This window comes from Limnohabitans sp. T6-20, from assembly GCF_003063505.1.
GTDB lineage: Bacteria > Pseudomonadota > Gammaproteobacteria > Burkholderiales > Burkholderiaceae_C > Limnohabitans_A.
Map to the genome: position 1 here is coordinate 166,282 of NZ_NERW01000001.1, position 56,454 is coordinate 222,735.

Annotated in this window: 56 protein-coding genes (2 of these 56 cut by a window edge); 24 read left to right on the forward strand and 32 right to left on the reverse strand. The window is 59.2% G+C overall.

Features of this window, described 5'->3' with window-relative positions; genetic code table 11:
• From B9Z33_RS00875 to B9Z33_RS00900, 6 genes are all read right to left on the reverse strand, one after another.
• On the reverse strand, positions 1-462 hold the 5' portion of the coding sequence (locus B9Z33_RS00875; RefSeq protein ID WP_108285164.1) for an ABC transporter substrate-binding protein. The gene continues 1,122 nt to the left of window position 1, outside the view; 462 of the gene's 1,584 nt are visible here — the first part of the coding sequence; its start codon is at positions 460-462; its stop codon lies off the left edge, out of view.
• 46 nt (positions 463-508) lie between these two features.
• On the reverse strand, positions 509-1,747 hold the full coding sequence (locus B9Z33_RS00880; protein ID WP_108285165.1) for a M20 aminoacylase family protein: 1,239 nt from the start codon (positions 1,745-1,747) through the stop codon (positions 509-511).
• Positions 1,748-1,749: 2 nt separating this feature from the next.
• Entirely contained in the window at positions 1,750-2,730 is a 981-nt protein-coding gene (locus B9Z33_RS00885) for an ABC transporter permease (RefSeq protein ID WP_108285166.1), read from the reverse strand.
• Complete coding sequence (locus B9Z33_RS00890; protein ID WP_108285167.1) at positions 2,730-4,337, reverse strand: ABC transporter substrate-binding protein; 1,608 nt, start codon at positions 4,335-4,337, stop codon at positions 2,730-2,732. Before B9Z33_RS00890 ends, B9Z33_RS00885 begins: the two co-directional genes overlap by 1 nt.
• A gap of 117 nt (positions 4,338-4,454) precedes the next feature.
• Complete coding sequence (locus B9Z33_RS00895) at positions 4,455-5,207, reverse strand: DUF3047 domain-containing protein (protein ID WP_108285168.1); 753 nt, start codon at positions 5,205-5,207, stop codon at positions 4,455-4,457.
• Positions 5,208-5,386: 179 nt separating this feature from the next.
• Positions 5,387-6,496 (reverse strand): porin, encoded by a 1,110-nt coding sequence (locus B9Z33_RS00900; RefSeq protein WP_108285169.1) that lies wholly within the window; start codon positions 6,494-6,496, stop codon positions 5,387-5,389.
• A gap of 354 nt (positions 6,497-6,850) precedes the next feature.
• Between B9Z33_RS00900 and coq7 the strand changes: the two genes are divergently transcribed.
• Complete coding sequence (gene coq7, locus B9Z33_RS00910) at positions 6,851-7,477, forward strand: 2-polyprenyl-3-methyl-6-methoxy-1,4-benzoquinone monooxygenase (RefSeq protein ID WP_108285171.1); 627 nt, start codon at positions 6,851-6,853, stop codon at positions 7,475-7,477.
• An 89-nt stretch (positions 7,478-7,566) separates the two neighbouring features.
• Here the strand turns inward: coq7 and B9Z33_RS00915 are convergent, their stop codons facing one another.
• Positions 7,567-8,022 carry an OsmC family protein gene (locus tag B9Z33_RS00915; protein ID WP_108285172.1) on the reverse strand — a complete coding sequence of 152 codons (456 nt, stop codon included), beginning with the start codon at positions 8,020-8,022 and terminating at the stop codon, positions 7,567-7,569.
• Between the two features lie 342 nt (positions 8,023-8,364).
• Here B9Z33_RS00915 and B9Z33_RS00920 point away from each other — a divergent pair, with 342 nt between their 5' ends.
• Together B9Z33_RS00920 and ilvA are read left to right on the forward strand one after the other, a co-directional pair.
• Positions 8,365-11,040, forward strand: a complete 2,676-nt coding sequence (locus tag B9Z33_RS00920) for a TonB-dependent siderophore receptor (protein ID WP_108285173.1) — start codon at positions 8,365-8,367, stop codon at positions 11,038-11,040.
• 90 nt (positions 11,041-11,130) lie between these two features.
• Positions 11,131-12,678 carry a threonine ammonia-lyase, biosynthetic gene (gene ilvA / locus B9Z33_RS00925; RefSeq protein ID WP_108286060.1) on the forward strand — a complete coding sequence of 516 codons (1,548 nt, stop codon included), beginning with the start codon at positions 11,131-11,133 and terminating at the stop codon, positions 12,676-12,678.
• Positions 12,679-12,770: 92 nt separating this feature from the next.
• On the opposite strand, the gene B9Z33_RS00930 is transcribed toward ilvA, so the two are convergent.
• Both B9Z33_RS00930 and B9Z33_RS00935 read right to left on the reverse strand, forming a co-directional pair.
• Positions 12,771-15,461 (reverse strand): hypothetical protein, encoded by a 2,691-nt coding sequence (locus B9Z33_RS00930; protein ID WP_108285174.1) that lies wholly within the window; start codon positions 15,459-15,461, stop codon positions 12,771-12,773.
• Between the two features lie 72 nt (positions 15,462-15,533).
• Entirely contained in the window at positions 15,534-15,989 is a 456-nt protein-coding gene (locus B9Z33_RS00935) for a type II secretion system protein N (protein WP_108285175.1), read from the reverse strand.
• Between the two features lie 21 nt (positions 15,990-16,010).
• Between B9Z33_RS00935 and gspG the strand changes: the two genes are divergently transcribed.
• The 11 genes from gspG to gspF are packed head-to-tail and all read left to right on the forward strand — an operon-like array spanning position 16,011 to position 26,460.
• Positions 16,011-16,448 (forward strand): type II secretion system major pseudopilin GspG, encoded by a 438-nt coding sequence (gene gspG, locus B9Z33_RS00940; RefSeq protein WP_108286061.1) that lies wholly within the window; start codon positions 16,011-16,013, stop codon positions 16,446-16,448.
• Positions 16,423-16,899: a prepilin-type N-terminal cleavage/methylation domain-containing protein gene (locus B9Z33_RS00945; protein ID WP_108285176.1), complete on the forward strand. Its 477-nt coding sequence runs from the start codon at positions 16,423-16,425 to the stop codon at positions 16,897-16,899. Before gspG ends, B9Z33_RS00945 begins: the two co-directional genes overlap by 26 nt.
• The gene (gene gspI / locus B9Z33_RS00950) at positions 16,896-17,249 is read left to right on the forward strand and encodes a type II secretion system minor pseudopilin GspI (RefSeq protein ID WP_108285177.1); all 354 of its coding nucleotides are present in this window, start codon (positions 16,896-16,898) and stop codon (positions 17,247-17,249) included. The genes B9Z33_RS00945 and gspI overlap by 4 nt, the downstream gene beginning before the upstream one ends.
• A complete protein-coding gene (locus tag B9Z33_RS00955) occupies positions 17,249-17,989 on the forward strand; it encodes a type II secretion system protein J (RefSeq protein WP_108285178.1) in 741 nt (246 codons plus the stop codon). The genes gspI and B9Z33_RS00955 overlap by 1 nt, the downstream gene beginning before the upstream one ends.
• Positions 17,986-18,984: a type II secretion system minor pseudopilin GspK gene (gene gspK, locus B9Z33_RS00960; RefSeq protein WP_108285179.1), complete on the forward strand. Its 999-nt coding sequence runs from the start codon at positions 17,986-17,988 to the stop codon at positions 18,982-18,984. Before B9Z33_RS00955 ends, gspK begins: the two co-directional genes overlap by 4 nt.
• A 7-nt stretch (positions 18,985-18,991) precedes the next feature.
• On the forward strand, positions 18,992-20,254 hold the full coding sequence (gspL, locus tag B9Z33_RS00965; protein WP_158270152.1) for a type II secretion system protein GspL: 1,263 nt from the start codon (positions 18,992-18,994) through the stop codon (positions 20,252-20,254).
• Positions 20,251-20,808, forward strand: a complete 558-nt coding sequence (gspM, locus tag B9Z33_RS00970; RefSeq protein WP_158270153.1) for a type II secretion system protein GspM — start codon at positions 20,251-20,253, stop codon at positions 20,806-20,808. The genes gspL and gspM overlap by 4 nt, the downstream gene beginning before the upstream one ends.
• On the forward strand, positions 20,805-21,599 hold the full coding sequence (gene gspN, locus B9Z33_RS00975; protein WP_108285181.1) for a type II secretion system protein N: 795 nt from the start codon (positions 20,805-20,807) through the stop codon (positions 21,597-21,599). The genes gspM and gspN overlap by 4 nt, the downstream gene beginning before the upstream one ends.
• Positions 21,600-21,636: 37 nt before the next feature.
• Positions 21,637-23,799, forward strand: a complete 2,163-nt coding sequence (gene gspD, locus B9Z33_RS00980) for a type II secretion system secretin GspD (protein ID WP_158270154.1) — start codon at positions 21,637-21,639, stop codon at positions 23,797-23,799.
• A gap of 10 nt (positions 23,800-23,809) precedes the next feature.
• On the forward strand, positions 23,810-25,216 hold the full coding sequence (locus B9Z33_RS00985; protein WP_108285182.1) for a GspE/PulE family protein: 1,407 nt from the start codon (positions 23,810-23,812) through the stop codon (positions 25,214-25,216).
• 5 nt (positions 25,217-25,221) lie between these two features.
• Complete coding sequence (gspF, locus tag B9Z33_RS00990; RefSeq protein ID WP_108285183.1) at positions 25,222-26,460, forward strand: type II secretion system inner membrane protein GspF; 1,239 nt, start codon at positions 25,222-25,224, stop codon at positions 26,458-26,460.
• 21 nt (positions 26,461-26,481) lie between these two features.
• Here the strand turns inward: gspF and B9Z33_RS15775 are convergent, their stop codons facing one another.
• On the reverse strand, positions 26,482-26,604 hold the full coding sequence (locus B9Z33_RS15775) for a hypothetical protein (protein WP_255418172.1): 123 nt from the start codon (positions 26,602-26,604) through the stop codon (positions 26,482-26,484).
• Positions 26,605-26,642: 38 nt separating this feature from the next.
• On the opposite strand from B9Z33_RS15775, the gene B9Z33_RS00995 reads away from it, so the two are divergent.
• Entirely contained in the window at positions 26,643-27,542 is a 900-nt protein-coding gene (locus B9Z33_RS00995) for a 5'-nucleotidase (RefSeq protein WP_108285184.1), read from the forward strand.
• 61 nt (positions 27,543-27,603) lie between these two features.
• On the opposite strand, the gene B9Z33_RS01000 is transcribed toward B9Z33_RS00995, so the two are convergent.
• The 7 genes from B9Z33_RS01000 to pyrC form a co-directional block, all read right to left on the reverse strand.
• Positions 27,604-28,218, reverse strand: coding sequence for a DUF3299 domain-containing protein (locus B9Z33_RS01000; protein WP_233252686.1), 615 nt, complete (start codon positions 28,216-28,218; stop codon positions 27,604-27,606).
• A 69-nt stretch (positions 28,219-28,287) separates the two neighbouring features.
• Positions 28,288-29,577: an ABC transporter permease gene (locus B9Z33_RS01005; RefSeq protein ID WP_108285185.1), complete on the reverse strand. Its 1,290-nt coding sequence runs from the start codon at positions 29,575-29,577 to the stop codon at positions 28,288-28,290.
• Complete coding sequence (locus B9Z33_RS01010; RefSeq protein WP_108285186.1) at positions 29,574-30,263, reverse strand: ABC transporter ATP-binding protein; 690 nt, start codon at positions 30,261-30,263, stop codon at positions 29,574-29,576. The genes B9Z33_RS01005 and B9Z33_RS01010 overlap by 4 nt, the downstream gene beginning before the upstream one ends.
• A 36-nt stretch (positions 30,264-30,299) precedes the next feature.
• Positions 30,300-31,250 (reverse strand): DMT family transporter, encoded by a 951-nt coding sequence (locus B9Z33_RS01015; RefSeq protein WP_108285187.1) that lies wholly within the window; start codon positions 31,248-31,250, stop codon positions 30,300-30,302.
• A gap of 356 nt (positions 31,251-31,606) precedes the next feature.
• On the reverse strand, positions 31,607-32,482 hold the full coding sequence (gene htpX / locus B9Z33_RS01020) for a protease HtpX (protein WP_108285188.1): 876 nt from the start codon (positions 32,480-32,482) through the stop codon (positions 31,607-31,609).
• 70 nt (positions 32,483-32,552) lie between these two features.
• Entirely contained in the window at positions 32,553-33,329 is a 777-nt protein-coding gene (locus tag B9Z33_RS01025; protein WP_199220289.1) for a DUF3025 domain-containing protein, read from the reverse strand.
• A gap of 47 nt (positions 33,330-33,376) precedes the next feature.
• Positions 33,377-34,414: a dihydroorotase gene (pyrC, locus tag B9Z33_RS01030; protein ID WP_108285189.1), complete on the reverse strand. Its 1,038-nt coding sequence runs from the start codon at positions 34,412-34,414 to the stop codon at positions 33,377-33,379.
• A 199-nt stretch (positions 34,415-34,613) separates the two neighbouring features.
• Here pyrC and B9Z33_RS01035 point away from each other — a divergent pair, with 199 nt between their 5' ends.
• The 5 genes from B9Z33_RS01035 (at position 34,614) to B9Z33_RS01055 (ending at position 39,352) form a co-directional block, all read left to right on the forward strand.
• A complete protein-coding gene (locus tag B9Z33_RS01035; protein WP_199220257.1) occupies positions 34,614-35,657 on the forward strand; it encodes an amino acid ABC transporter substrate-binding protein in 1,044 nt (347 codons plus the stop codon).
• An 84-nt stretch (positions 35,658-35,741) separates the two neighbouring features.
• Positions 35,742-36,938: an amino acid ABC transporter permease gene (locus B9Z33_RS01040; protein ID WP_369916089.1), complete on the forward strand. Its 1,197-nt coding sequence runs from the start codon at positions 35,742-35,744 to the stop codon at positions 36,936-36,938.
• Positions 36,938-38,044 carry an amino acid ABC transporter permease gene (locus tag B9Z33_RS01045; RefSeq protein ID WP_108285190.1) on the forward strand — a complete coding sequence of 369 codons (1,107 nt, stop codon included), beginning with the start codon at positions 36,938-36,940 and terminating at the stop codon, positions 38,042-38,044. Before B9Z33_RS01040 ends, B9Z33_RS01045 begins: the two co-directional genes overlap by 1 nt.
• A gap of 1 nt (position 38,045) precedes the next feature.
• Positions 38,046-38,786: an amino acid ABC transporter ATP-binding protein gene (locus tag B9Z33_RS01050; protein WP_108285191.1), complete on the forward strand. Its 741-nt coding sequence runs from the start codon at positions 38,046-38,048 to the stop codon at positions 38,784-38,786.
• A 5-nt stretch (positions 38,787-38,791) separates the two neighbouring features.
• Positions 38,792-39,352, forward strand: a complete 561-nt coding sequence (locus B9Z33_RS01055) for a dual specificity protein phosphatase family protein (protein ID WP_158270155.1) — start codon at positions 38,792-38,794, stop codon at positions 39,350-39,352.
• 189 nt (positions 39,353-39,541) lie between these two features.
• Here the strand turns inward: B9Z33_RS01055 and B9Z33_RS01060 are convergent, their stop codons facing one another.
• From B9Z33_RS01060 to B9Z33_RS01085, 6 genes are all read right to left on the reverse strand, one after another.
• The gene (locus tag B9Z33_RS01060) at positions 39,542-40,279 is read right to left on the reverse strand and encodes an amino acid ABC transporter ATP-binding protein (RefSeq protein WP_108285193.1); all 738 of its coding nucleotides are present in this window, start codon (positions 40,277-40,279) and stop codon (positions 39,542-39,544) included.
• Between the two features lie 15 nt (positions 40,280-40,294).
• Positions 40,295-40,963 (reverse strand): amino acid ABC transporter permease, encoded by a 669-nt coding sequence (locus tag B9Z33_RS01065; RefSeq protein ID WP_108285194.1) that lies wholly within the window; start codon positions 40,961-40,963, stop codon positions 40,295-40,297.
• A gap of 1 nt (position 40,964) precedes the next feature.
• The gene (locus tag B9Z33_RS01070) at positions 40,965-41,684 is read right to left on the reverse strand and encodes an amino acid ABC transporter permease (protein ID WP_108285195.1); all 720 of its coding nucleotides are present in this window, start codon (positions 41,682-41,684) and stop codon (positions 40,965-40,967) included.
• A 91-nt stretch (positions 41,685-41,775) separates the two neighbouring features.
• A complete protein-coding gene (locus tag B9Z33_RS01075; protein WP_108285196.1) occupies positions 41,776-42,666 on the reverse strand; it encodes a transporter substrate-binding domain-containing protein in 891 nt (296 codons plus the stop codon).
• 221 nt (positions 42,667-42,887) lie between these two features.
• The gene (locus B9Z33_RS01080) at positions 42,888-43,826 is read right to left on the reverse strand and encodes a LysR family transcriptional regulator (RefSeq protein ID WP_108285197.1); all 939 of its coding nucleotides are present in this window, start codon (positions 43,824-43,826) and stop codon (positions 42,888-42,890) included.
• A gap of 67 nt (positions 43,827-43,893) precedes the next feature.
• Positions 43,894-45,726: an ABC transporter ATP-binding protein/permease gene (locus B9Z33_RS01085; protein ID WP_108285198.1), complete on the reverse strand. Its 1,833-nt coding sequence runs from the start codon at positions 45,724-45,726 to the stop codon at positions 43,894-43,896.
• A 38-nt stretch (positions 45,727-45,764) separates the two neighbouring features.
• On the opposite strand from B9Z33_RS01085, the gene B9Z33_RS01090 reads away from it, so the two are divergent.
• The gene (locus B9Z33_RS01090) at positions 45,765-46,175 is read left to right on the forward strand and encodes an acyl-CoA thioesterase (protein ID WP_108285199.1); all 411 of its coding nucleotides are present in this window, start codon (positions 45,765-45,767) and stop codon (positions 46,173-46,175) included.
• A gap of 40 nt (positions 46,176-46,215) precedes the next feature.
• Here the strand turns inward: B9Z33_RS01090 and B9Z33_RS01095 are convergent, their stop codons facing one another.
• From B9Z33_RS01095 to B9Z33_RS01135, 9 genes are all read right to left on the reverse strand, one after another.
• Entirely contained in the window at positions 46,216-46,698 is a 483-nt protein-coding gene (locus B9Z33_RS01095) for a thioesterase family protein (protein WP_108285200.1), read from the reverse strand.
• Positions 46,699-46,763: 65 nt separating this feature from the next.
• A complete protein-coding gene (locus tag B9Z33_RS01100) occupies positions 46,764-47,528 on the reverse strand; it encodes an enoyl-CoA hydratase (RefSeq protein ID WP_108285201.1) in 765 nt (254 codons plus the stop codon).
• A 64-nt stretch (positions 47,529-47,592) separates the two neighbouring features.
• A complete protein-coding gene (locus B9Z33_RS01105; RefSeq protein ID WP_108285202.1) occupies positions 47,593-48,033 on the reverse strand; it encodes a DUF2147 domain-containing protein in 441 nt (146 codons plus the stop codon).
• A gap of 23 nt (positions 48,034-48,056) precedes the next feature.
• Entirely contained in the window at positions 48,057-49,868 is a 1,812-nt protein-coding gene (locus B9Z33_RS01110; protein ID WP_108285203.1) for an acyl-CoA dehydrogenase C-terminal domain-containing protein, read from the reverse strand.
• A 44-nt stretch (positions 49,869-49,912) separates the two neighbouring features.
• Positions 49,913-50,662 carry a TetR/AcrR family transcriptional regulator gene (locus B9Z33_RS01115; protein ID WP_233252687.1) on the reverse strand — a complete coding sequence of 250 codons (750 nt, stop codon included), beginning with the start codon at positions 50,660-50,662 and terminating at the stop codon, positions 49,913-49,915.
• A gap of 176 nt (positions 50,663-50,838) precedes the next feature.
• Positions 50,839-51,702, reverse strand: coding sequence for a fumarylacetoacetate hydrolase family protein (locus tag B9Z33_RS01120; RefSeq protein ID WP_108285204.1), 864 nt, complete (start codon positions 51,700-51,702; stop codon positions 50,839-50,841).
• A 26-nt stretch (positions 51,703-51,728) separates the two neighbouring features.
• Positions 51,729-52,487, reverse strand: a complete 759-nt coding sequence (locus B9Z33_RS01125) for an SDR family NAD(P)-dependent oxidoreductase (protein ID WP_108285205.1) — start codon at positions 52,485-52,487, stop codon at positions 51,729-51,731.
• A 17-nt stretch (positions 52,488-52,504) separates the two neighbouring features.
• Positions 52,505-53,254 carry an SDR family oxidoreductase gene (locus B9Z33_RS01130; protein ID WP_108285206.1) on the reverse strand — a complete coding sequence of 250 codons (750 nt, stop codon included), beginning with the start codon at positions 53,252-53,254 and terminating at the stop codon, positions 52,505-52,507.
• On the reverse strand, positions 53,251-54,366 hold the full coding sequence (locus B9Z33_RS01135; protein WP_108285207.1) for a mandelate racemase/muconate lactonizing enzyme family protein: 1,116 nt from the start codon (positions 54,364-54,366) through the stop codon (positions 53,251-53,253). The genes B9Z33_RS01130 and B9Z33_RS01135 overlap by 4 nt, the downstream gene beginning before the upstream one ends.
• A 160-nt stretch (positions 54,367-54,526) precedes the next feature.
• Between B9Z33_RS01135 and B9Z33_RS01140 the strand changes: the two genes are divergently transcribed.
• The 3 genes from B9Z33_RS01140 to B9Z33_RS01150 all read left to right on the forward strand — a co-directional run.
• Positions 54,527-55,249 (forward strand): FadR/GntR family transcriptional regulator, encoded by a 723-nt coding sequence (locus B9Z33_RS01140; protein ID WP_108285208.1) that lies wholly within the window; start codon positions 54,527-54,529, stop codon positions 55,247-55,249.
• A 68-nt stretch (positions 55,250-55,317) separates the two neighbouring features.
• Positions 55,318-56,307: a sialic acid TRAP transporter substrate-binding protein SiaP gene (locus tag B9Z33_RS01145; RefSeq protein WP_108285209.1), complete on the forward strand. Its 990-nt coding sequence runs from the start codon at positions 55,318-55,320 to the stop codon at positions 56,305-56,307.
• Between the two features lie 79 nt (positions 56,308-56,386).
• On the forward strand, positions 56,387-56,454 hold the 5' end (the start) of the coding sequence (locus B9Z33_RS01150; protein ID WP_108285210.1) for a TRAP transporter small permease. The gene runs 508 nt beyond the window's last position; only the first 68 of its 576 coding nucleotides appear in the window; the start codon lies at positions 56,387-56,389; the stop codon falls past the right edge of the window.

Sequence of the window (56,454 nt, forward strand, 5' to 3'; positions counted from 1 at the left end):
CGTGATCAACTCGGGCACGATGGGGAACGGCTGCGTGGTGATGATGTCGATCGTGTGGTCGTTGATCTTTTTGATCTCTTTGAACATGCCCACATAGCTCTTCATGTCGGAGCCATCGCCCTTGGCGCGCTCATAGCTGAAGATCACGTCGTCGGCAGTAAAGGGCGAACCATCGTGAAACTTGACGCCCTTGCGCAGGTCAAAACGCCACACGGTGGGCGCGGTCTGTTTCCAACTGGTGGCCAACAAAGGCGTGAGCTTGAAATTCGCATCGCGCGAGACCAAGGACTCATACACGTTTTCGACCACGGTGATCTGCAAGGACTCGTTGAGCGAATGCGGGTCCATGGACAAGGCATCGCCCTGGTTGCCAATGCGTACCGTGACGGCAGAAGCCGAGACAGCCGACAAGGCCAGCGCAGCGGCCAGTGTGGCCACGAGAGGGTTGAGTTTGAAAGCCATGGGTTTCTCCTTGTTGAATGAATTCACTGAACCAAACTGAAGCACATCAATCCTTGTGCACCGGCAAAGCCTGCTCGACCAAACTGGCATGCAATGCGGCGCCCAAGGGCAAAATTTCGTCGTTGAAGTCGTAGCGGCTGTTGTGCAGCGGGTGCGGCCCCGGCCCGTGCGGCAGGCCTTGGCCAATGCGGATGTAGGCACCAGGCACCGCTTGCAGCATGAAAGAGAAATCTTCGCCGCCCATGCTGGGCAGCATGTTGCGCCACACCTTGTCTTCGCCCACCAGGCTGGCGGCCACATCGCAGGCAAAGTTGGCTTCGGGCACGGTGTTCACGGTGGCCGGATAAGTGCGTTCGTAGTGCAGCTCGGCCGATGCGCCAAAGCCTTGCGCAATGCCAGTACACAAAGAACGCAGGCGCTCTTCGATCTGGTCTTGCACGCTTTCGCTGTAGGTGCGTACCGTGCCCACCAAGGTCACTTCACCCGGAATCACGCTCATCGCACCGGGGTGGCCACCCTGCATTGAGCAGATACTGACCACCGCTTGGTCAAACGCCGACAAGCTGCGCGAAACCACGCTTTGGGCTGCCGTGATGATGTGGCCCGCCACCAGCACCGGGTCGATGGCTTGGTGCGGACGTGCGCCGTGGCCACCTTTGCCGCGAATCAAAATCTCGATCCGGTCCACCGCCGCCTGCATGGGGCCGGGCGTGATGCCAATCACGCCCAAAGGCGTTTCGGGCGAGTTGTGCTGGGCATAAACCTGCTCGCAGGGAAAACGCTCAAACAAGCCGTCTTGCATCATGGCCCGCGCGCCGGCGTAGCCTTCTTCGCCTGGCTGAAAAATCAGCACGGCCGTGCCGTCAAAGCGTCGGGTCTCGGCCAAGTAGCGGGCTGCGCCCATCAGCATGGCGGTGTGGCCGTCGTGGCCACAGCCGTGCATCAAGCCCGGCGTGCCCGATTTCCAAGTGCATTCGTTGAACTCGGTCAAGGGCAGTGCGTCCATGTCGGCGCGCAGACCAATCATGCGGCCGGGGTTGCTGGCCGAGCGGCCTTGGCCGTGCACCAAAGCCACCACGCCGGTTTTGCCGATGCCGGTGTGGATGCTGTCCACACCGCAAACCTGCAGCATTTCGGCCACGCGGCGTGCGGTGTAAACCTCTTCAAAGCCCAGTTCGGGGTGGGCGTGCAGGTCACGCCGGAAAGCCGTGAGTTCGGGGTGAAATTGCGCAATGCGCGCAAACGCGGCACCGCGCCCCAACACCGATTGCAAAGAAGCGCCCATGCTCAATGCCCCCCGGGCTTGCCCACGCGCAGGCGCGGGTCGACCACAAAGTAAAGCAAATCAACAATCAAGTTGATGGCCACAAAAATCAGAGCGATCAGGCACAAATAAGCGGCCATGACCGGGATGTCTGCAAACGTGACCGCCTGAATGAACAACAGCCCCATACCGGGCCACTGGAACACCGTTTCGGTGATGATGGCAAATGCGATCAGGCCGCCCAACTGCAAGCCGGTGATGGTGAGCACCGGAACCAAGGTGTTTTTGAGGGCATGGCCAAAGTGGATGGCACGGTTGGACAGGCCGCGGGCACGGGCGAACTTGATGTAGTCGGTGCGCAGCACCTCCAGCATTTCGGCACGCACCAAGCGCATGATCAAAGTCAGCTGAAAAATCGCCAGCGTGACCGCAGGCAACACGATGTGGTGCCAGCCCTTGGCCGTCAACAAACCGCTGGACCACCAGCCCATTTGCACCACCTCGCCTCGGCCAAAACTTGGGAACCAACCCAGCATCACAGCGAACACCAAAATCAGCAAAATGCCGATCAGGAAAGTAGGCAAAGACACGCCGAGCAGTGACACGGTCATGATCAACTGGCTGATCCAGGTGCCACGGCGCAGCGCCGCATAAACCCCCATGGGCACCCCGATGGCCAAGGCCAGTGTGGCGGCCACCAGCGCCAGCTCCAGCGTGGCGGGCAGACGCTCGGCAATCAGACGGGACACCTTGGCACCTTGACGCAGACTCAAGCCAAACTCGCCTTGCACCGCGTTCGACAAGAAGTGCCAAAACTGCACGAAGAAAGGCTGGTCCAGGCCCAGGCCTTCGCGCAATTCCTTGATCTGATCGGGCGTGGCGTCTTGTCCCAGCAAGAACACCACCGGGTCGCCCACATACTGGAACAGCAAAAAGGCAATGAAAGCCACTGTGATCATGACGACCACCGCCTGAATCAGGCGCTGCAAAATAAAAGCGAGCATCAATTGACCTTGATCAGTGACCAGTCGAGGCGGTTATCGGCGCGGTGAACCACGTCGACGTTTTTCTTCATGGCCCAGGGAATGACCTGGTTGTGCAGAGGAATGTGCGCCACGGTGTCGTTTTGCAATTGCAGGCCTTCGGTCAGCAAGCGGTTGCGCACAGGCAAGTCGGTTTCGGTTTTTACCCGGTCCACAATGTAATCCATGCGGGGGTTACTGTAGCGGCCCACGTTGTAGTTACCGTCCCCCCCTGTGCCTACGCTGCGCACCAGCGACTGCAGGCTGTACAAAGCATCAAACGTCGGCACGCCCCAGCCCAGCATGTAAATGCTGGCTTCGTAGCGCTGGATCATCGGGAAGTAGGTCACCAAGGGCAAGGTGCGCAGCTTGGCTTTGACCCCCACTTTGGCCCACATGGCGGTGATGGCCTGGCAAATTTCTTCGTCATTGATGTAACGGTTGTTGGGGCAGGCAAAGTCCACCTCAAAGCCTTGTGGATACCCGGCTTCGGCCAGCAGCTTTTTGGACGCATCTTGCGAGTAGGGGAAACGGGTGTCCACATCCTTGGTCCAGCCATTGACCTGCGGGGCCACCACCGAGCCCGTGTTTTGCGACAGGCCGCGCATGGTCACGCGGTGGATGGTGTCGATGTCGATGGCTTGGTAGAGCGCTTTGCGCACTTTCACATCCTTGAGCGGGTTTTTGCCCTTGACGTTGGAGCCAGGCAGCTCGTCACGGTGCTGGTCGAGCCCCAAGAAGATGGTTCGGTTTTCAACACCATCAATCACCTTCAGGTTGGGGTTGGTGCGCATGCGGCCCAAGTCTTGTGGGCTGGGGTCAAGCACAAAGTCGATCTCGCCGGACAGCAAAGCGGCAGCGCGGGTGGCTTCGTTCTTGATAGGGGTGTAGATGATCTCGGTCACGTTGGAAGGCGCTTCTGCCCAACCCCACCAGTTGGGGTTTTTCACCAGCACGAGTTTTTGGTCAGGCTGCCATTCCTTGACCATGTAAGCCCCGCTGCCCATGGCGTTGCGGTGTGCAAAGTTTTCGTCCTTGGTTTTGCCGTCCTTGGGCTCCACCGACTTGTTCTTTTCAGCCCAAGCCTTGCTCATGATGCGCAGCTCGGTCAGCTGGTTCATCAGCACCGGGTTGGGGCCACTCAACAGGATGTCGACCGTGTTGGCATCGACCTTCACCACTTTGCTGAAGCCTTGGGTGTAAACGTTGAAGTTGGAGGTCTTGGCGCGTGCCCGCTCCAGAGAGAAAACCACATCGTCGGCCGTCAGTGGCGAACCATCGCTGAACTTGACACCCTTGCGCAAATTGAAGCGGTGTTGTGTGGCCGACATTTCTTTCCAAGAGGTGGCCAACTTGGGCTCAACCTTGAAGGTTTTGCTGTTGTAGTACACCAGCGAGTCAAAAATGGCGGCATGTACGCCGTTGCCTAACGCGTTGTTTTGCGAATGGATGTCGAGTGTAGGGATGTCGCTGGCGCTGGACCATTTGAAAGGCTTGGCCTGCACTGCGGCGGCCCCGATCAACCCCGCCAAGCCCAAAGACAGAACCAGGGTTTTGGCACAGACAGTCAAATTTGCGGCATTTCTCATCAAAGTCACCTTGATCGTGAATCGTATGGGTCAAAGGTGACTACTATGCAACATTCAGGCCCGTCTCAGGGAGAGGGAATTCCCCCAAATCGGGTGTCGCGCACAAGACTGGTGCAATCAATCGAGCCGGATGTCACCATACCAAGCTTTCGCATGGCTGCGGGTGTTGTCTGTGTCGGTCATGATGGCGATACCCACCAAAGCACCCGGGGGCTCGCCAAACGCCTTTTCAAAGTCAGCGCGAACATCGCGTTCATAGTGTCGCCACTGCTTGATGTGGGCCGCACCAGACTCCATCACCAATTTGCGCACACGGTCGGTGCGTGGGTTGACGATGACCGACTCCACCGGCCGGTGGTTGCACCACACATACATCAGGGTGGCATAGGGCAAAGGCTCGCCTGTTAAAGCTTCAGTCAAATCACTGAGCATCGCATTCTTCGCTGAGAACCGGCTGCGATCGCCCTCAAAAGCCAAGATCAAACGCACAGGAGAGTCTTCGCTGTCGCGCTCGCCCATGTCGGCTTGCGCAATCAAACCCTCAATCTGCCATTGAAATTGCAAACGCCCCAACCGATCGGCCGGCACATTCAGCTTTTGACGCAGCATGCTGGCAGAGGATTGGGCATCGGCTTTCACAGCGATGCGCTGGTCATGCTTTTCAAGTTGAAAGGCAGTGCGCAATTTGGATGGCAGCAGCACAGGCGTCCAGCGCAAGGTGTCTTGCGGACTGAACAGCAGCGGCGCATCAACGGGTTTGGTCAGCACGGCGTTTGTTTGCAAGCCATCTTGACGCCAAGCGCAGCCAGACAAGCCAAAGGCCAACAACGCGCCCCAAAAGAACCGACTCCGCACACAGCGAACAACCATGCAAAGCTCCTTGACTACAACCCTTGACCCCAAACACCTCGTGTCATCTTAAGACATGAAGAACAACAGGGCGGCAGCACAGCAACAAAGGCCTGCGTATCGCCCATGAAAAAACCCACCGTGTTGCCACGGTGGGTTTTTTGTCTTTTAACTCTCAGCTGGCTTGCGCCAGCGTCAAATTAGAAGGAGTGCTTCACGCCAGCTTCGAAGCCTTTGGACTTCACGCCAGTGAAGTCTGTAGCAGCAGCGGAACCAACCGAGTTACCGAAGCCAGCTTCGTTCTTCAAAACAGCGTAAGTAGCGTACACGGATGTGCGCTTGCTCAGGTCGTACACAGCGCCCATGGCGAACTGGTTACCGATTTTGGTGCTGCCAACCTTACGTGCAACGTAAGAAGCCTTCACAGTGGTAGCGCCGAAAGGAGCGGCCACACCCAGGATGGTGGACTTGATTGTGTCGGAGCTCACACCGGCAGTGTCGGTGATCTTGTCGGTCTTGTAACCGGCGCTCAACTTGGCCATGCCCAGGTCATAAGAACCGGCCAGGAAGTTGGTGGCCCACTTGGCAGTGTCGGTTGTACCTTTAGTGGATTGTGTACCGAAAGCAGCAGACACAGGGCCGTTAGCGTATGCCAACTTCAGGCTGGTCATTTTGCCAGCGCTGCGGTTAGTTGTAGTGGTGTTTTCAGCACCCAAGCTGTACATCAGGCCAGCAGAGAAACCGCTGAACGATGGGGTGTAGTAAGCGATGCTGTTGTTGGCACGAACTGCGTTCGCGTCAGCGTAAACGCCAGATGCGGCTGTACCAGCATAGTTACCACCAGCCAAGGCTGTTTCAGCAGCGATAGCTGCTGCGTTGGCTTCAGGAGCCACAGTAACGGAGTTAGCCAAGTTGTAAGAAGAACCCACACCGTTGGTGCCGAATGGATCAGCGATGCCAGCGATCGTGAACAATGGGGTGTAGTCACGGCCCAAACGCACTTCACCGAAACCGCCAGCCAGACCAATGGTCGACTTACGGCCAAAAGCGATAGCAGTTGCACCTGTGTCAGGTGTGTGGCCAGCTTCGAAGTGGAAGTTGGCCGACAGACCGCCGCCCAGATCTTCAGTGCCCATGAAACCCAGACGGCTGGAGTAGATGCCGTCTTGAGCCATGCCTTGGAACTTGTTAGCGCCAGTGGTCACGGAACGGTAGTTCAGGTCAGCGCCACCGAACAATGTCACGGTGGATTGTGCGAAAGCAGCGCCTGTGGCAGCAACAGCAGCCAGAGCAATCAGAGTTTTTTTCATTGCAAGTTTCTCCAAAGTTTAAAAAAGAGCTTGGGGTTCGTGAGGTGAAGATCACCCGTCTAAACACTAAGCCAACCTCCAATTTCGGAAGGTTGGGTGTATTGCACCAGAGCGGACGGCCTTTTCCAAGAATTTGAAGGAATAAAGGGCTTTTCCGTTGCATTGCTGCAACAAACCCCATCCACAGACACCCAACTCGGATCACTTTTGAATATTTTCTTCAACAAATTCAACAACTTCCAAAGACTGTCAAATGCATCAGGTGAAATAAACAAAACAGGCACATGCCCCCAAGAACTGCATACCAACGCCACTCTGCTTTACAGTCTGGTGATCTATTAGCGCATACCCCCAATGACCCTCAACGCTTTGATTTTGGCCGCCGACAGCGCTTTGCGCACTTTGTGGGCCGAGCCCCGTGCCAGCCGCGCCACCCCGCAAGCCCAGGCCCTGCCCATCGAGCTGTCGGACACCGAACGCCGCGAAGCCGCCGCCTTGATGCGTGTGAACCATGTGGGCGAGGTCTGCGCGCAGGCGCTTTACACCGGTCAGGCCCTGGCCTGCCATAACCCGGCGCTGCGTGCCCAGCTGGCCGAAGCCAGCCGCGAAGAAACCGACCACCTGGCCTGGACCAAGCAGCGCCTGGACGACCTGAACGACCGCCCTTCGCTCTTGAACCCGCTTTGGTATGCCGGGGCGTTTGCCATTGGTTATGCCGCAGGCAAGCTGGGGGGAGATCAGGTGAGTCTGGGCTTTGTGGTGGAGACCGAACGCCAGGTGGAGGCCCACCTGCAAAGCCACATGGACCGCCTGCCAGCAGCTGACAGCGCCTCACGCGCCATCGTGTCGCAAATGAAGGCCGATGAAATCGCCCATGCCCAGATGGCGCAAAAGGCGGGCGCGGTGGAACTGCCCGCCCCGGTCAAGGCCCTGATGCAGGCCGCAGCCAAGGTGATGACGACAGTGGGGCACCGGATTTAGTGGGCTGCCGCTTAAGTTAGTGGGGCTTGTGAGCTGCCCTGCGGGCATGGAATAAGGCCTGCACACAGGCAAGCCTTTTCAACAACTCTTCAGGCTTGGACTTCAACCAGCTCAAAACTGGTGGTGATTTTGGCCGTTTTGCCCAGCATGATGCTGGCCGAGCAGTATTTGTCGTGGCTCATGGCAATGGCCCGTTCCACGGCGCTGGCGGGCACGCCTTTGGCGGTGACGGTGAAATGCATGTTGATGCGGGTGAAGACTTTGGGGTCGACCTCTGCGCGTTCGCTGGTGATCTTGACGCTGCAGCCGCGCACGTCGTGGCGGCCACGCTTCAAAATCAGCACCACGTCGTAAGCCGTGCAACCGCCGGTGCCTGCCAGCAGCATTTCCATGGGGCGGGGGGCCAGGTTTTGACCTCCGTTTTCAGGCTTAACGGCATCGGGTGCGCCGTCCATGGCCACCACGTGACCTGAGCCGGTTTCGGCCAAAAACCCCATGCCGGAGCGGGTACCGGCAGCGCCGGTCCAAGTGACTGTGCATTCCATATGTGCTTTCTTGGCAGTGGCTCGGCACCTTTGCACGCGCCACTGGAAATGAATTGGAAGCGGATCGTAAACCGGATTGAGCTGAATATCTTTGCAAGATTTTTCAGTTTGATACACATCACTTGCTGCAATGCAGCAAATATCCAGCTAAAATCTGCACACGCGTGCTTTTTTGCATGCACCTGTTGTCTCCTCCACCCTCTGAAAAGGTGGATTTGCCCCAAGCCGCAAGGCTCGGGGCTTTTTTTTTGCGCAAATTCTTTGGGTACTTTTGAATTAATAATGGTTTAATCTTTTTCTTGTCAGGTCACTATGAATCAAAAGTGACAAAAGGAAAGATTTATGAGCATTGCTCGAAACACCTTCAAAACCAACTTCCGGTCACTGAAAATCGAACGACATCAGCGGTTGGCGTTTTGTTTGGCCGGGCTCCTTGGGCTTGTTTGTTTGCCGGGACGCGCCGAGTACAACGTGACGATCGTGGACAAAGCCCCTGAATACCGCCAGTTCGGACGGGTGGAAATCACCGGTTCCAGCATCGTGAACCCTCGCGCTCGGGAAATTTTGCCAGTGCGGGTCATCGATCAACGCGAAATTCAGCGCCTAGGGGCTCAGAACACGACCGAGTTGATTCAGCGACTGCCTGCCATGCATTCAGCCAATGAGTTGGGCGGCGTGAATTCAGTAGGCAAAGGAGGCAACGAAGCTGGCGCCATTCACGGCTATGAAGCCGGGACTTTGGTTTTGATCAATGGTCGACGCGTGGCCCCGCTGGCGTCACAACGTGCAGATCTGGACCGCACGGCTGTCGATTTGTCATTGCTGCCATTGAGTGCGATTGCGCGCATCGAAATCCTGTCCGACGGCGCATCGACCACTTATGGCAGCGAAGCCATTGCCGGCGTGATCAACATCATCACCCAGGAACACACCGATGGCTTGACCCTCAAAGCGGAAATGCTCAACCCTCAAGGTTCGGGGGGCAGCGGTAAAACGATGGCATTGAATTGGGGTCGGGGAAAACTGGCCCAAGATGGCTATGCCTTGCAAATCCACTTTGAAGCGTCCGAGCGGGAAGCTTTGCTGGCCAAAGAGCGCAGCTACACTGACCCTCGGGCCAAACCTTATGGCGTGGATGCCAACGGGCGCCCACTGACGTTTGTGCCGCGGTACACGAACTACTCGCATTCCTCGCCAGGAAAAACCTACAAACCCGTTGAGACAGCCGCCGACTGCACAACAGGTTATGACTTTGTGCCGGATGTGACGTTGTCGCTGAGCAATCCGGCCTACCACGGCATCAAGCGTTGCCTGTCGAGCACCTACCGGAACAGCAACATTTACCCTGAAGAGCGCTCACAAACCCTGTATGCCCAGTTTGACCGAGTCTTGTCGGCCCATCACACCCTGTTCTCGGAGCTTTCGCTGCAGCACGCGGCCAATGCATACACAAACTTATCCCCAACCAACACCGCCTTGGTCTTTAAGGCGCCCAATTATTATTACTACGCACCGGATGCCTACCAGTCGGGGGTGCGAACACAGAACAACGACAGAAAACGGTTGGTACTCGGCTCCCGTGGAAGCTTGGCTGATTGGGATTACACACTCAGCGCAGTACACAGCCAAAACGGCACACAACTCAATGAGGAAGGAGCTTACCAAGCGACTACAAGCGCGCAGTGGACCGCCTTGCTCCGGCCCTATGCGAACGAACTGGTCAACGACCCTGCCAGCTATTCAACGGGGCTGAAAAATGCATTGAACAGCCGAATTCGAGACCCCCGTCTGCTCAGTGAGGCGAGCATCGTTCAACAAGGGCTGGAACTGCGGGGCTCCAAAGTGGTTGGCGAGACGCAATGGGGCGACATCCAGCTGGGCAGCGGTGTTTTTGCGCAGCAGCAAAAACTGGACATCACAAACCCGGCGAGCCCCGTGCTCATGCCCAGCTATTCAGCGCAACGCAAAAACATGGGGGCTTCGCTGGAGTTGCAAATTCCGGCTTGGGAGAACTTGGAACTGATGGGAGCCATGCGCGCTGAAAAGTACACCGGTTTTGGATCGGTTTTGACTGGCAAGGTCGGGCTCAAATACGCTTTGACAGAAAAAAGCCATCTGCGTGCCAACGTGGGCACAGGCTACAGAGCCCCCACCTTGAGCCAGATGACGCCAGTCGCCACATATGTTTTGGCCGGCACCACACAAAACAACAAACCGTTAAGCGGTTTCGCCTTAGGCAACCCTAATTTGCAACCCGAAAAATCGACGCAATGGAGTTTCGGTGCGCATGCCCAACCCCAAGCCAATTGGGGCATTGGCGCAGATTTCTGGCAGATCCGTGTCAAAGATACTTTTGGCACACCCACCATTTCGCAAATCGATGCAGATCCCCGGCTGAAAGCCGCGCACTACACGGTCAACCCCGATGGCAGCGTTCGTTACGACTTGCTGGCCATGAACCTGGGACAAATGGAAAAAAGCGGTATCGATTACTACGTTCAACACCGGCTGCCCACCGACTGGGGGCGTTGGTTGCTGGGCATTGAAGGAACCCACAACCTGAAGTCACGCCGCAGCAACTATCCCGGCGACCCCCTTGTCTCGGACTTGGGGCAGTACCAAGTGGCGTACGAATCCGTCACACCACGCAACAAAATCAGGTTCACATCGGGGCTGGAACAGGCCAATTGGGGTATCAACAGTCAAATCAACTACATGTCAGGCAACCGTGAGCCCATCCCGCTTTACAGCGTGGTCGACTACCGTGGTTTGCCCGTTGGCGACAGTTACACCCATCAAGTCAAGGACACCTGGACCTTGGATGTGTCTGGCTGGCACGCGCTTTCCAAATCATTCAAGCTGCATTGGTCGGTCACCAACCTCACCAACGAAACGCCCCCCGAGCGCTTCACGTCCTTGGGGGCCACCATCATTTCATCCCTGCCCCGCTCTGACACCCGATACAACGACTATTACGGTAGGACGTTTCGCCTCACTGTGGAATGGAAAGTATGGTGACCTGGGGGCCCCGTCGAGGCACAAATCAAGGGCTATCATTGCTTTTTGTCTCACGGGATGGTGCAGCTGTCCTGCATATTGCGATTTCTCATGGCTACACCTCACCTCAAACCCGCCGATTACCTGATCAAGATCCTGAATGCCCGCGTCTACGACGTGGCCACAGAGTCGGCTTTAGAACCCGCCAAAAACCTGTCGCGCCGCCTGCACAACCAGGTCTTGCTCAAGCGGGAAGACCAGCAGCCCGTGCACAGTTTCAAACTGCGCGGGGCTTACAACAAGATGGCGCACTTGACGCCCGAGCAGCTCAAAAAAGGTGTGATTTGCGCGTCGGCCGGCAACCACGCACAGGGCGTGGCGCTTAGCGCCAGCCGCTTGGGCACGCGGGCAGTGATCGTCATGCCGACCACCACGCCGCAGGTCAAGATCGACGCGGTCAAAGGCCTGGGCGGCGAAGTGGTGTTGTTTGGTGACAGCTATTCAGATGCCTACAACCACTCGGTGGCGCTGCAGAAAAAGCAGGGGCTGAGCTTCGTGCACCCCTTTGACGACCCCGATGTGATCGCGGGCCAGGGCACGATTGCCATGGAAATGCTGCGCCAGCACCAAGGTCCGCTCGATGCGGTGTTTGTGGCCATCGGCGGCGGCGGCCTCATCAGCGGGGTGGCCAACTACATCAAGGCGGTGCGCCCCGAGGTGAAGGTGATCGGCGTGCAAATGAACGACTCCAACGCCATGATCCAGTCGGTGGCTGCCAAAAAACGCGTCACCTTGCCCGATGTGGGCCTGTTTTCGGACGGCACCGCGGTCAAGCTGGTGGGCGAAGAGACCTTCCGCGTCGCACGCCACCTGGTCGACGAATACATGACCGTGGACACCGACGCGGTGTGCGCGGCCATCAAGGACGTGTTTGTGGACACCCGCTCGATCGTGGAGCCCGCAGGTGCACTCGCCGTGGCCGCCATCAAGCAATACGTGGCCACGCACAAGACCAAAGGCCAGACCTATGCGGCCATTTTGTGCGGCGCCAACATGAACTTTGACCGCCTGCGCTTTGTGGCCGAACGGGCCGACGTGGGCGAAGAAAAAGAAGCGCTTTTTGCGGTGACGATTCCTGAAGAGCGCGGCAGTTTCAAGCGCTTTTTGGAGCTGATTGGCAGCCTGCCCGGCGGCCCGCGCAACGTGACCGAGTTCAACTACCGCATGAGCGACTCTGACAAAGCCCATGTGTTTTTGGGGTTGAGCACATCGGCCAAGGGCGAAAGCACCAAGATCACCGCCAATTTCAATAAAAACAAGTTTCAGGCCATCGACCTGACTCACGACGAGCTGGCGAAAGAGCATATCCGCCACATGGTGGGCGGGCACTCGGCCATGTCACAAGACGAGCGCCTGCTGCGCTTTGAGTTTCCGGAACGTCCGGGTGCCTTGCTTAAATTTTTGAGCCTGATGCGCCCGGGCTGGAACATCAGCCTGTTCCATTACCGCAACCAAGGCGCCGACTACGGGCGCATTCTGGTAGGCCTGCAGGTGCCGCCTAAAGACGACAAGGCGTTTGCCAAGTTTTTGGAGGCGCTGGGGTATCCGTATGCGGAAGAAACAAGTAATCCGGCGTACCGAATGTTTTTGCGAGCATAAAAAAACGGTCATCTTGCGATGACCGTTTTTTGGAAGATTGGTATCGAATAAGCAACCACAGACCTGTTGGAGTGTGGTGCTTATCTATCAGCTTACCAAACCTTAGGGACGCACTGATTTCCCTGCTTGGCCTGCACAGGGTGTACAAAGCCTCGTTCTCCTGTGTAGCCCAACTTACCATCCGAAGTATTAGCCAAGAACAACGGGTCGGTATCTTGGTTAGGTCGATCTGACACCGAGTTGCCTGCATAAGGGTAAACGGTTTTATTTGGGTAATCCCACCATACTTCACGCATCTCCATCAACTGCCGCCCGCTGACATCACTCAACTGAACATACGCCTGACGCGACCTTACGAAACCCTTGTAAGCAGAGCAGAAGTTCAGATTACCATCCTTTTCACGGCTAATCAGATCGCTAAATCGCAATATTTGTGATTTATCGCTGGTTGCGACCAGCCGGCCACGATCAGAAACATATTGCTTACGAACTCTTTGATTGAAGTATTGAGTAGCATTTCCGGCACCACACGTTGTGGCTGCAAATGTATTTGTTAAAGCGGTAGTTACGATGGTGCCTCCGCGATATTTGGATGAACTGACTAAACCACAATTCGCCGCATTGGGTGCAAGTACTGTGAATTGGCCAGCAGAAACATCGTAGTCTTTACTTCGACTACCGTCGTCGTAGGTGAACAATGGACTAGCCGTCCTCTGATAGGTTCCCCACTGGTCATAACTGCTCATGTAACGACCGGCATAGAAACTGCCAAAGACTGAGCCGTCAGCTAAGGTGGTTTTGTTACGGCTCCATGAAATGGCCAAATCTTGTCCAACTTCCAACTGAGCCAAATTAGCTCTGGTTTCGTTAGTAACGCCCGGAAAGCCAAAGGTGCTGGGGTCGAAGTTGGCATCAGGCAATGCGAAAGCATCTGCGGCCAAGGTGTAGGTGAAGGTGTAAGGCAAGACCGATTTGGTCACGCCATCGCTGTTTTTCTTGTTGACAGCAGCACCAACGCCTTGTGGCGGCTGAACACTGGTGTTGGGTGAAAATTTTGAAGCGTCCAAGTACAAAGTGACGGAATAAGGATCACCTTTTTTAGGCAAGACATAACCAGCGTCTCGCGAAACGTCGTAACGCAACAAGTCAAACAATGGATTACACGTCGTCGAATCTGGTCTCCAGCGATGGATCCCGTTAGCGCCTGGTGTTCCAGTCCATGTCGCTTGGTTTCTCTCGACATATACCGATGGGTCTATTGCATAAGCTGAGCAACCAAATGTACGACGATCAAACACCTCAACACCTGCTGCAAGACCATTTCGGTTGACGTCTGTTCCGCCAGTCAATCCATTAACGACGGCACCACTGGCTTGACGTGCAGATGGGAATCCGGCACCTGTGACGTGCGCACCAAAAATCACGTCATTTTGCCCAGCAAACCATGGCTTGAGCATTATCGAAACGCCCTGCTCGTATTTAGGGTAATAAGGGTATTGGCCACTAGCGTCGGCCTTGTGGTTAAAGCGCGGCGCCATGTAAAAGAAGAAGTCCTTCTGGTTGCCATAAGCCTTGACGTTGGTGCCATCGTCTGCCACCAAGATCTGACGCATCACCACATCAGAATCCTTTGAAAACTTCAGCAAAATTCGGTAGACGCGCTGACCATCGTCCGCCAAAAAAGAGCCTAGGGCCGTTGAAACCACAGAGACTGAAACGCCTGTCAAGTCAGTGGTTTCAAAAGCATCAGACAACCAACCGCGCACCCAACGCCAAGGGCTCATGCCTTTGTCTTTGAAGTTGGCGTGAAAAATATTGCTTGCAGCGTTTGTGACACCGTCACATGCACCAGATGCAGGCAAGGTGGGTTCGGTTTCCACATCACAACCCGCCCTCATTTGAGTTGTGAACCGCTCTGCGAATGCTTTTGCACGATCCAAATTCAAGGGCGTTGCTTTAGCAGTAATCGCACCGGCAGGGGTTGCCACAGTGCCAGAGCTGGCCAAAATTTCAACACGTGGACCGCTGCCAAAATTAGACTCATCCTGATTTCGGTCTGCCAAAATAATTTTTCCGCTCGACACAGAAAGAGACAGTTGGTCCAAGGTGGCGTCGTGCTTGCGCGCATTCCCAGAGTTGGCAGCGCCAGGCGTTGCATCCAAGGGGTCAGACACGAAATTGGGGTTGCTGCTGAAGTCAGCCACGTTGGACAACGCGCTGACCAACTTTGCGTTGGCATCAGTCAATCTGGCAGAGGTGACGGCTTGCATAGCGGCGCTGTTGCCATAAGCCAATGAAGGTTGTGCGCCCAATGTCAAGGCTGCATGTGCCTCCGTCAGAGGCGTCACGTTCACGGTCGTGGCACCAGAACCTGCCGTCACGGCGTGCAACACCGCTGGCCCCATGTCGCCCGACTCGGTCAACATCTGGCCCACAATACGGACCATGAAAGGGCCCGTCAACCCATTCAACATGGTCGATGTCAAAGCATATTGACCGTTGGCGTCAGTGGTCACCAACGCTGTACCGGTGCTTTCGTCTTGACCTTCAGGAGTTCTGCCCAGACTGTCAACCACATACACCTTCGCATTGGCAATGGGTGCACCAGTGGCAGCAGTGCCCGCGATAGTGGTCGCCACAGACCCTGAACCGCCACCGCCACCGCCACCGCCACCGCAAGCCACCAACACTGCAGCCGCAGCTGGCAGCAACACCAACCTTATTGTTTGCTTCAACATAAAGAACCCCTCAGGTAAAAAAATACTGATGAGTTCATTTTGCATTCTAAAAATATTTTTTAGAAGCAATTTTCGATGGGTGTTTACCCTTAATTAACAAAATTGGCAAAAACGACTTTACGGCTTGTTTTCGGCGGGCAGCGCCAGCACCCGCTCTAACGTGGATGAAGTTAAGCGGGCTTGCCGGGCAGTCAAAGACGCCAGTGTCCAGCCGTCTTGAACGGTTTGGCCTACTCGGTACGCTTTGGCTGGCTGGCCATCCACGGCAATCAGGGCACTGCCTTGGCCAGAGGCGCTGACGATGACGCCCATCAACTGATAGTCACTGCCAGTTTGACTGGAGGGGCCTGTCACTGCGCTCGCGGTTTGACCCAAGGCTTTGGCGATGGGGGCACTCAGGTCGGCAGAGGGCTGGCTGGCAGGGGCAGGCACAGAGACTGCCATCGCAACGCCGGTCTTTGGCATGTGCAATGCCCAAAACACAATACTGGCTGCAGCCAGCGTCCAGACACCCACTGTGACCAGCGGCAAAACGGTCTGACCCGAAGGGCGTGGCAGTGAAAATGAGGACATGTCCGGATTATGATCGACAACATGAAAACAAATTCGATAAGCAAATCACACCGTCAAAGGGGTTTCACCCTGATCGAGCTGATGGTGGTGCTGGCCATCATTGGTGTGCTGGCCGCCTTGATCGTGCCCAATGTATTGGGCCGCGCCGACGATGCCCGCATCACTGCCGCACGCACCGATGTGAGCAATCTGATGCAGGCGCTCAAACTGTACAAACTGGACAACCAGCGCTTCCCGACCGGGGAGCAAGGCCTGAACGCCCTCTTGCTCAAGCCCAGCACAGAGCCGGTGCCGACCAATTGGAAACCTTATCTTGAAAAATTGCCTAACGACCCCTGGGGCCGTCCTTACCAATACATGAACCCCGGCATCAAGGGCGAGGTGGATGTGCTGTCCTTTGGCGCTGACGGACAAGCCGGCGGCGAGGGCAACAATGCGGACATTGGCAGCTGGCAGTAAATACCCAAAGGTTCGAGGGTTCACACTGCTCGAATTGCTGGTGGTGGTGGCTTTGATCGCAGTGGCCACGGCGGGCGTGAGTTTGTCACTGCGAGACAGTGCCGACAGTGCCCTAGAACGCGATGCCGAACGCTTGGCAACTTTGCTTGAGACCGCTCGCGCCCAGGCCCGGGCCAACGGCTCGCCTGTGGTTTGGCGCACCCAATCCCTCAATGATTCACAAAGTTTTGTGTTTGAAGGTTTGCCGCCACCTGGGCTACCCAAGCATTGGCTAACGCCCAGCACCCTTGTGGCCACCGATACCGCTGTGACGCTCGGTCCAGAGCCCTTGATCGAGCCGCGAGCCATCGCCCTGTCCAGTCGCACCCGGCCTGATCGGCAGCTGTGGGTGGTCACCGATGGCCTGCGGCCTTTCAAGGTTCAAAACACACCGACGCAGGTGCAACGATGAGCCAGCGAGGCTTCACGCTGATTGAGGTGCTTGTGGCGCTGGGCATCACGGCCGTCGCGTTGATGGCAGGGTTGAAGGCAACAGGTTCGCTCAGCCGCAATGCAGAGCGCCAGACGGTGAGCATGCTGGGGCAAATCTGCGCGGACAACGAGCTCATCGCTTTGCGTCTGCGCAGGCAATTGCCCGACACGGGCAACCGCAGCGTCGATTGCTCGCAGGCCGGGCGCGTGTTGCAAGTGGATGTGTCGGTGCGACCCACGCCCAACCCCAATTTCAGGCGGGTCGATGCACGGGTACTGGACCAGGGCAACTATGTGCTGCAGGTGTCTACCGTGATGGGGCGCAACTGATGGCGGCAAAGATACACCAACACAAAACGCCGACGCCAGTACAAAGCGGGTTCACGCTGATTGAGGTGCTGGTGGCCATCGGCGTGATGGCTTTGATGGCTTTGATGGCTTGGCGCGGGCTGGACGGGATGCTGCGCACGCAAAGCAGCCTGCAATCGCGCTCAGACGACATACGCACTTTGCAAGCAGGCCTGGCCCAGTGGCATACCGACTTGGACCATCTGGCCGAATTGCCTGGCACACCCAGCTGGGATTGGGATGGTCAGGTGCTGCGCCTGACACGCCGAAGTGCAGAAGCCCCGCCGACAGTCGCCAGCGCACAAACGAGCGTACAGGTGGTGGCCTGGACTTGGCGTCGCGATCCTGGACGCCCGGGCGGCGGTGACTGGCAACGCTGGCAATCTGCCCCGCTGACACAACGGCAAGATTGGCAAAACGCTTGGATCTTGTCGCAGCAATGGGGGCAAACGCCCAGCGATGCATTTCGCACGGGGCAGGTCCAGATTCACCCCTTGGCGGGTTGGCAATTGTTTGTCCACCGCGGTGGCAGCTGGACAAACCCTTTGTCCAGCGATGCCGTGACCTCGGTGGCCAACACCACGGCCAGCACAAATGCGAATGCCAGTGGCAGCAGTCCCGATGGTGTTCGTCTGGTGCTGAACCTGCCACCCGGCCCTTCGGGTGCGGGTGCAGTGACCCTGGACTGGGTTCGTCCAACCCTGTCAGGAGCGCCTTCATGAGGTACGGTGCGCCCGTTCAACACGCACAGCACCAGCGCGGTGCAGCACTGCTCATGGCCATGCTCACGGTGGCACTGGTCACCACGCTGGCCAGTGCGACCCTTTGGCAGCAGTGGCGGCAAGTCGAGATCGAAATCGCCGAGCGCGGGCGCAGCCAGACCACCTGGATGATGACGGGTGCGCTGGACTGGACCCGCCTGATCCTGCGTGAAGACGCGGTATCGACCCAAGGCACGGGCGTTGACCATTTGGGTGAGCCCTGGGCTTTACCCGTGCAAGAGTCCAAGTTATCGACCTTTTTGTCGCAGGACCAACAGTGGCGCGAAGGCGATGCCGAAGTGTTTTTGTCAGGTCAAATCACCGATGCGCAATCGCGCATGAACGTGATGAACCTGATCGAAGACGGCAAGGTGTCCCCCAAAATGCTGTCACGCTTTGGCGCATTGTTTGAACGGCTGAATTTGCCATTGGGCGAACTTCAAATGCTGGCAAATCAAATGCAAACGGCCTTGCAAGCCAAAGCACCCGCCCAGACCAAGCCCACTCCAGCAAGCGCCAACATCCCCTTGATGCCACAGCACACAGCACAACTGGTGTGGTTGGGACTGAGTCCCCGCACCTTGGCCGCCTTGCAGCCCCACATCACCTTGCTGCCCGAAGCCACGCCTGTGAACCTGAACACGGCTTCGGCCGAAGTGCTGTCGGCCAGCTTGCCGGGGCTGGATCTGGCCACCGCCCGCCAAGTGGTTGACCTGCGCCAGCGTGGGCATTGGGCCAGCCTCGACGCCGCCCGCGAGGCATTGGGCGCAGCGGGCCGCCAAGTCGACGACAAACAACACAGTATTCAGAGCCGTTATTTCGAAGTCAATGGCCGGATGCGCATTGACAACGTGGTGCAACAAGAACAGTCGCTGGTGCGCCGCGATGGCAAGCAAGTCAGCCTGGTGTGGCGCCTCAAAAGCCCGCAACAACAATTGCCCCCCCCTCTACAATGAGCTGTTCATGCGCACCTTGATCATTCAATTGCCGCTTGGCCTGCCTGGGGCCCAACTGACGTATCCGCACGCGGTCGTTGAAGCAGAACACGGTGCCAAAGCTTTGCCCATGCAATGGGCTACCGCCAGCTTGTTGCCTTTGGCCGACCGACAAACGGAGGTGGTGGCCTTGCTGCCCGCAGCCGCGCTGTCATGGCATCGTGCAGAAGTGCCCCCCGGGCTTCATAAACAAGCGTCACGCTTGCAGTCGGCCTTGCAAGGTCTGCTGGAAGACCACTTGCTGGACGATCCGGCGCAACTGCACATGGCTTTGCAACCAGACTGGAAAGACTCAAGCCGCCCTTGGGTTGCTGTATGTGACAGGGCCTGGCTCAGTGCCCACCTTCAGGCGCTGGAGCAAGTCGGGTTGACCGTGCACCGCATCGCACCCGAATTGAATCCGTCTTCTGCACTGGCTTTTGGAGCAGAACTGCAACTGACGGCTTTGGGCGACGCCGAGTCTGGCTGGCTGTGGATGAGCCACCCTGAACGGGGCGTATGGGGGTATCCCATGCACGCGCTGCAGCCACAAGGCCAAGGCTTGGGGCTTTCTGAACAAGACAAACAAAGCATCGACGTACAAGCAGAACCCGGGGTGGTGGCATGGACCAGCGACCGTCTGGAAAGACAAGCTCGGTTGATGTCACCCGGCCAACACTGGTTGGCAGCGGTAGCGTCAGACTGGGACCTCGCGCAATTTGACTTCAAGGCAAACGCACGTTCTCGCCAACTGAAAGTCTGGCAACGCGCTGGCAGCACGTTTTGGCACAGCACCACTTGGCGACCAGTGCGTTGGGGGCTGTGGGTCTTGTTGGCCGGGCAGCTGATCGGTCTCAATGCCTGGGCGTGGAAAACCCGCGCCGATTGGCAAGCACAGCAAGAAAACTGGTCCCAGATTCTGCGCGAGACGTTTCCTAAAACACAGCTTGTGGTGGATGCCCCTTTGCAAATGGCCAAAGAGGTCGAGCGGCTGCGCCAGACTTCGGGTCAGCTCAGTGCCAGCGACCTGGAGTCGATGCTGGGCAGCCTGGGACAAGCCATGCCAGAGGGTACGGTGCCACCGGACCAATGGGTTTACCAGCCCGGTCAATTGCGCGTACCCCACTTCAAGCCCAGCAGCACGGAACAACAAGCCCTGCAAAAATCTCTGACAGCCCGCGGCTACCGCTGGCAACGCGAAGGCGATGTTTGGCTGATGACGATTGCCACACCTGTGGAGGCCAAGCCATGAGCCAGTTGCCCATCAAGAGTCCCCTGCTTGGCGCGTTGCAGCAGGCGTGGACACAACGCAGCCCGCGAGAAAGACAGCTCTTGCGCTTGTGTGCATTCGCTCTGTTGCTGGCGGCCTTGTGGAGCCTGGCTGTGGCCCCCGCATGGCGCACTTGGCAAAAAGCACCGGCACAGCAAGCCCTTTTGGACGCCCAAAGCCAAAGCATGCGGCAGCTGCAAGCGCAAGCCAAAATTTGGCAAGCCAGCCGCCCCATCAGCCGGAGCGAGTCCATTCAGTGGCTAGAGACCCATCTGAGCGAATTAGGACCAGACGCCAAAATAAGCCTGCAAGCTGACCAGGTCACACTGAGCCTGAACGCAGCCCCCGCCGAGGACCTGGCCCACTGGCTGAGAATGGCGCGTGAATGGGCCATGGCCATGCCCGTTCAAGCCCAACTGCAGCGAGGCCCAAGTCCATCCACCCCTGCCACTGCAGACAAACAAGCCAAGCCTTCTATCAGCCCCACCGACAACACCGCCCTGTTGCGCGGCACATTGGTGTTGAGACTGCCATGATCACCCAACCTGCCCGACTGACCTGGATTTATGCCTTGTGGGGAGCGCTGCTTGGCTTAGGCTTGGCCGGGATCGTCTGGGCACCAGCCAGTTGGCTGGCGTGGGGCATCACACAAGCCAGTCAGGGGCAAATCCAATGGCAGGATGCACGCGGCACGGTCTGGTCTGGTTCTGCGCAACTGGTTTTGACGGGTGGCACAGAAAGCCGAGACGCCCAGGCTTTACCCAGCCGATTGCAATGGACCTTGACACCGCGTTGGGCTGACCTGCACATCCAGTGGAACGCCAACTGTTGCATGACAGAACCCGCTAAATGGCACATCAAGGCGGGCTGGTCAACCTGGCAAATTCAAGCCAGTGACCACACATCGACATGGCCGGCCGCTCTGCTCACAGGCTTGGGTGCCCCGTGGAACACCTTGCAACCTGATGGTCAGCTGCAACTGAACACACAGGGCCTGCAACTGCAGTGGGCAGAAGGTCGAATGCAGTTAAAAGGTCAAGCCCAATTGCAGCTGCAAAACATGTCAACGCGCCTGAGCGCGAGCCAACCCATCGGCAGTTACTTGCTGCAATTGCGTGGCAGCCCCGAAGGCACGCCAACCCCGAGCTTGCAACTGAGTTCACAGCAAGGCCCTTTGCTCTTGAACGGTGAAGGCCAATGGGTCGGTGCCCGACTGCGCTTCAAAGGCGAAGCCAGCGCGCAAGCGGGCCACGAACAAGCACTCAACAATTTGCTGAACATCTTGGGCCGCCGACAAGGTGCGCGCAGCCTGATTTCTTTGGGGTGACCTTGCACCCTGACTGACCTGTACTCCAACACACACCATGAACACCACGCCCCCACCCCGCCAATTGACAGCCGTTTTGCCAACGCCTTCCCGTTGGCAGCTTTGCGCCTTGGCATGGGCCTGCCTGACAGGGACGGCCTCTCAAGCCCAAACACCCGGCGCAGACATGCCCAACCCGATGGTTCAGCCGCCTGCGTTGAAAGCACGGGCCAAAGAACCCGTCACCCTGAATTTTGTCAATGCGGAAATCGATGCGGTGGCCCGCACGTTGGCCACCTTGTCGGGCTACAACGTGGTGGTTGACCCTCGCGTCAAAGGCACCATATCGCTGTCGAGCAACCTGCCCGTGCCACCGGCCCAGGCCCTGCGCCTGTTCACGGCGCAATTGCGCACACAAGGCTTTGCCGTGGTCGAATCGGCGGGTCTTTACACCGTGCTGCCCGAAGCCGAAGCCAAGCTGCAAAGCAGTGCAGTGGCCGCCGGCTCTGTGCAAGCAGGCTCAGGGCAAATCGTTACTCAAATTTTCAAGCTCAACCACGAAAACGCCAACAACTTGGTGCCGGTGCTGCGCCCCCTCATCAGCCCCAACAACACCATCAACGTGAACCCGGGTACCAACGCTTTGGTGATCACCGACTACGGTGACAACCTGCAGCGCCTGGGCCGCATCATTGCAGCGCTCGATGTGTCCAACGCCACGGGCGTCGAGATCATTCGCCTGAAACACGGTATTGCCGGGGACCTGGCCCCCATGTTGCAGCGCCTGATCGACTCGGGGGCTGCAGCAGGTGCACCTGCCGCGCAAGGCCAAACCGACGCCTTGTTCAAAACCACGGTACTGGCCGAAACACGGACCAACTCGCTGATCGTGCGGGCGGCCAATCCCGCGAGGCTGGCACTGACCCGTTCTTTGGCAGAACAACTGGACCTGCCCAACGCCACCGGCGCAAGCGCTGCCAGTGGCAACATCCATGTGGTGTATTTGAAAAACGCCGATGCCACCAAGCTGGCCGTCACCTTGCGTGCGGCCATGTCGGCCCAAGGCAGCAATGCAGTGAGCGGCACAGCCAACACCACAACAGCGGCTCAAGCCCCAGGCACCACAGCACCCGGTGCCAGCAGCACCTCTGCACAACCCTCCACAGGGGGCCAAATTCAGGCCGACCCGGCCACCAATGCGCTCATCATCACAGCGCCCGAGCCGCAATACCGACAACTGCGCAGTGTCATCGACATGCTCGACCAGCGCCGCGCCCAGGTGTTTGTGGAAAGCCTGATCGCCGAGGTCAGTGCAGACAAAGCCGCCGAGTTTGGCGTGCAGTGGATCAGCGGCACGGGCACAGGCAGCAATACCGTGGGCGTGTTGGGGACCAACTTTTCGGTGGGCGGGACCAATTTGCTGACCTTGGCTGCTGGTGCGGCAACTGGTCAATACACGCCATCGACGGGTCTCAACATCGCGCTTGGACAACAGCGAAACGGTGTGCTGGCCTTAGGGGCACTGGCTCGCTTTTTGCAGTCGAGCGGCGACGCCAACGTGCTGTCCACACCCAACTTGCTCACGCTGGACAACGAAGAGGCCAAGATCGTGATTGGCCAAAACGTGCCCTTTGTAACCGGCTCCTATGCGGCAGCGGCAGCAGGCACCACCAACCCTTTCACCACCGTTGAACGCAAAGATGTGGGTCTGACACTGCGCGTCAGGCCCCAGATCAGCGAGAACGGCACGATCAAGATGCAGGTTTACCAAGAAGTCAGCAACGTCGACGCCAAATCCATCGGCTCCAAAGACGGCCTGATCACCAACAAGCGCTCCATCGAGACCAACGTGCTGGTGGACGATGGCTCCATCGTTGTGTTGGGCGGTTTGCTGCAAGACGACACCAGCACCAGTCAAGAAAAAGTCCCGGGCTTGGGCGACATCCCCTTGTTTGGCAATTTGTTCAAGTCAGAGGCACGCAGCCGCAAGAAAACCAACCTGATGGTGTTCTTGCGCCCGGTGGTGGCGCGCGATGGCGCAGCCACCGAAGCCCTGTCGATGGGACGCTATGAACAAATGCGTCTGAATCAGCAAGGCTTCCAGCCTGCTGCGACAGGCCCCTTGCCTGTCAATGGCTCGGCGGTGTTGCCGCCCGTGGGTACGGGGAACGCGGCACCTGCTGCACCAGCAGTTGCAGCACCCCAGTCCCGCCAGCCCTGAGCACCCAGCTATGCGCCATCCCCTGCCCTACGCCTTTGCCCGAAGCAGCCAACTGCTGATGGAAGAAGATGGTGACCACCTGACCTTGAACTGGTGCGACGAGAGCGACCGCTCGGCGCTGTCCGAAGTCACGCGCAAGTTTGCTGCGCAAGGCTTTCAGATGCAGCACAGCGCCCCGGGCGAACTGGCGCAACGCATCAACCAAGCCTATTCGGGTGGGCAAGCCAACAGCTCGTCCACCGCTGCGGCGGTGGTCAGCGAAGTCGAGTCCGAGGCTGATTTGTCGCGCATGATGCAAGAGTTGCCTGCGGTAGAAGACCTGCTGGAGGCCAGCGACGACGCACCCATCATCCGCATGCTCAACGCCTTGCTCACGCAGGCGGCACGCGACGGGGCCAGTGACATCCACATCGAACCGTATGAACGCCACAGCAGCGTGCGCTTTCGGGTAGACGGCACGCTGCGCGAAGTGGTGCAACCCAACCGGGCCCTGCACGCCGCGCTGATCTCACGCCTGAAGATCATGGCCGAACTCGACATCGCCGAAAAACGCCTGCCCCAAGACGGCCGCATCAGCCTGCGCTTGGGCTCACGCGCGGTGGATGTGCGCGTGTCCACCCTGCCCAGCGCCCATGGCGAACGGGCCGTGTTGCGCCTGTTGGACAAAAGCGAAGCCCGCCTGACGCTCGAAGCCGTGGGCATGCAAGGCCGCGTGCTGCAGCAAGTGGACCAACTCATTGGCCAGCCGCACGGCATTTTGTTGGTGACCGGCCCCACAGGTTCAGGCAAAACCACCAGCCTGTATGCCGCCTTGCAGCGACTGGACGCTACACGCAACAACATCATGACGGTGGAAGACCCCATCGAGTACGAACTGCCCGGCGTGGGTCAGACGCAGGTCAACGCCAAGATCGACCTCACTTTTGCCAAGGCCCTGCGCGCCATCTTGCGGCAAGACCCGGACGTGATCATGATCGGCGAAATCCGCGATTTCGAAACCGCGCAGATTGCCATCCAGGCTTCGCTCACGGGCCACTTGGTGCTGGCCACGCTGCACACCAACGACGCGGCCAGCGCGGTCACCCGCTTGACCGACATGGGTGTGGAGCCCTTTTTGCTGAGCTCCTCCTTGCTGGGTGTGCTGGCCCAGCGTCTGGTGCGCAAGCGCTGCACGGACTGCGGTGGTTCTGGCTGCGAAACCTGCGGCCACACCGGCTATGCCGGGCGCACCGGAGTGTTTGAATTGCTGGTGGCCAGCGACGAGATCCGTGCCCAGATCCACAACCGAGCTGCCGAATCCGACTTGCGTGCCACGGCTTTGGCGCAAGGCATGGTGCTGATGCGCGACGACGGGCAACGCCTGGTGGATGCCGGCATCACGAGCGCCGAAGAACTGCTGCGCGTGACGCGAGACTGAGACGCATGCCCGCTTACCGCTTTGAAGCACTGCAAGCCGACGGTGCCACACGCAAAGGCATTGTCGAAGCCGACAGCCTGAAATCGGCCCGCACACAACTGCGGGCGCAATCCTTGGTGCCTTTGTCGGTGGAGGTCATCGCTTCCGGAGCGACTGGCGACACCAACCCAAACTTGCCTTGGTGGCAAAGAAGCATCGGCAACAGCCGAGCCTTCAGCACCAGCCAGCGCGCCATTTGGACCCGGCAATTGGCAGGGCTTGTGGGCAGCGGCTTGCCGATTGAGCGGGCACTGTCTGCCTTGGCCGAAGAGTCTGAGCACGACAAGCAGCGCCAGCTGATGGCCGCGATCCGGGCCGAAGTCAACTCGGGGAGCAGCCTGGGCCGCGCACTGGGCATGCATCCGGGTGAGTTTCCTGCGATTGATCGTGCGGTGATCTCGGCGGGTGAGGAAAGCGGACACTTGGGCGATGTGTTGAACCAACTGGCCAATGATCTGGAGGACCAGCAGGTGTTGCGCTCCAAACTGCTGTCGGCCTCGCTGTATCCGGCCATCGTGAGCCTGGTGGCGCTGGCGATTGTGATTTTTCTGGTGACCTCGGTGGTGCCGCAGGTGGCTGGGGTGTTCGCGGGCACCAAGCGCCAGCTGCCTCTTCTCACGGTGGCCATGTTGGGCATCAGCGACTTTGTGCGCACTTGGGGTTGGTTGTTGCTGCTGGCTTTTGCAGGCAGCGCATTCTGCCTTCGCCTGGCCTTGAAACAAACCGCACTCCGCTTGAAATTTGACGCCGCTTGGCTGCGCTTGCCACTGATCGGCCAGCTGGCCCGTGGCTACAACAGCGCACGCTTTGCCTCCACGCTGGCCATGCTCACGGCCGCTGGCGTGCCCATCCTCAAAGCCCTTCAAGCGGCGGCCGACACACTGTCCAACCAGGCTTTGCGCGCCGACGCGCTCGAAGCCTTGGTGCGCGTGCGAGAAGGCGCGCCTTTGGGGACAGCACTGGCACAAAACGCCCGTTTTCCAGGTCTGCTGTCCATGTTTGCTAGGCTGGGTGAGCAGACCGGCCAACTGCCCGTGATGCTGCAAAGGGCCGCCACGCAACTCTCGTCTGAAGTGCAGCGCCGCGCCATGGCCCTGGCCACCGTGCTGGAGCCTCTGCTGATCGTGGGCATGGGCGGCATGGTCATGCTGATCGTGCTGGCGGTGCTGATGCCGATCATGGAATTGAATCAATGGGTGAAGTGAACGATGATGTCATGGCCAACTTTATTGGGCACCGATGGCTTGCAAGCGTGGATACCCGCCTGCGCGGCATGACCAAACGCCCGTCATGCCCGACTTGATCGGGCATCCAGCGATCCACAGGTCAAGCCCCAGGCTGACTGGCATTTCTGCCAACTGAACAGCTTTTTTGTAAGGAGTGAACCATGCCCGCATCCCTCGAAGGCCAACTTGTCGTCGCCATTTCATCGCGGGCCTTGTTCGACTTTGAAGAAGAAAACCACCTGTTCGAGCAGGGTGACGACCGGGCTTACATGAAGCTGCAGTTGGACCGGCTGGAGGAGCCCGCCAAGCCCGGTGTGGCGTTTTCTCTGGTGCGCAAGCTGCTGGCTTTTAACGATGCGAATGCCCAACGGGTCGAGGTGGTCATCCTCTCGCGCAACGACCCCGTTTCGGGCATGCGGGTGTTCCGCTCGGCTCAGCATTACGGCCTGCCGATCCAGCGCGGCAGCTTCACACGGGGGCAGCCGCCGTGGCGCTACCTCAAGCCACTGAACGCCAACTTGTTTTTGTCGGCGCATTTGTCGGATGTGCGCGCTGCGCTCGATGCGGGGGTGCCCGCCGCGCAGGTTTATCCACACTCGGCCCTCGCGTCCGAAGCGCATCCCCACGAAGTGCGCATTGCTTTTGACGGCGATGCGGTGCTGTTTTCAGACGAGGCCGAGCGGGTATTCCAGGCAGAAGGTTTGTCGGCGTTTCAAGCACACGAGCGCGCCAAAGCCTCCCAGCCTTTGCTGGCCGGGCCATTCAAGCCCTTGCTGGCGGCTTTGCACCGGCTGCAACAGGAAGGCACCCCCGCCATGCGCGTTCGCACCGCGCTGGTGACTGCACGCAGCGCCCCGGCACACGAGCGCGCTATTCGCACACTGATGGACTGGAACATCGAAGTGGACGAGGCCATGTTTTTGGGCGGCTTGCCCAAAGGTGAGTTTTTGCGCGAGTTCGAGCCGGATTTTTTCTTTGACGACCAAACCGGTCACATCGAATCGGCGGCAAGGCATGTACCCTCTGGGCATGTGGCTTCAGGGGTATCGAACCCAGAATGAAAGTCAAGGTGTCTTTTTTGTGGGCGGTCGCACCTGCGGCCGAATGCCTGCAAAAGCCAGCTCACTTCTTTTCAACGTAGGGGGCCAGCGCCTTGGCGTCTATCCGATAGCTGGCCGCGCCCATGTGCGAGTCGGTTTTGGTGGCACTGATGAGACCGGAGACCCACACCACGTCCATCAGACGAAAGCGCTTGTTGGGTTTGTCCAGCACCACATGTACGATCTGGTTGGCCGGGGGCGGAGGAGAGTGCACGCAGGCGCCAAAGTAAGGGACCAGCAAAAACTCTTTCATGCCCTCGGGCACGTCTTCAAGGGGCACCAAAAAACCCGGCAAACGCACGTTTTGCCCCAGCAACAAGGGGTTGATGGGCGCGTTGTCCCACATCTTGCGCATTTTTTTCAACGCTTCTTCAGCCCTGGGGTCGTTGTCTTTCAGGCCATCGAGGTTCAGCGCTTTGAGGTCTTTGTAAGGGTCCCAGCCAGCTGGGATCAGTTGCTCCCAGCCGATGGTGCGCGCAGGGCCCGGCGTGCTGGCCCCGGCAGGTGCGGCTTCAGCCGACAGCGCAGGCTGTACCTGCGGCACCAGCTCGCGAGCGGTCTCACGCACGCTTTGCGCCGGAGCGCTCAGTGCCCACACGCCGCACAACAGCACCCCCACTTGCAAAAATGTCGACACTTTGTTCACTCCGTCACTCCCATCTCATGCTTTCATTGATGCACTGTTTTCAAACCGTCCGCTAACCCATCACACGCGTGGCGACAAGCCATCGGCCAAAGACATGCGGTAAGCCCGCCAGGCAGGCCCCAAACTGGCCAGCAAACCCGCCAGCAACACGGCGGCAGCCAGCGCCCACTGAGTGAGCAAGGGTGCAGCCATTTGCAAACGAATGCCCAGCACGTTTTGCACCCAAGGTGCCAACAGTGCCATGCCCACTTGCGCCAACAACCCACCCAGCAAGACACCAACGCCTGTGACCCACAGGCCCTCCCATGCCAGCAGGCCCAACACATGGCGCGGTCCGGCACCGACTGCGCGCAGCACGGCCAGTTCGCGACGGCGCTCGTTCAGGCCCGCCAGCACCACCGCCATGAGCGACAACACACTCACCAAGGCCACCAAAGCCGACACCGCCAGCAAGGCGTTTTCACCCAAGCCCAGCACTGTCCAAAGCTCACCCAAGGCCACGCCAGGCATCACGCCCATCAGGGCTTCGCCCTCGTACTGGTTGACATAGCGCTGCACGTTGAAGACGGCCGCCCTGGTTTTGAGCCCCACCAAAGCCGCCGTGACTTGCTGAGGCTCCAGATCGAATTTGCGGGCCTGATCGGCCGGGATCTGCCCAACCGGCATGGGCGCGCCTGCCACCCAGCCAAGGTGCACAGCTTGAAGTGCCTGCAGACTGACATGCACCGTGCGGTCCACGGGTGTGCCCGTAGGTGCCAAAATGCCCACCACCTTGAACGGTTTGTCAGCGTGTTCGTCTGGCCCTTTCGACTCGTGATCATGCTCGTGCAGGCCATGGCCCAGCGTGATGCCTTGGCCCAGGCCATAACCCATATTGCGCGCCACCTCGGCCCCGATCACGGCCTCGTACAAACCATCGAGGGTGCCTGCAAACACTGCGCCTTGCGCCAAGACCAAAGGCTGTTTGTCGCCATAGGCAAAGTGCTTGAAATACTCGGGCGTTGTGCCCAGCACGGGATAGCCTCGGTGAGAGTCCCCCAGACTGAGGGGAACCACCCACGACACAGAGCGGTGCTGCGCCACAGCACGCACGCTGCCCATGGACAGGCTTTGCGCATTGCTGCCGATGTGGAATACCGAAAACAGCATCAGTTGCACCGGACTGTTGCGAGCGCCCACAATCAAATCGACCCCACTGACCGATTGCGCAAAGCTGCTGCGGATGTCATGGCGCAAACGCTCCAGCGTCCACAGCAAGGCGGTGGCCAGCGCCAGCGAGACCACCACCCAAACCAGGGTGCTGCGTCGGTTCCAGGCGCTTTGCCGGGCCACGCCCAAAAGGCTGTTCATGTGTTGCCTCCGGCCTTGAGCAAATCGGGCAAGGACCATTGCACATCAAAGCGCGCGGCCTGTTGTTCGTCATGGCTCACGCACACCAAGGTGCTGCCCGCATCGCGTGCAGCCTGCAACAACAGGTGCATGAAGTCTTGACGCAAAGCAGCGTCGAGCGCCGAGGTCGGTTCATCCGCCAAGATCAACTCGGGCTGACCCATCAAGGCGCGGGCGGCGGCCACGCGTTGTTGCTGGCCCACCGACAAGGCGTCGGCGCGGCGTGTCCACAGCTCAGCAGGCAACGCCATGCGCTGCAACCAGCTTTGCGCTGCGGCCTCGGGCCCACCACCGCTCTCGCAGCGGTCTCGCCGCAGGGCCGAAAACCGACAAGGCAGCGTCACGTTGTCAAGCACGCTCAGATAAGGCAAGAGGTTGAACTGCTGGAAAATCACGCCCACATGGTCAGCCCGAAACGCATCGCGCTGGCCAGGGCGCAAGGCAGCCCAGTCTTGCCCCAGCAAGGACACACGGCCGTGTTGCGGCGTCAGCACACCGGCCAACAGCCCCAACAAAGTGCTTTTGCCGCAACCACTGGGGCCATGCAAAAAAACCGTTTGTCCAGCGTCCACATGCAGGCGGCCCAAGGCCAGCGTGTCCTTGCTGTCCGGGGTCCATGCATAACGCAATGGCTCGATGTCGATCACGCAGCTCTCCCTGTTTTGACTGGGCAATATACCCCGTCAATCGGGCACGGCGATCTTTCTCCGGCCTTCCCGACGGGCAATCCACACCGTGGCGCACAGGATCACAAAAGCCCCCAGCCAGGTCGACTGGCTTGGCACATCGCCAAACACCAGCCAGCCCAGCAAGGATGCCCAAACCAGATCGAGAAAGCGCAGCGACTGGGTGGCCGAAATGTCGGCCATGGCAAAGGCCCGCGTCAGGCAATAGTGGGCCAGCGTGCCCAAGACGCCCGTGGCCGCAAAGCCCAGCCATTGCATGGGCGTGGGCATTTGCCAATGAGGCAAGGCCATGGGCAAGCTGAGCACAGTGACCGTGAGGGCTTGCCACAACACAATCACACCGGGTTTTTCATAGCGCGTCAGGGCTTTGGTGATGAGAAAAGAGGCGGCAAACACAGGGGACGAGGCCAGCATGACCAAGTTGTACCAACCGCCCTCGCCCGACATCTTGGGCAAGACCACCACCAGCACCCCGGAAAAACCGATGACCGCCGCGATCCAGCGGTCTTTGCGCATGGATTCACCCAGAAACCAGGCGGCACCGATCATGATGAAAATCGGCCCGGTGAAACCGATGGCGGTCATGTCGGCCAAGGGTATTTTTGGCAAGGCGGTGAACCACAAAATCAGGCCCAGGGTGTGCACACCGCCACGCCAGAACTGCCCCACCATGTTGACCGGCGCATAAGCACGCCAGCCATCTCTGTACACCAAGGGCAGCATCACCAACAAGCCAAAAAGGTAGCGCAGGAATTGGGACTGGTAAACGTCCAGGTGCAAGGTCAAGTTGCGGGCGATGGTGTTCAGAATCGAAAACAGCAAACCACCCAACACCATCCAGACCATGCCCCGCACAGCTGCAGGCCAAGCTGAAAACGTGCGCCGACCACGGCGGTGGGCCAGCGACCATTGACGAGCCGGAGACAAAGAGGGTTTGCGCGGCTTCATGACAAACCGCCAGAGAAAAAATCCATCACCCAAGCATCTTAGGGGCGGCCCACCCAAACGAGGGTCGCCTGGGTTACGCCGACCTTGCTGGGGTCTGATGGGGGCGATTCGGCGGGGTCATCGAGTACAGCGGTGATGCAAGCATTCGCGAGCAGGGGCTCGCTCCCACAACACCGGGCCACGTCCCTGTGTGATGCATCCCTTGCAACCAAATGCTTGCTGCCCTTTTGGCAGGTTACCCCTGCTCATGAATGCCTGCTGCCCCTGTGGGAGGCTGCCCCTGCAGCCGAATGCTTGAGGTGGCTCTGGCCAACATTCGCGAGCAGGGGCTCGCTACCACCGACGGGTGGCCGAAATTAACCGGCGCTGTTTTGCAGCGCGGCAATGCGCTCTTCAATTGGTGGGTGGGTGCTGAACAGCTGGCCGATGCCGCCAGCAATGCCCATCGCGGCCATGCTCTTGGGCAGTTCGGCCGTGTGCACACCGCCCAAGCGAGCCAGTGCGTTGATCATGGGTTGCTTGCGGCCCATCAATTGGGCGGCGCCCGCATCGGCGCGGAATTCGCGCTGACGGCTGAACCAGGCCACGATGATGGCGGCCACAAAGCCCAACAAGATGTCCATGACGATGGTGGTCACGAAATAGCCAATGCCAGGACCACTGTTTTCCTCGTCGTTCTTGCGCAAGAAGCTGTCAACCGCATAGCCCACCACGCGCGAGATGAACACCACAAAGGTGTTCATCACGCCCTGGATGAGCGTCATGGTGACCATGTCGCCATTGGCAATGTGCGCGATTTCGTGGCCGATGACGGCTTCGACTTCTTCGTGCGTCATGTTTTGCAACAGGCCAGTCGACACCGCCACCAAAGCCGAGTCACGGAATGCCCCGGTGGCAAAAGCGTTGGGGTCGCCCTCAAAGATGCCAACTTCGGGCATGCCGATGCCTGCTTTGTCGGCGAATTTGCGCACGGTGTCCACGATCCAGGCCTCGTCGGCATTGGCCGGTTGTTCGATCACTCGAACGCCTGAGGACATTTTGGCGATCCACTTGCTCATGAGCAAAGAAATGATCGCACCACCAAACCCCATGATCAACGCATAGCCCAGCAAAGCACCCAAATTCAGGCCATTGGACGTCAAGAAACGGTTCACACCCAGCAAGCTGGCCACGATGCCCAGCACGACGACGACGGCCAGGTTGGTCAGGACAAACAGAAAAATACGTTTCATGGATGGTTTCACTTTCTACCCGGAAGACGCGGGCTCGTTGAGCGGAATGTTAGGGGCTTGCGGTTCAAAATCAAGCGGACGTCTTGATTTCCGAATTGGCGTACGGTTTTTCAGCACGTGTCTTGAGTCGACGCGGCCTGAAAACGCTGGCGTCGTCGTAAAAAGCAGGGGTTTCATTGGCAGGCCACCACCCCGGCACTCCCAGCACAGGCAAGGGACTGAAGGGTTTGGTCGCAAGCTTGTCGGCCGTCAGGTCCTGCGCCAGCCAAGCGTCGATCTGGTCATGGGGCACCTCGCCGGGCACACGCCACAAATGCACGGTGATCGATTTGTAGGGCTGCACCAGTTTTTCGAGTGCCGCGTGGCCAAACGTCCACAAGTGCGTGTGGGGCCACTCTTCGCGCAAGCCAACGAAAGCATCGACCCAACGGTGCTCGGTCAATGCCGCCCACAAGCGGTCAGAGGCCTGGATCAACAAGGCATTTTCATCAAACACCGTGGCGGCATCGCGCACCGGGCCACGCACCTGACCGACACCGGCTCGCGCAATTTCACGGGCCTGCAACTGGTTCAAGCGCTTTTTGGCCAATGGGAAATGCATCCAGCACAGGGCGTTGAAAAAGTCGTGCAGCCCTTCGCGCGTGGGCACACGTCCTGTGGCAAAGATGAAGTCTTCGTAGGCCTGCCCTTCGGTCAAGTCGGCTTGCGGCACAAAGCCCACAGGCGCCAGCGCGGGCTCGGTCAAAGCTTGTGGCTGAGGGCAACCCGCCACCACACGCTGTGCGATGGGTTCACCAACCAGCCGCCAATCGGCCAACCACGGTGCGGACCAATCGATGTCGGCCACGCCCAGGACCGATGCGCACTCGCACCGGTGTCCGGGTCGGTTCGGGTTCAGGCCGACAGCAGACGCCACGGCAAGCTCTCGCCGGAGCGCAAAGGTTTGAGTTCGGCTTCGCCAAAAGCAAAGCTTTCGGCGGGCGTCCAGCTTTCGCGGCGCAGCGTGATGCGGCCGCTGTTGCGTGGCAGGCCATAAAAATCAGCCCCGTTGAAGCTGGCAAAGGCTTCGAGCTGACCCAGCGCACCAGCGTGGTCAAAGGCCTCGGCATACATCTCGATGGCGGCGTGCGCGGTGTAGCAACCGGCGCAACCGGTGGCGTGTTCTTTGAGGTGGGCTGGGTGTGGCGCGCTGTCGGTGCCCAGGAAAAACTTGCGGTTGCCACCGGTTGCGGCCTGCACCAGCGCCAGCCGGTGTGTCTCGCGCTTGAGCACGGGCAAGCAGTAGTAGTGTGGGCGAATGCCCCCAATGAAGATGGCGTTGCGGTTGTACAGCAAGTGGTGCGCGGTGATGGTCGCGCCCAGCAAGTCGTCGGCCTCGGCCACGTACTGCGCGGCTTCTTTCGTGGTGATGTGCTCCATCACGATCTTGAGGCCCGGAAAGTCGCGGCGCAGCGGGATCAGCTGCTGCTCGATGAAGACGGCTTCGCGGTCAAACAGGTCGATGTCTTGTGAAGTGACTTCGCCGTGCACCAACAACAACACGCCTTCGCGCTGCATGGCTTCGAGCACGGGGTAAATCTTGCGCAGATCGGTCACGCCCGCATCACTGTTGGTGGTGGCACCGGCCGGGTAGAGCTTGCAGGCCACCACACCCGCGGCCTTGGCTCGGGCGATTTCGGCCGGATTCAGGTTGTCGGTCAGGTACAACGTCATCAAGGGCTCAAAAGCCATGCCTTGCGGCACAGCCGCCTGAATGCGCGCCTTGTAGGCCAGCGCCTGTTCGGCGGTGGTCACGGGCGGCTTGAGGTTGGGCATGATGATGGCGCGGCCAAACTGCGCAGCCGTGTGCGGCACAACCACGTTCAGTGCTGCGCCGTCGCGCACATGCAGATGCCAGTCATCGGGACGGGTGATGGTAATTTCTTGTGTCATGCCCGTATTGTCCCAAATCGGCCAAAGCCCCTTAAAAGTGCATCGAACAAGGATTTCGCACCTGAATGGCGCGGGCTTTTCGCCCCGACCAGTGAGCCTTTATAAGCTTGTTGGAATATCGCGCTTGCTCCGTGATAACCCGAGGTGAACGGGCGTTCTTTTCATGCAAAATGGATTTTTTAATTGATGAGGTTCATCCATGAAAATTGTCCGTTCACTGATTCAGCGCCCTTTGCTGGCGGCCTCCCTGTTGGCCTTGATGGGCTCTGTGGCCACCCCTGCTTTTGCCGGTAAAACCCTGGATGGCATCAAGTCGCGCGGCGCGCTGAACTGTGGCGTCAACCCCAGCCTGCCTGGCTTTGCAGCCGCTGACAGCCAAGGCAACTGGACCGGTCTGGACGTGGACGTGTGCAAAGCCGTGGCCGCCACCGTGCTGGGCGATGCCAACAAGATCAAGTGGACGCCTCTGAACGCGACCCAGCGTTTTGCCGTGTTGCAAGCCGGCGAGATCGACATCCTCTCGCGCAACACCACATGGACACTCAACCGCGACGCGTCGCTGGGCCTGCACTTCACAGGCACCACTTACTATGACGGCCAGGGTTTCATGGTAACCAAAAAGTCCAAAATCACCAGCGCCAAGAGCCTCAAGGGCGCGACCGTGTGCGTGCAATCGGGCACAACCACCGAGAAAAACCTGAACGACTACTCCAAGGTAAACAAGCTGAGCATCAAGCCCGTGGTGTTTGACACCCAGGAAGCCACCAACAAGGCTTACTTTGCCGGCCGTTGCCAGGCTTACACCACCGACGCATCGGGCCTGGCCTCTGTGCGCAACAAAGAAGCCACCAACCCCGATGACCACGTCATCCTGCCCGACCTGATCTCCAAAGAACCCTTGGGCCCGAGCGTGCGCCGGGGTGACGACGAGTTCTTTGCCATCGTCAAATGGGTGGTCAACGCCCTGATCGAAGCCGAAGAATACGGCATCACCCAAGCCAACGTGGACCAGATGAAAAGCAGCACCGACCCCGTCGTGCAGCGCATTTTGGGCACCTCGGAAGACACCGGCAAGTTGCTCGGTCTGGACAAGGAATGGGCTTACCGCGCCATCAAGGCTGTGGGCAACTACGGTGAAATGTTCGAGCGCAACGTGGGCCCCAAGTCCACCCTCAAATTGCCACGTGGCCTGAACAACCAGTGGAACAAAGGCGGCCTGATGTACGCACCACCTGTGCGTTGATCGGCTCCCTGGTGTTTTCTGATTCAGACAAACACTGAAACACTTGAAAGGACATCGGCCCGCCTCTGTGCGGGCCGATGCACGATGATGATCCCACCTGCACCACCCCCTCCCCCCCGATCACGCGCCTGGTCCTGGCGCAGCCAGTCCTTCCGGGGTCTGGTCTACCAAATTCTGACCATCTTGCTGCTCGTGTTGGCTGTCGCTTACCTGATGTCCAACACCTTTGCCAACATGCGCACGCGTGGCATTCAAAGTGGCTTTGATTTCTTTTTGCAACCCGCCGGTTTTGCGATTGGCGAGAGCCTGTTCGAGTTCGACTCGGACCAAGGCTACTGGGTGGCTTACTTGGTAGGACTGTCCAACACCTTGCGCATTGCGCTGGTGGGCATCGTGCTGGCCACGGTGCTGGGCACGCTGATCGGCATTGGCCGCTTGTCCAACAACATGCTGGTGCGCGGTCTGTGCGCGGTGCACGTGGAGGTCACACGCAATGTCCCGTTGCTGCTGCAGTTGTTCATGTGGTATTTCGCCATGACCGAATTGCTGCCCTCCATCGAGGAACCGCTCAAGCCGTTGGCGAATGTTTTCTTGAGTAAAAACGGGCTGCAATACCCGCTGCCCGAATGGTCTGCGGGCCACTGGGGCACCGTGGTTGGTCTGCTGGCAGGTGCACTGGCTTGGCGATTTTGGGCACGCAGGGCCATCCGCCAATTTGAAGCGACCGGTCAATACCACCCCACACGCACGCACCTGACTGGCTTGGTGATCTTGCTGGCCATCACGGCCGTGGGCTGGTTGGCAGGGGGCGCGCCTGGCGATATGAGCATCCCTGAAGCCACAGACATCAATGTGATCGGTGGCGGATCGGTCACCCCCGAATACCTGACCTTGCTGATTGGCCTGACGATTTACACCTCGGGTTACATCGCCGAAGTGGTGCGCTCGGGCATCCAGTCGGTGGCCTATGGCCAGCACGAAGCAGCCGTGGCGCTGGGCCTGCCCCGCTCGGCAGAATTGCGCTTGGTGCAGCTGCCGCAAGCGCTGCGGGTGATCGTGCCCCCGCTGACCAGCCAATACCTGAACCTGACCAAAAACTCTTCGCTGGCCGTGGCTGTGGGCTACCCCGACTTGGTCTCGATTGGCTCCACCGCACTCAACCAGACGGGCCGAGCCATCGAGTGCATTGCCGTGGTGATGCTGTGCTACCTGACGCTGAGTCTACTGACCTCGGCGCTCATGAACCTCTACAACCGCCGCGTGCAGATCAAGGACCGCTGATGAACCACGCTGTCTTTACCCCCATCGCACCACGCCTGCCACCCTCCAGCCAAGTGGGCATGCTGCCCTGGTTGCGCAGCCGTTTCTTTGACGGCTGGGCCAACAGCTTGCTGACCGTGCTGGTGCTGGCTTTGCTGGCTTGGACCCTGCCCCCTGTACTGAACTGGAGCGTGTTCAACGCCGTGGTGCAAGCCGACAACGCCGCTTGCCGTGCCGCCGAAGGCGTGGGCGCCTGCTGGGGTGTGGTGACCGAAAAAGGTCGCCTCATCCTGTTTGGCCGCTACCCCTACGACGAGCAATGGCGTCCGCTGATCGCCTCAGGCCTTCTGGTGGCGCTGTTGGTGCTCAGCTGCTTGCGGGCCTTCTGGCGTCCGGCCTTGGTGCTGGCTTGGGTGGCTGTGTACGCTGTTTTTTATCTGCTCATGAAGGGCGGCGTGGCGGGCCTGACCCCGGTGGATACCGAACGCTGGGGCGGCCTGCCGCTCACGCTGCTTTTATCCAGCGTGAGCCTGGTGGTGGCGTTTCCGTTGGCCATTTTGCTGGCCTTGGGCAGGCAGTCCCAGCTGCCGGCCATCCGCACGCTGTGCGTGATCTTCATCGAATTCGTGCGCGGTGTGCCGCTGATTTCGGTGCTGTTCATGGCCTCCTTCATCTTGCCCCTGTTCATGCCCAATGGCGGCAAGATCGACGTGTTGGTGAGAGTGCTCATCGGCATGACTCTTTTCACGGCAGCCTACTTGGCCGAAGTGGTGCGTGGTGGTTTGCAGGCCCTGCCCAAAGGTCAAGTCGAAGCAGCGCATTCGCTGGGCATGGGCTACTGGCAAATCCAACGCAAGATCGTGTTGCCTCAGGCGCTGCGCCTGGTGGTGCCGTCCATCGTGAACACCTTCATTGGCGCGTTCAAGGACACCTCGCTCGTGACCATCGTGAGCCTGTATGACCTGACGGGTGCCGTGCAGCTGGCACTGGGCGATGCCGATTGGCGCAAGTTCTTCATCGAAGGCCAGCTCTTTGTGGCGGCCATTTATTTCATCGCCTGTTTTGCCATGTCGCGCTACAGCCAGTGGCTCGAAGGCCACCTCAACACCGGAACCCGGAGACAGTAACGTGAGCACACCCATCATCGAGTTTTCCAAAGTCAACAAGTGGTATGGCAACTTCCATGTGCTGCGCGACATCGACCTGTCGGTCGCACGCGGTGAGCGCATCGTGGTCTGCGGGCCTTCGGGTTCGGGCAAGTCCACCCTGATCCGCTGCATCAACCGCCTCGAAGAACACCAGGCCGGGCACCTCACGGTGGACGGTGTGGAGCTGACCGACGACGTGAAGTCCATCGAATCGGCCCGCCGCCAAGTCGGCATGGTGTTCCAGCAGTTCAACCTGTTCCCGCACCTCACGGTGCTGGAAAACCTGACGCTGGCCCCCATGTGGGTGGGCAAAGTGCCCAAGGCCGAAGCCGAAGAACGCGCCATGCAGCAGCTCAAGCGCGTGCGCATTGCCGAGCAAGCGCAAAAGTACCCGCTGCAACTGTCGGGCGGTCAGCAGCAGCGCGTGGCGATTGCCCGCGCGCTGTGCCTCACCCCCAAGATCATGTTGTTTGACGAGCCCACCTCCGCGCTGGACCCCGAGATGGTGGGCGAAGTGCTCAACGTGATGGTGGAGATGGCCGACCAGGGCATCACCATGATTTGCGTGACCCACGAAATGGGCTTTGCCCGCCAGGTGGCCGACCGCGTGATCTTCATGGACCAGGGCCAGATCGTCGAGCAAAACACCGCTGCCGCGTTCTTTGACAACCCGCAAAACGAACGCACGCAAGACTTTCTGTCCAAAATTCTGGCGCATTGAACCTCTTGACCGCGCCAGGCTTTGTCATCGCCCACGAAAGCTGTGGCGATGGCGCGCCACGGCCCTTTGGCAACAGCTACTGGCTGTGGACGGGCCGCGTGCTGGCGGGTGAGCATCCGGGTCTTTTGGGCGTGGACGCCCTGCCTGAACGCTTGGCCGCTTTGGCCAACGCAGGCATCACCCACTTCATCGACCTGACCTCTGCACACGACCCAGTGCCGCCCTACCAACCACTGGCAGGCAGGCATGGGTCGGCGCAACGCATCAACCACCCCATCACCGACTTCGGTGTGCCCAGCGTGCCGGGCATGCAGTCCATTTTGCGAGACATGCAAACAGCCTTGGACCAAGGCGGCAAGGTTTACCTGCACTGCCGCGCAGGCATTGGCCGCACCGGCACGGTGGCGGCCACCTGGCTGGTGGCGCAAGGCCTGCCACCCGAGCAAGCGCTTGGGTTGTTGGCGCAAAAGTGGCGCACGGTCGACAAACACGCGCAAGAACCGCACAGCCCTGAAACCGAAGCACAGCGCGAGTTCGTGCGTCGTTGGCCTGCGCCGGACGCCTGATCAGTCAGAATTTGACCGTTGACCGGATTGGCTCAGGGGGGGCGAGCGGAGGGACAGTGAATACAGCTCGCCTTTCTTTACTTACTTTCTTGGGTCCAAAGAAAGTGAGAGCGCTGCCAGGCGCAATATCCAGCCAACGCCCTCAAAAAGAATCCAACAATCAATCGGGATCTGACCCCAATTAAAAGATCAGTGCTGCAAGATTTTGTTCAAGAAGTCCTTGGTCCGTGGCTGACGGTTCTCTGGGTGGTTGAAGAACTCGTCTTTCGAGCAGTCTTCCAGGATGCGTCCGCCCACATCAATGAAGATCACGCGGTTGGCCACTTTGCGGGCAAAGCCCATTTCGTGGGTCACCACCATCATGGTCATGCCCTCGTTGGCCAGTTGCACCATCACGTCCAGCACCTCGCCCACCATCTCGGGGTCGAGTGCTGAGGTCGGTTCGTCAAACAGCATCACGATCGGGTCCATCGACAGCGCACGGGCAATCGCCACACGCTGCTGCTGACCGCCCGACAGCTGGCCCGGAAACTTGTCCTTGTGCGCCAGCAAGCCCACACGGTCGAGCATTTTGAGGCCCCGCTCTTTGGCCTCCGCTTCAGAGCGGCCCAGGACCTTGATCTGCGCAATCGTCAGGTTCTCGGTCACCGACAGGTGCGGGAACAGCTCAAAACTCTGAAACACCATGCCCACGCGTGAACGCAGCTTGGGCAAATCGGTGCCCGCATCCATCAGCGACACGCCATCCACATGGATGCTGCCTTGCTGCACGGGCTCCAGACCGTTAACGGTTTTGATGAGGGTGGACTTGCCCGAGCCCGAGGGGCCGCAGACCACCACCACATCGCCCTTGTTGATGCTCACCGAGCAGTCGTTGAGCACCTGCACCGGGCCATACCACTTCGACACATTTTTGATTTCAATCATTTTTCAATCCCCAATTCAACGCACGATAGCGATCTTGGCCTGCAGGCGCTTGACGCTCCAGGACAGTGCAAAACAAATCACAAAATAAACCAGCGCCGCAAAGATGTAGGCCTCTTCGGTGCGGCCATAAATCTTGCCCGCGTTGGTGAAGCCTTTGAGCAAGTCATAGGCACCGATGGCATACACCAGCGACGTGTCCTGAAACAAGATGATGGTCTGCGTCAGCAGCACCGGCAGCATGTTGCGAAACGCCTGCGGCAAGATCACCAAGCGCATGTTCTGGCCATAGGTCATGCCCAGGGCCTGCCCGGCAAACACCTGCCCACGAGGAATGGACTGGATACCGGCGCGCATGATCTCGCTGAAATAAGCCGCCTCAAACGCCACAAAGGTGATGATGGCCGACCACTCGGCCCCGATAGGCCGACCGATCACAAAGGGCATCAGCAGGTAAAACCACAGGATCACCATGACCAGCGGCACCGAACGCATGCCGTTGACGTAGAACGTGGCAGGCACGGTCAGCAGTTTGCTGCCCGACAAGCGCATCAGTGCCAGCAAGGTGCCAAACAACACCCCACCAAGGGTGGCGATCACCGTCAGCTGAACACTGAACAGCAGACCGCCAAAGACGAACTTGCGCAGCACTTCCAGATCGAAATAAGAAAAATCGAGTCCCAACATGTCAGTGCCCTCCCGTTCCGCCAGAGACAATGAAGCCGGGCACGCGCATTTTCTTTTCAATCAGCGCAAACACACGGTTCACCGCAAAGGCCGACAGCGCATACAACGCCGTCACCGCCAGGTACACCTCAATGCCGCGCGAGGTTTCTTCCTGCGCCTGCATGGCGAACATGGTCAGCTCTGCAATCGACACGGCAAAAGCCACCGACGAATTTTTCAGCAGGTTCATCGACTCGCTGGTCAATGGCGGCAAGATGATGCGAAACGCCATCGGCAAGATCACATAACGGTAAGACTGCGCCGTGGTGAAGCCCATGGCCATGGCCGCATAGCGCTGACCTTTGGGCAGTGCCTGAATGCCTGCGCGGAACTGCTCGGCAATCCGGGCCGACGTGAAAAACCCCAAGCCGAACACCACCAGCAGAAAGCCGGGCACTTGTTGAAAAGCCGGAAATATCTTGGGCACCACGAAGTACCAAAGAAAAATCTGCACCAACAGCGGAATATTGCGAAACAACTCCACCCAGGCGTTGGCCAAAGCCGACACAACGGGGCGTCCGGGCAATGTGCGCAAAGTGCCCACCACAGCGCCCACGACCACCGCCACCACCCACGAGCTGCCAGCCACCGCCAGCGTCCAGCGCCATGCGTCCAGCATCCATTCCAGATACGTTCGGCCACTGCCGTCATCGGTCAAAAAGACCTGCCAATCCCATGTCATCTTGTCACCTCATCCAACCGGCGATGCGATCGCCCAAAAAGAAACCCCGCCCAAGTTATCCCCGGCGGGGTTTGCACAGCGCCTAGAGAAATTACTTCTTGGCGTAGTCTTCAGCAGGCTTGTCGTTGGGGTTGGCCCAAGCGGCTTTGGTGCTCTCGCTCAAAGCCAGACCGACCTTGACGTTCTTGGGTGGAATGGGTTGCAGGAACCACTTGTCCCACAGCTTGGCCATGTCTCCACTCTTGACCAGATCACGCACGGTGTCGTCGGCGAGCTTCTTGAAGGCTGGATCGTCCTTGCGGATCATGATGGCGATCGGCTCCACAGACAGCACCTCACCCACGATTTTGAAGTCGGCTGGGTTCTTGGCGTTGGCAATGTTGCCCGCCAGGATGGAGCCATCCATCACGAACGCATCTGCGCGGCCCGAGTCCAACAGCAAGAAGCTGTCAGCGTGGTCCTTGCCAAAGACTTCCTTGAAGTCAATGCCGTTTGCGCGCTCATGCTTGCGCAGCAATTGCACAGAAGTGGTGCCCGTGGTGGTGGCCACGTTGCGGTCCTTCAGTTGGGCAATGGAGGTGATGCCCGAGTTGGCTTTCACGGCAATGCGCACTTCTTCCACGTAGGTGGTGTTCACGAACGCCACATCCTTTTGACGGGCTGTGTTGTTGGTGGTGGAGCCACACTCAATGTCCACCGTGCCGTTTTGCACCAATGGAATGCGGTTTTGTGACGTGACGGACTGAAACTTCACTTCGACTTTCTTGCCCACCGCTTTTTCGAGATTGCCAATGATGCGTTGGCAAATTTCGTAATGGAAACCAGCGTACTTGCCGTCACCCAGGGTGTAGGACAAGGCGCCCGATGAATCGCGCACACCCATGGTGACCACGCCCGAATTTTTGACTTTGGCAATGGTGTCGGCCTGCGCAGCAACACAAGCCAAGGCGGCAATGGCAACAGCCAGCAATTGTTTTTTCATTGATTTCTCCAGAAAATATCGCTCAAAGCGAAAAGTTCAACCGCTGCAATCTTGCAGCCGTTGTGCACCAGAATGGTAAGGCCTGCGCCCCTGCTTTTCGGTGTCAGCACAAAATGTGCCTGTTTCTCAACAAGCCGTCACTATAGTCAGTTTAATGTCAGCGTTTCATCAGGGTGTTCCCGAGGCCTCATGCTTAAAACGCATAACCCTATGAACACCCCTCAAACAAGGACAGGCTTTGTGATGGCCCCCAGATAGGTCCAAAGATCGAGCGCGCTGCGCTTGGGGGTCTGACGATTGCCCGGCTTTTCACGGTAAGCGCGAACCTCCATGGTCAATGACAGCGGCGATTCACCGGGCAGGCAAACCTCTACCAGCGCACCCACCTGAAGCTCTTTTCTGACGGCGCTTTGGGGCAAAAAGGCCATGCCATGCCCTTCCATCGCCATGACTTTCAGCCCTTCCGCCATGTCAGTCTCATACACCCGCTCCAGGTGAATCGGGGTTTTGGACTGCTTGAGGATCCAGTCGGTGATGCCGCCCAAATAAGCCCCCGGGGCATAGCCCAAATAAGGCAAGGGCCTGGCTGCAGTGCCTGGCAGGCTGACCACCGCGCGGCCATCCGGGCCTGCTTTGGCATAAGGTGCCAGCACTTCCTGACCCAGCACCACCATTTCGTAGCGCTCGGCATCGAGTTGCAAGGGCTGAGAAGGGTGGTGGTACGCGATCAGCACATCGCAACCGCCTTCGACCAGGCGCATGGCTGCATCGTGCACGTTCAAGGCAATCAAGCGGCTTTTGATCGGACCAAAGCCATCTCGCAAACCGGCAATCCACGACGGGAAGAACGTGAATGCCAGGGTGTGCGGCACCGCAAACTCGATGAAGTCCTGCCCGGCCGAGTTGTGCCCACGCAGCATGGCCCGGGTGTTCTGCAAAGACTGCAACAACTCCAGCGCCTGGGCGTACAAGGTCTCACCGGCAGGGGTGAGTTTGGTCGGGTAAGAGCTTCGGTCCACCAGATCGGCACCGGCCCAAGCCTCCAGCGACTGGATGCGCCGGGAAAACGCCGGCTGCGTCACGTGCCGCAATTGCGCCGAGCGGCTGAAACTGCGGGTTTCAGCCAGGCTCACAAAATCTTCAAGCCATTTGGTTTCCATGCTGAATTATGGCGTCACACAAAGCAGCGCTGCAGGTCGGGGCTCAAGCTACCAACCTGCCCAGCCATCAATCGGCCGACTGCTGCAACGCCCACATGCTGGCGTAGCGCCCGTTTTGGGCCAGCAGTGCCGCATGGTTGCCGCGCTCGATGATGTGCCCGGCGTCCATCACCAGAATTTCATGCGCATCGACCACGGTGGACAAGCGGTGCGCAATCACCAGAGTGGTCTTGTTTTGCGCCACGCTGGCCAACTCGGCCTGGATGGCGCGCTCGTTGGCCGAGTCGAGCGCCGAAGTGGCTTCGTCAAACACCAAAATCGGGGGGTCTTTGAGCAAGGTGCGGGCAATGGCCACGCGCTGCTTTTCTCCACCCGAGAGCTTCAGGCCCCGCTCGCCCACCGAGGTTTGGTAGCCCTTGGGCGTGGACGCGATGAAATCGTGGATGCGCGCAGCGCGCGCAGCGCCTTCGATCTCGGCCTGGCTGGCACCAGGGCGGCCATAGGCAATGTTGTAGGCCACGCTGTCGTTGAACAGCACCGTGTCTTGCGGCACGATGCCCAAGGCGCGGCGCACGCTCGATTGCGTGACCTGCCGGATGTCTTGCCCCGCGATGCGAATGAAGCCTTGCTGCACGTCGTAAAAGCGGAACATCAAGCGCGCCAGCGTGGACTTGCCCGAACCCGAGGGGCCGACCACCGCCACCGTTTTGCCAGCCGGAATGGTGAAGCTGATGTCTTGAAGGATCGGGCGGTCGGGCTCATAGGCAAAAGACACGCGGTCAAACACCACATCGGGCGCGCCTTGCAAGGCCAGCGCCTGGGCACCCGGCGCATCGGCCACTTCGCGCTCGCGGTCCATCAGCACGAACATCTTGTCCAGGTCGGTCAGGCTTTGCTTGATCTCCCGGTAAAGCACGCCCAAAAAGTTGAGCGGAATGTACAGCTGGATCATGAAAGCATTGATCATGACCAGATCGCCCAGCGTCATGCGCCCGGCGACCACGCCTTCGGTGGCACGCCAGAGCATGGCCACCAGAGCCGCAGCGATGATGAGTTGCTGCCCGGTGTTGAGCACCGACAAAGTGGTTTGCGCCTTGAGCCGCGCCACACGCAGGCGCTCCAGGCTTTCATCGTATCGCCCGGCTTCAAACACCTCGTTGCCAAAGTACTTGACGGTTTCGTAGTTCAGCAGCGAGTCAATCGCCCGCGTGTGCGCCGCCGAATCGAACTCGTTGGCCTGCTTGCGAAACTGCGTGCGCCACTCGGTGATGCGCACCGTGAAGAAAATGTACAAAGCCAGCGCCAGCAGCGTGATCCCGGCAAACCAGGCGTCGAACTTGACCGCCAGAATGGTGAGCACCAGACCCACCTCGATCAGCGTCGGAATGATGCTGTACAGCGAATACGAGATCAGCGACTCAATGCCGCGCACACCGCGCTCGATGTCGCGCGTCATGCCGCCGGTCTGACGTGCCAAATGAAAGCGCAGGCTTAAAGCGTGCAGGTGCTCGAAGGTTTGCAAGGCAATGCTGCGCGAAGCGCCTTGCGTGGCTTTGGCAAACACCAGCTCGCGCAACTCGGTGAAGGCCGAGGTCAGCAAGCGCAAAGCGCCATAGCCCACCAACAGCGCCACCGGCACCACCAGCACCGTTTGCGGGTCGCCGGGCTTGAGGCTCATGGCGTCTACCAACTCCTTGAGCAGCAAGGGCACGCTGACGTTGGCCAGCTTGGCACCCACCATCAGGCTCAGGGCGATGACCACGCGCCACTTGTATTGCCAAAGGTAAGGCAGCAAGCGTGACAAGGTTTGCCAGTCGCCTCCTGCGGGGGCTGGGGTGGCCAGGCCAGAAGGTTTTCCGGATGGGGAGGCAGGGGCAGCGGTTTCGCCGTGGTGGCGCATAAGAGACAATCCAGTTTTTAGTTCACCCGATTGTGCCCATGTCTGAAACCACCCGCCCCCACACCGTGGCTTTGCCCACAGACCAGGAATTGGTGCTCAAGGTCATTCCCATGCCCGCAGACTGCAATGCCAGCGGCGATATTTTTGGCGGCTGGGTCATGGCGCAGGTCGACTTGGCCGGTGCCGTCTTGCCCGCGCGGCGCGTGCGCGGCCGCATGGTGACGGTGGCTGTGAACGAATTCATCTTCAAACAAGCGGTCAAAGTGGGCGACATCTTGTCGTTCTTCTCACGCATCGTGCGCGTGGGCCGCACCTCGGTCACGGTGAAAGTGGAGGTCTTTGCAGAGCGCTTTCAGTTGCAAGGCCAATACATCAAGGTGACCGAAGCCAACCTGACGTATGTGGCGGTGGACGACCAGGGCAAACCCAGATTGGTGCCCGCCGAATAATGCATGGGGTCTGACCGCAAGCGCAGGTCGTCAGAGGCGATCAGGAAACGATGTAAGCCGCAGCGCCGGTGGACATCAAGGTGCCATCGGGACCACAAAACTCCATGCGCGATGAGCCCACCCGAGAGCCTACGCGCAGCGCATTGGCGGTGATGGTGAAGTGCTCGCCAATGCCCGGGCGCAAATAGTCCACACGCAAATCGATGGTGCCCAACTTGGCAAAGCGCTCCAGGCGTTTGGCAGGCGTTTCGTCCATGTGTTTGGCCGCCAGCGCCGCCATCACGGCTGCACTGCCGATGGCGTCCAGCACCGCACTGATCACACCGCCGTGGATGCGGTTGTAGGCGAAATGCCCCACCAGTTCGGGGCGCATGTCGATGCGGGCCTCCACGCCTTCTGGCGTGACCTTGACCAGCTTCAGGCCCAGCGTCTTGTTGAAGACGATTTTTTCTTCGTAAATTTGACGAAAACCCTCGATGTATTCAGCTTCAAGAACAACAGGGGTGTGGGTGCGGTGAGGCATGGAAAGAAGTCAAAGAGGAATCAAAACGTCGGGCCCGAAGGCCCGACACAGCAGTTGAGTCCAGTTTACAGCTTGGAAAAGTCCGGTTTGCGCTTTTCCATGAAGGCACCAAAAGCCTCTTTGGCAGCGGGTTCACGCAGCATGCGGCCAAAGCTTTTGCCCTCTTCGTCCATCTTTTGCAGCACCTCTTGCTGGTAGCCACCTTTCATCAAGCGCTTGGTCTCGATCAGCGACGACAGCGGTTTGCCCGCCAGCTTGCGCGCTTGCGCTTGCGCGTAACCATTGACTTCGGTCGGCGGCACCACGCGGTTGACCAAGCCGACTTCTTGCGCGGCTTCGGCAAAGAAGGGGTCGCCCATCAGCAAGGCTTCGGCAGCGCGGTGGTAGCCGAACATGCGTGGTGCCAACAGGCTCGACGCGGCTTCGGGGCACAGGCCCAAGTTCACAAAAGGCATGGAAAACGCGGCGTTGTCACCGGCATACACCAGATCACAATGGAACAGCATGGTGGTGCCAATGCCCACAGCGGGGCCAGCGACGGCGGCCAGCAAGGGTTTTTCAAAGGTGGCGATGCCGCGCAGGAAACGGAACACCGGCGACTCTTGCGTGCTGGGCGGCTGGTTAAGAAAGTCGCCAATGTCGTTGCCCGCACTGAAGATGCTTTCGTGCCCCTGAAACAACACCACGCGCACGCTGGCGTCAGCGGCAGCCTGCGCCACTGCATCGGCCATGGCCGCGTACATGGTGGAGGTGATGGAGTTTTTCTTGTCCAGGCGGTTGAAGGTGATGGTCATCACCCCCGCGTCGATGTGGGTCAGGATGTCAGACATGGTGGCCTCGTCTCAAAAATGAAAAGGCCGCCCCGAAGGGCGGCTGCGGTGAAAGAAAACAAGATCAGGGGGCCTTGACCCACAACTGGTTGCGCCAGAAGGGGCCCAGAAAACCGCGCACCTGCAGTTTCGCGCCGCCCTCGACGGGCGTCAGTCGCACACGGTACAGCTTGCCCTCTTCCGGGTCGAGGATTTCACCCCCCTCCCAGTAATCGTTGCCCGAAGACTTCTTCACCCCCCGGATGATTTCCATGCCAAGGATGGTCTGGTCCTTGCGGTCATCGGCGCATTTATCGCACTTGGCAGCGGGGTCTGCGCCTTTGCGCAAAATCTGGCTGACCTTACCGCGCAGCACGCCGCCCGCATCCTCGATGGTGACCACGCTTTTGGTCTCACCGGTTTTGTCGTCGATGGTGTGCCAGCGGCCTACGGGGCTGCTGGCTTGGGTACTCAAGGCCAGGCAGCTGGTCAAGACCAAGATGGTCATGCGAATGGTTTTTTTCATGGTGAAATTCCTTGTTGCGCAGGTCAGGCCAAAGCAGCATCGGTGTCCATCAGCACATCGCTGCCCGCACGGATGCGGCGCATCAGGCTCGATGTCTCGGGCATCAGGCGGGTGAAGTAAAACCGCGCCGTCTGCAGCTTGGCCTGGTAGAACGGATCGGGGCGCTGGGCTTCTTCTTCAGCCTCGGCCAGTTTCTGGAGAGCAATCTGCGCCGAGCGTGCCCAGAAGTAACCCAGCACCAGGTGGCCCACCACGCGCAGGTAGTCCACCGCCGCAGCGCCCACCTCATCAGCGTTGCTCATGGCCTTCATGCCCACTTCGCCCGTGAGCTGCGTGAGCTTTTGGCCCAGATCGGCCAGCGGCTTGATGAACTCGCCCATGGCTTCGTTCGCCATTTCGGCTTTCACCAGTTTTTCGACCTGCTTGCCGAATTTTTGCAGCGATGCGCCCTGGTTGCCCAGCACCTTGCGGCCCAACAGGTCCAGCGACTGGATGGTGTTGGTGCCTTCATAAATCATGTTGATGCGGGCATCGCGCACAAATTGCTCCATGCCCCACTCCTTGATGTAGCCATGACCGCCAAACACCTGCTGGCAAGCCGAGGTGGCTTCCCAGGCGTTGTCTGTGGTGAAGGCCTTGACGATGGGCGTGAGCAAAGCCACCAGTTCGGCCGCTTCGGCTCGCACCGCTTCGTCGGGGTGGTTCACCTCTTTGTCGAGCAGCAAGGCGCAATAGCAAGCCAGCGCACGGCCGCCTTCGGCATAGGCCTTGGCCGTCATCAGCATGCGGCGCACATCGGGGTGCACGATGATCGGATCGGCGGGTTTCCCGGGTGCTTTCACACCCGTGAGCGAGCGCATCTGCACGCGGTCTTTGGCATAAGCCAGCGCGTTTTGGTAGGCCACCTCGGTCAGGCCCAGCGACTGGTTGCCCACACCCAGGCGGGCGGCGTTCATCATCACGAACATCGCCGCCAAGCCCTTGTTGGGCTGGCCCACCAAGGTGCCCACGGCCTCGTCAAGCACCATCTGACAAGTGGCGTTGCCGTGGATGCCCATCTTGTGTTCCAGGCCGCCGCAGTAGATGCCGTTGCGCTCACCAATGCTGCCATTGGCCGCCACATTGAACTTGGGCACCAGGAACAGGCTGATGCCTTTGCTGCCGGGGGGCGCGTCGGGCAAGCGGGCCAGCACCAGGTGCACGATGTTGGCGGCCAGATCGTGCTCGCCCGCGCTGATGAATATCTTTTGACCGGTGATGCGGTAAGTGCCATCGCCTTGCGGCTCGGCCTTGGTGCGCAGCAGGCCCAGGTCGGTGCCGCAATGGGGCTCGGTCAGGCACATGGTGCCGGTCCACTCGCCGCTGGTGAGCTTGGGCAGGAACAAGGCTTTTTGCTCAGGCGTGCCGTGCGCATGCAGGGCTTCATAAGCGCCGTGCGACAAGCCGGGGTACATGGTCCAGGCCTGGTTGGCCGAGTTGAGCATTTCATAAAAGCACTGGTTCACCACAAACGGCAGGCCTTGCCCACCGAACTCGGGGTCGCAGCTCAGCGAGGGCCAGCCGCCGGCCACAAATTGCGCATAGGCACCCTTGAAGCCATCTGGTGCGGTCACAGCGTGCGTGTCGCGGTTCAGTGTGCAGCCTTGGGTGTCACCTGAAATATTGATCGGGAACACCACTTCGGCAGCAAATTTTCCGCCTTCTTCGAGCACCGCATTGATGGTGTCTTCATCGGTCTCGGCATGCTTGGGAAGCGCCTTGAATTCATCGCTCACGTGAAGCAACTCATGCAAAACAAACTGCATGTCGCGAAGAGGTGGGTTGTAAACGGGCATGGCAATTCCTTGAGAAAGTAGGTGAAGTCTTGAAAAAAGAAAAATCAGTCCGCGGTGCTTTTGCGGCGTGCTGCAGCGGGTTTGGGCACAGAGACCAACTTGGCAGACTTGCTCGCCGTGCGCGTCTCCACGCCAGTCGGCGTGACCGCATACCGCGCCAGAATGTGAGAAAAGCCCTGGCGTGCACGCTCAGTGGCCCCGGGGTTGCGCAAGAACCGCGCTTCATAGTGCAACGCCAGAATCAGGCCATGGATTTCAAAAGCAATCTGGTGGGCATCTGATACGCGGCTGAGCTGGCCTTCTTCCTGAGCCAGTTCGACAGCGCGGCGCAAAGCGGTCTGCCAACTTGCCACGGACGACGCCAGCGCATCTCGCACGGGACCGGTGCGGTCATCGAACTCGACCGCACCACTGATGTAAATGCAACCCGAATCGATTTCAGCCGAGGTCTGCACCATCCAGTTGTCAAACATGGCCTGCAATCGGGGCACACCACGGGGTTTTTGCATGGCTGCATAAAACACCTCGGCCTCGAAGCGGTCGTGGTACTCCCGGATCACGGAAATCTGCAGTTCCTCTCGGGAGCCAAAGTGGGCAAACACACCCGACTTGCTCATGCCTGTGACTTCGGCCAGCGCCCCGATGGACAAGCCCTCCAAACCAATCTGAGAAGCCAGGCCCAATGCGGCCTCGATGATCACGGCCTTGGTTTGCTGGCCCTTGATCAAGACGCGACGCCCCGCCTCGGGCACGGGCAGAGTTTCAACTTTGGAAGTAGGTTTGCGGTCGGTCATGGCAGATCAAAATAGAACGGTCGTTCTATTTTGCACCAAAACCGGCGAGGATCAAGAGAACCCTGCACGCATCAGGGTAAATCGGGAGAAAGACATCGGGGCTGAAGCGATCGACCTACAAGATACCTGTAGGTCGGCGGCTTCAGCCCCGACATGGCTTCTTCAATGACTTGGGTTCAGGCCTTGAAAGCCACCACTTTCTGGGTTTGCTCGCCCAGGCCTTCGATGCCCAAGTGCATCACATCGCCGCGTTTCAAAAACACGGGCGCTGGCTTGCCGTCTACCTTGACGCCCATGCCCACGCCCGGCGGCGTGCCGGTGGTGATGATGTCGCCGGGCTCAAGCGTCATGAACTGGCTCACGTAGCTCACCAACTTGGCCACGCCAAAGATCATGGTCTTGGTGTTGCCGGTTTGGTAGCGCACGCCGTTCACATCAAGCCACATGGCGAGGGCCTGGGGGTTGGGCACTTCATCGCGTGTGACCAACCATGGGCCCACGGGGCCAAAGGTGTCGCAACCCTTGCCCTTGTCCCAGCTGCCGCCCAGCTCCAGCTGGTATTCGCGCTCACTCACGTCGTTGACCACGCAGTAACCGGCCACATGGTTCAGCGCGTCTTTTTGCTTGACATGGCGTGCGCGTGTGCCGATCACGATGCCCAGCTCAACTTCCCAGTCCGATTTCTTGGAGCCCTTGGGCAGCATGACGTCGTCGTCCGCGCCTTGAATGCAGGAGATCGCCTTGGTGAACACAATGGGCTCTTTGGGAATCGGCATGCCCGATTCGGCCGCGTGGTCGGCGTAGTTCAGGCCAATGGCGATGAACTTGCTGGTGAACGAGATGGGCGTGCCAAAACGCTTTTTGCCACGCACCAAGGGCAGCTTGTCGGTCTTGACCTTGGCCAGCTTGGCCAGCGCCTTGTCGTTCAGCTGGTCGGGCGTGATGTCTTTGACCACACCACTCAGGTCACGCAAGCGACCATCGGCGTCGATCAGGCCTGGTTTTTCTTTGCCGGGTTGGCCATAGCGAACGAGTTTCATAAATACCTTTCAGTGCTGGAACAAAATCAATAAGTGGAACGGCCACCGGACAGGTCAAAGACCGCGCCGGTGGAGAAGGAGCATTCTTCGGTGCTGAGCCAAGTCACCATGGCAGCGACTTCTTCCGGCTCGCCAAAGCGGGCCATCGGGATTTTAGAGAGCATGAACTGGATGTGCTCGGGCGTCATTTGATCAAAGATTGCTGTCTTGACAGCGGCAGGGGTGACACAGTTCACGCGCACACCGGTGTCGGCCAGTTCTTTGCCCAGCGATTTGGTCAGACCAATGACCGCCGCCTTGCTCGCACTGTAAGCGCTGGCATTGGGGTTGCCGTCTTTGCCAGCGACTGAGGCAATGTTGACGATACGCCCATAGTTGCGCACTTTCATGTGGGCACTGAGTTCGCGGCAGCAATGAAAGAGGCCATGCACGTTCACATCGAACACCTGCTTCCAAGCATCCACCGGGTAGTCCCACACCTTGACGTTGGGGCCGGTGATGCCGGCGCTGTTGACCAGCACATCGACGCCTGCCAGCGCCACAGTTTGCGCCGTGGCCTGCACCACCGAAGCGTGGTCGGCCACATCGACCTGCACCGTGTTGACCACGGCCCCCAGCTGGCCCTTGCGCAGCTGCTCGGCGGCTTGGGCCATGCCCGGCGCATCGCGGTCCCAGATGGTGACCCGCGCACCCGAGGCCAGCATGCGCTGCGCAATGGCATAACCCAAACCGTTGGCCGCACCGGTGATGACCGCGTGGCGGCCTTTCATGTCGAGCAAATTCATGCGTTCTTTCTGATCCGTCAAATGGTCATGCCGCCATCGACCATGTAGGCATTGCCTGTGGCGAAGATGGATTCGTCGGAAGCGAGGAAAGTCACGATGGGCGCAATCTCTGCTGCCTGCGCCAAACGCCCCATGGGCTGGCGGTTGATGAAGTCCTTGCGGGCCTGCACCGGATCGGCATAGCTGTTGATGCGGTCTTGCAGGGAAGGCGTGTCCACCGTGCCGGGGCAGATGCAGTTGCAGCGGATGCCTTGGCGCACATAGTCGGCGGCCACGCTTTTGGTCAGGCCAATCACCGCCGCCTTGCTGGTGCCGTAAATGAAGCGGTTGGGCAGGCCCTTGACGCTGGAACACACGCTGGCCATGTTGATGATGCTGCCGCCGTGACCGCCCTGTTCAAACTGCGCGACCATTTTGGGAATCGCTGCCTGGATCATCCAGAACTGCGAACGCACATTCAGGTTGAAGGCGAATTCCCACTCTTCGTCGGTGGCCAGCTCGATGTTGCCGTTGTGCACGAAGCCTGCGCAGTTGAAGACGATGTCGATTCGGTCCATGCCGGCCACCTGGGCCGCAATGGCTTGTTTGTCGAGCACGTTCAGCACGGCGGTGTGCACATTGGCCACGCCTTGGTAGCTCTTGAGCAATTCGGCGTTCACATCGGTGGCGTACACGATGGCACCTTCAGCCGCCATGGCCAATGCAGCCGCTTGGCCAATGCCTTGACCGGCGGCGGTCACCAGCGCGATTTTTCCTTTGAGTCTCATGATGCTTGGATCTCCATGTGGGTCGTTTGTCGTTGTTGAATCGCCGCCCAGTCCCAGGCGATGCCCAAGCCAGGCGTTTCGGGTGGATGTGCATAGCCGTCTGACACCTTCATGCGCGACGTGGTGATGTCGTCGAGCTGTGGGATGTATTCCACCCAAGTGGCATTGGGCACGGCCGCGCACAGGCTCACATGCAACTCCATCAAAAAGTGGGGGCACACCGCCACGTCAAACGTCTCTGCCAGGTGCGCGGTTTTGATCCAAGGCGTGATACCGCCGATGCGCGCCACATCGGGCTGCACAATGGAGCAAGCGCCCTGCTCCAAATATTCGCGGAACTGCATCGGGTGGTACATGGACTCACCCACGGCCACCGGTATGGTGGTGTGCTCGCGCAACTGGCGGTGGCCCGACACATCTTCGGCGGGCAGGGGCTCTTCGATCCAGCCCAGCCCCAAGCCATCGAAAGCCCGCGCACGGCGCACGACTTCTGCACGGTTGAAGCCCTGGTTGGCATCGGTCATCAGTTCAAAGCCTGGCCCCACCGCATCGCGCACGGCGCTCAGGCGGGCCACGTCTTCGCTCACATGAGGGCGGCCAATCTTAATCTTGGCGCCCTTGAAGCCTTGGGCCTGGGCCGCCAGCGTCTGGTCCACCAGTTCTTGAGGCGACAGGTGCAGCCAGCCGCCTTCGGTGGTGTAGAGCGGCACGCGCGCCTGCGCCCCTCCCAGCAAGCGCCACAGTGGCAGCCCTTGGCTTTGCGCACGCCAGTCCCACAAGGCCGTGTCCACACAGGCCAGGGCCAAGCTCGTCATGGCCCCCACAGCCGTGGCGTGGGTGTGAAAAAACAAGTCTTTCCAGATCGCCTCGACCATGACCGGATCACGCCCGATCAGGCGGGGCGCCAGGTGGTCCTTGAGCAAAGCGATGACCGAGGAGCCGCCCGTGCCAATCGTGTAGGCGTAGCCAGTCGCCTCGATGCCGTCACTGCAGTGCAGCGTGAGCAACAAGGTTTCTTGCGTGACAAAGGACTGGATGGCGTCGGTGCGCAAGACCTTGGGCGGCAAATTCACCTGCCGCAGGCTGATGCGATCGATGGTGACGGTGGACATGGCGTGCTGATCTCGGCAAACATGCGGTCACCCATGTGGGCGACAGACATGCGGGTTTGTGCGGGGGCGAAATGGCTTGACCGGCCAATTCTTAACGTGTGATGATTGTGCAACTGGTCTGACCACTTGTCCAATTCACGTTATCCCTGATCCTTGTCGCATGCCCATCCAAACCGTTGAACCGCAACGCCTGTACCGCCAGATTGCCGAGCAATTGCGGCAGCTGATGGCGTCGGGTGAATTCGCGGTGGGCTCGCGCCTGCCCGCCGAGCGCGACTTGGCCGCGCAACTCGGCGTGAGCCGGCCTTCGGTGCGCGAAGCGCTGATTGCGCTCGAGGTCGAAGGGATGATCGAAGTGCGCACCGGCTCGGGCATTTATGTGCAAAGCACCACCCAAACCAAGAACACCAAAGCCCCAGCCCCCATCGACACGTCGGCCGAGTGGGGACCGCTCGAAGTGATGAGCGCTCGCATTTTGGTGGAGTCCGAGGTGGCCGCCCTGGCTGCCCAAAACGCGCAGAAAACAGACATTCAGGCCATCCGCGATGGCCTGCAACAAATGAAGCAAGAAGCCGCTCGCAACGAAATGCCGCGCGAAGGCGACGAAGCCTTCCATGCAGCCATTGCGCAGGCCTGCGGCAACAGCGTCTTGCTCGACACCGTGCAGCGTTTCTGGCAGGCCCGCAAAGGCCCCCTGTTCGAGCGCTTGGGCGATTACTTTGAACACCCCGCATCTTGGAAAGCGGCGATTGCCGAGCACCAATCAGTGCTTGACGCCATCGAGGCACACGACACCTCAGCGGCTCGCAAAGCCATGCAAAAGCACCTGAAACAAGCCTACAAAAGATACAGCGTGAGCTGGCGCCGCGCTCCTGCCCGTTAGCTGCTTGCTAAGGGGGTATGCAGTTTTTTCCGCGTCAGTAATTTTTCAAAACCATTGAGGAGACAACGATGAGCAAACGATTCACCCTGAAAACCCTGGCGGCCTTGGGCGCTGTGGCGATTGGCACCATGCTGGTCAGCACCGGCGCTCAAGCGCAGCAAAAACTCAAATGGGCGCACGTGTATGAAACCTCCGAGCCCTACCATGTGGATTCGGTCTGGGCCGCCGAAGAAATCAAAAAGCGCAGCAACGGCAAGTTCGACATCCAGGTCTTCCCCGCCTCCACGCTGGGCAAAGAAACCGACATCAACCAAGGCCTGACCTTGGGCACGGTGGACATGATCATCAGCGGCACCTCGTTCGCAGCCCGCACCTATCCGCGCTTTGGCATCGCTTACTACCCCTTCATCTTCCGCGACGCTGACCACCTGGTGGCCTACTCCAAGAGCCCCATCTTCCAGGAAATGGTGAGCGACTACCGCAACAAGACCGGTATTCAGGTCACCGCTTACACCTACTACGGCGCACGCCACACCACCGCCCAAAAGGCCTTCACCACCTGCGAAGGCATGAAGGGCTTGAAAATCCGCGTGCCCGACGTGCCGGCCTACACCGCCACACCCAAGTCGTGCGGCGCCAACCCCACACCAATCGCTTTTGCCGAGGTGTACCTGGCCCTGCAAAACGGCACGGTGGATGCACAAGAGAACCCACTGACCACCATTGAAGCCAAGAAGTTCTACGAAGTGCAAAAGGCCATCATGCTCACGGGCCACATCGTGGACGGCCTGACCACGCAAATTGCTCCGCACCTTTGGAACAAGCTCAGCGACGCCGAGAAAAAGATGTTCACCGAAGTGACGCAAGAAGCGGCCAACCGCTCGACCGCCAAGATCAAAAAGCGTGAGGCGGAGCTGGTCGACGAGTTCAAGAAGAAAGGTCTGCAGATCGTGCAGGTCGACCGCAAGACCTTCCAGGACGCTGTGCTGAAAAACGCCCCACTGGAGTCGATGGGCTACACCAAGGCTGACTTCGACAAAATCCAGGCCGCCAAATAAGGCTGCGCCTCCAAGCCGATCAGGCCCGGGTCTGATCGGCCTTTTGACCTGAATTTTTTCCTGAATCCAAGGACACCCCATGAGCGACCTTCCTGATCTGGATGCCATGCCCAAAGTCATGGGCGAAGATGGCCAATTCCACGCCAC

Excerpts from the sequence above, each read along its gene's own strand:
- B9Z33_RS00880 (WP_108285165.1), bottom strand. The coding sequence starts at position 1,747 with ATGGGCGCTTCTTTGCAATCGGTGTTGGGGCGCGGTGCCGCGTTTGCG.
- B9Z33_RS00885 (WP_108285166.1), bottom strand. The coding sequence starts at position 2,730 with ATGCTCGCTTTTATTTTGCAGCGCCTGATTCAGGCGGTGGTCGTCATG.
- B9Z33_RS00890 (WP_108285167.1), bottom strand. The coding sequence starts at position 4,337 with ATGAGAAATGCCGCAAATTTGACTGTCTGTGCCAAAACCCTGGTTCTG.
- B9Z33_RS00895 (WP_108285168.1), bottom strand. The coding sequence starts at position 5,207 with ATGGTTGTTCGCTGTGTGCGGAGTCGGTTCTTTTGGGGCGCGTTGTTG.
- B9Z33_RS00900 (WP_108285169.1), bottom strand. The coding sequence starts at position 6,496 with ATGAAAAAAACTCTGATTGCTCTGGCTGCTGTTGCTGCCACAGGCGCT.
- coq7 (WP_108285171.1), top strand. The coding sequence starts at position 6,851 with ATGACCCTCAACGCTTTGATTTTGGCCGCCGACAGCGCTTTGCGCACT.
- B9Z33_RS00915 (WP_108285172.1), bottom strand. The coding sequence starts at position 8,022 with ATGGAATGCACAGTCACTTGGACCGGCGCTGCCGGTACCCGCTCCGGC.
- B9Z33_RS00920 (WP_108285173.1), top strand. The coding sequence starts at position 8,365 with ATGAGCATTGCTCGAAACACCTTCAAAACCAACTTCCGGTCACTGAAA.
- ilvA (WP_108286060.1), top strand. The coding sequence starts at position 11,131 with ATGGCTACACCTCACCTCAAACCCGCCGATTACCTGATCAAGATCCTG.
- B9Z33_RS00930 (WP_108285174.1), bottom strand. The coding sequence starts at position 15,461 with ATGCAAAATGAACTCATCAGTATTTTTTTACCTGAGGGGTTCTTTATG.
- B9Z33_RS00935 (WP_108285175.1), bottom strand. The coding sequence starts at position 15,989 with ATGTCCTCATTTTCACTGCCACGCCCTTCGGGTCAGACCGTTTTGCCG.
- gspG (WP_108286061.1), top strand. The coding sequence starts at position 16,011 with ATGAAAACAAATTCGATAAGCAAATCACACCGTCAAAGGGGTTTCACC.
- B9Z33_RS00945 (WP_108285176.1), top strand. The coding sequence starts at position 16,423 with ATGCGGACATTGGCAGCTGGCAGTAAATACCCAAAGGTTCGAGGGTTC.
- gspI (WP_108285177.1), top strand. The coding sequence starts at position 16,896 with ATGAGCCAGCGAGGCTTCACGCTGATTGAGGTGCTTGTGGCGCTGGGC.
- B9Z33_RS00955 (WP_108285178.1), top strand. The coding sequence starts at position 17,249 with ATGGCGGCAAAGATACACCAACACAAAACGCCGACGCCAGTACAAAGC.
- gspK (WP_108285179.1), top strand. The coding sequence starts at position 17,986 with ATGAGGTACGGTGCGCCCGTTCAACACGCACAGCACCAGCGCGGTGCA.
- gspL (WP_158270152.1), top strand. The coding sequence starts at position 18,992 with ATGCGCACCTTGATCATTCAATTGCCGCTTGGCCTGCCTGGGGCCCAA.
- gspM (WP_158270153.1), top strand. The coding sequence starts at position 20,251 with ATGAGCCAGTTGCCCATCAAGAGTCCCCTGCTTGGCGCGTTGCAGCAG.
- gspN (WP_108285181.1), top strand. The coding sequence starts at position 20,805 with ATGATCACCCAACCTGCCCGACTGACCTGGATTTATGCCTTGTGGGGA.
- gspD (WP_158270154.1), top strand. The coding sequence starts at position 21,637 with ATGAACACCACGCCCCCACCCCGCCAATTGACAGCCGTTTTGCCAACG.
- B9Z33_RS00985 (WP_108285182.1), top strand. The coding sequence starts at position 23,810 with ATGCGCCATCCCCTGCCCTACGCCTTTGCCCGAAGCAGCCAACTGCTG.
- gspF (WP_108285183.1), top strand. The coding sequence starts at position 25,222 with ATGCCCGCTTACCGCTTTGAAGCACTGCAAGCCGACGGTGCCACACGC.
- B9Z33_RS15775 (WP_255418172.1), bottom strand. The coding sequence starts at position 26,604 with ATGCCAGTCAGCCTGGGGCTTGACCTGTGGATCGCTGGATGCCCGATC.
- B9Z33_RS00995 (WP_108285184.1), top strand. The coding sequence starts at position 26,643 with ATGCCCGCATCCCTCGAAGGCCAACTTGTCGTCGCCATTTCATCGCGG.
- B9Z33_RS01005 (WP_108285185.1), bottom strand. The coding sequence starts at position 29,577 with ATGAACAGCCTTTTGGGCGTGGCCCGGCAAAGCGCCTGGAACCGACGC.
- B9Z33_RS01015 (WP_108285187.1), bottom strand. The coding sequence starts at position 31,250 with ATGAAGCCGCGCAAACCCTCTTTGTCTCCGGCTCGTCAATGGTCGCTG.
- htpX (WP_108285188.1), bottom strand. The coding sequence starts at position 32,482 with ATGAAACGTATTTTTCTGTTTGTCCTGACCAACCTGGCCGTCGTCGTC.
- pyrC (WP_108285189.1), bottom strand. The coding sequence starts at position 34,414 with ATGACACAAGAAATTACCATCACCCGTCCCGATGACTGGCATCTGCAT.
- B9Z33_RS01035 (WP_199220257.1), top strand. The coding sequence starts at position 34,614 with ATGAAAATTGTCCGTTCACTGATTCAGCGCCCTTTGCTGGCGGCCTCC.
- B9Z33_RS01040 (WP_369916089.1), top strand. The coding sequence starts at position 35,742 with ATGATGATCCCACCTGCACCACCCCCTCCCCCCCGATCACGCGCCTGG.
- B9Z33_RS01045 (WP_108285190.1), top strand. The coding sequence starts at position 36,938 with ATGAACCACGCTGTCTTTACCCCCATCGCACCACGCCTGCCACCCTCC.
- B9Z33_RS01060 (WP_108285193.1), bottom strand. The coding sequence starts at position 40,279 with ATGATTGAAATCAAAAATGTGTCGAAGTGGTATGGCCCGGTGCAGGTG.
- B9Z33_RS01065 (WP_108285194.1), bottom strand. The coding sequence starts at position 40,963 with ATGTTGGGACTCGATTTTTCTTATTTCGATCTGGAAGTGCTGCGCAAG.
- B9Z33_RS01070 (WP_108285195.1), bottom strand. The coding sequence starts at position 41,684 with ATGACATGGGATTGGCAGGTCTTTTTGACCGATGACGGCAGTGGCCGA.
- B9Z33_RS01075 (WP_108285196.1), bottom strand. The coding sequence starts at position 42,666 with ATGAAAAAACAATTGCTGGCTGTTGCCATTGCCGCCTTGGCTTGTGTT.
- B9Z33_RS01080 (WP_108285197.1), bottom strand. The coding sequence starts at position 43,826 with ATGGAAACCAAATGGCTTGAAGATTTTGTGAGCCTGGCTGAAACCCGC.
- B9Z33_RS01085 (WP_108285198.1), bottom strand. The coding sequence starts at position 45,726 with ATGCGCCACCACGGCGAAACCGCTGCCCCTGCCTCCCCATCCGGAAAA.
- B9Z33_RS01090 (WP_108285199.1), top strand. The coding sequence starts at position 45,765 with ATGTCTGAAACCACCCGCCCCCACACCGTGGCTTTGCCCACAGACCAG.
- B9Z33_RS01095 (WP_108285200.1), bottom strand. The coding sequence starts at position 46,698 with ATGCCTCACCGCACCCACACCCCTGTTGTTCTTGAAGCTGAATACATC.
- B9Z33_RS01100 (WP_108285201.1), bottom strand. The coding sequence starts at position 47,528 with ATGTCTGACATCCTGACCCACATCGACGCGGGGGTGATGACCATCACC.
- B9Z33_RS01105 (WP_108285202.1), bottom strand. The coding sequence starts at position 48,033 with ATGAAAAAAACCATTCGCATGACCATCTTGGTCTTGACCAGCTGCCTG.
- B9Z33_RS01110 (WP_108285203.1), bottom strand. The coding sequence starts at position 49,868 with ATGCCCGTTTACAACCCACCTCTTCGCGACATGCAGTTTGTTTTGCAT.
- B9Z33_RS01115 (WP_233252687.1), bottom strand. The coding sequence starts at position 50,662 with ATGACCGACCGCAAACCTACTTCCAAAGTTGAAACTCTGCCCGTGCCC.
- B9Z33_RS01120 (WP_108285204.1), bottom strand. The coding sequence starts at position 51,702 with ATGAAACTCGTTCGCTATGGCCAACCCGGCAAAGAAAAACCAGGCCTG.
- B9Z33_RS01125 (WP_108285205.1), bottom strand. The coding sequence starts at position 52,487 with ATGAATTTGCTCGACATGAAAGGCCGCCACGCGGTCATCACCGGTGCG.
- B9Z33_RS01130 (WP_108285206.1), bottom strand. The coding sequence starts at position 53,254 with ATGAGACTCAAAGGAAAAATCGCGCTGGTGACCGCCGCCGGTCAAGGC.
- B9Z33_RS01135 (WP_108285207.1), bottom strand. The coding sequence starts at position 54,366 with ATGTCCACCGTCACCATCGATCGCATCAGCCTGCGGCAGGTGAATTTG.
- B9Z33_RS01140 (WP_108285208.1), top strand. The coding sequence starts at position 54,527 with ATGCCCATCCAAACCGTTGAACCGCAACGCCTGTACCGCCAGATTGCC.
- B9Z33_RS01145 (WP_108285209.1), top strand. The coding sequence starts at position 55,318 with ATGAGCAAACGATTCACCCTGAAAACCCTGGCGGCCTTGGGCGCTGTG.